Source organism: Sphingomonas sp. GW821-FHT10F09 (assembly GCF_058809195.1).
On record NZ_JBXASI010000003.1, the window covers coordinates 390,219 to 447,601 of the forward strand.

At 68.0% G+C, this 57,383-nt stretch carries 48 protein-coding genes and 1 tRNA gene (2 of these 49 cut by a window edge); 23 read left to right on the forward strand and 26 right to left on the reverse strand.

Annotated features, from left to right (window positions below; all coding sequences use genetic code 11):
* From AC1RTO_RS12495 to AC1RTO_RS12515, 5 genes are all read right to left on the reverse strand, one after another.
* Nucleotides 1–9 carry the 5' end (the start) of an acyl-CoA dehydrogenase family protein gene (locus AC1RTO_RS12495; RefSeq protein ID WP_493161154.1) on the reverse strand. The gene continues 981 nt to the left of window position 1, outside the view, so only the first 9 of its 990 coding nucleotides appear in the window; it begins with the start codon at nt 7–9; its stop codon lies beyond the left edge, outside the window.
* Entirely contained in the window at nt 6–1,067 is a 1,062-nt protein-coding gene (locus AC1RTO_RS12500; protein ID WP_493161155.1) for a glycosyltransferase family 2 protein, read from the reverse strand. The genes AC1RTO_RS12495 and AC1RTO_RS12500 overlap by 4 nt, the downstream gene beginning before the upstream one ends.
* A gap of 46 nt (nt 1,068–1,113) precedes the next feature.
* Nucleotides 1,114–1,647 carry a hypothetical protein gene (locus AC1RTO_RS12505; protein WP_493161156.1) on the reverse strand — a complete coding sequence of 178 codons (534 nt, stop codon included), beginning with the start codon at nt 1,645–1,647 and terminating at the stop codon, nt 1,114–1,116.
* Nucleotides 1,635–1,877 carry a hypothetical protein gene (locus tag AC1RTO_RS12510; RefSeq protein ID WP_493161157.1) on the reverse strand — a complete coding sequence of 81 codons (243 nt, stop codon included), beginning with the start codon at nt 1,875–1,877 and terminating at the stop codon, nt 1,635–1,637. Before AC1RTO_RS12510 ends, AC1RTO_RS12505 begins: the two co-directional genes overlap by 13 nt.
* 172 nt (nt 1,878–2,049) lie before the next feature.
* A complete protein-coding gene (locus tag AC1RTO_RS12515; RefSeq protein ID WP_493161158.1) occupies nt 2,050–2,865 on the reverse strand; it encodes an IclR family transcriptional regulator in 816 nt (271 codons plus the stop codon).
* Nucleotides 2,866–2,976: 111 nt separating this feature from the next.
* Between AC1RTO_RS12515 and AC1RTO_RS12520 the strand changes: the two genes are divergently transcribed.
* From AC1RTO_RS12520 to AC1RTO_RS12540, 5 genes are read left to right on the forward strand one after another with little or no spacing between them, the layout of a single operon-like run.
* Nucleotides 2,977–3,720 (forward strand): SDR family oxidoreductase, encoded by a 744-nt coding sequence (locus tag AC1RTO_RS12520; RefSeq protein ID WP_493161159.1) that lies wholly within the window; start codon nt 2,977–2,979, stop codon nt 3,718–3,720.
* Nucleotides 3,705–5,009 carry an L-fuconate dehydratase gene (locus tag AC1RTO_RS12525; protein WP_493161160.1) on the forward strand — a complete coding sequence of 435 codons (1,305 nt, stop codon included), beginning with the start codon at nt 3,705–3,707 and terminating at the stop codon, nt 5,007–5,009. Before AC1RTO_RS12520 ends, AC1RTO_RS12525 begins: the two co-directional genes overlap by 16 nt.
* A complete protein-coding gene (locus AC1RTO_RS12530; protein WP_493161161.1) occupies nt 5,006–5,782 on the forward strand; it encodes an SDR family oxidoreductase in 777 nt (258 codons plus the stop codon). The genes AC1RTO_RS12525 and AC1RTO_RS12530 overlap by 4 nt, the downstream gene beginning before the upstream one ends.
* Before the next feature lie 13 nt (nt 5,783–5,795).
* Nucleotides 5,796–7,058, forward strand: coding sequence for an L-fucose:H+ symporter permease (gene fucP / locus AC1RTO_RS12535; protein ID WP_493161162.1), 1,263 nt, complete (start codon nt 5,796–5,798; stop codon nt 7,056–7,058).
* Nucleotides 7,055–10,375 carry a DUF4450 domain-containing protein gene (locus AC1RTO_RS12540; RefSeq protein WP_493161163.1) on the forward strand — a complete coding sequence of 1,107 codons (3,321 nt, stop codon included), beginning with the start codon at nt 7,055–7,057 and terminating at the stop codon, nt 10,373–10,375. Before fucP ends, AC1RTO_RS12540 begins: the two co-directional genes overlap by 4 nt.
* A gap of 157 nt (nt 10,376–10,532) precedes the next feature.
* On the opposite strand, the gene pelA is transcribed toward AC1RTO_RS12540, so the two are convergent.
* Nucleotides 10,533–11,837: a pectate lyase gene (pelA, locus tag AC1RTO_RS12545; protein WP_493161164.1), complete on the reverse strand. Its 1,305-nt coding sequence runs from the start codon at nt 11,835–11,837 to the stop codon at nt 10,533–10,535.
* Nucleotides 11,838–11,902: 65 nt separating this feature from the next.
* On the opposite strand from pelA, the gene AC1RTO_RS12550 reads away from it, so the two are divergent.
* Nucleotides 11,903–12,742, forward strand: coding sequence for an amidohydrolase family protein (locus tag AC1RTO_RS12550; protein WP_493161165.1), 840 nt, complete (start codon nt 11,903–11,905; stop codon nt 12,740–12,742).
* On the opposite strand, the gene AC1RTO_RS12555 is transcribed toward AC1RTO_RS12550, so the two are convergent.
* From AC1RTO_RS12555 to gntA, 6 genes are all read right to left on the reverse strand, one after another.
* Nucleotides 12,720–15,335, reverse strand: coding sequence for a glycosyl hydrolase (locus tag AC1RTO_RS12555; RefSeq protein ID WP_493161166.1), 2,616 nt, complete (start codon nt 15,333–15,335; stop codon nt 12,720–12,722). The genes AC1RTO_RS12550 and AC1RTO_RS12555 overlap by 23 nt on opposite strands.
* Nucleotides 15,332–16,624, reverse strand: coding sequence for a glycoside hydrolase family 28 protein (locus AC1RTO_RS12560; RefSeq protein ID WP_493161167.1), 1,293 nt, complete (start codon nt 16,622–16,624; stop codon nt 15,332–15,334). Before AC1RTO_RS12560 ends, AC1RTO_RS12555 begins: the two co-directional genes overlap by 4 nt.
* A 180-nt stretch (nt 16,625–16,804) precedes the next feature.
* Nucleotides 16,805–20,290: a TonB-dependent receptor gene (locus AC1RTO_RS12565; RefSeq protein ID WP_493161168.1), complete on the reverse strand. Its 3,486-nt coding sequence runs from the start codon at nt 20,288–20,290 to the stop codon at nt 16,805–16,807.
* 486 nt (nt 20,291–20,776) lie between these two features.
* Entirely contained in the window at nt 20,777–21,790 is a 1,014-nt protein-coding gene (locus AC1RTO_RS12570; protein WP_493161169.1) for an SDR family oxidoreductase, read from the reverse strand.
* Between the two features lie 323 nt (nt 21,791–22,113).
* A complete protein-coding gene (locus AC1RTO_RS12575) occupies nt 22,114–22,773 on the reverse strand; it encodes a DUF1989 domain-containing protein (protein ID WP_493161170.1) in 660 nt (219 codons plus the stop codon).
* Entirely contained in the window at nt 22,770–23,450 is a 681-nt protein-coding gene (gene gntA / locus AC1RTO_RS12580; protein WP_493161171.1) for a guanitoxin biosynthesis heme-dependent pre-guanitoxin N-hydroxylase GntA, read from the reverse strand. Before gntA ends, AC1RTO_RS12575 begins: the two co-directional genes overlap by 4 nt.
* A 204-nt stretch (nt 23,451–23,654) precedes the next feature.
* On the opposite strand from gntA, the gene AC1RTO_RS12585 reads away from it, so the two are divergent.
* The 3 genes from AC1RTO_RS12585 (at nt 23,655) to AC1RTO_RS12595 (ending at nt 24,919) form a co-directional block, all read left to right on the forward strand.
* Complete coding sequence (locus AC1RTO_RS12585; RefSeq protein ID WP_493161172.1) at nt 23,655–24,035, forward strand: hypothetical protein; 381 nt, start codon at nt 23,655–23,657, stop codon at nt 24,033–24,035.
* Nucleotides 24,036–24,094: 59 nt separating this feature from the next.
* Entirely contained in the window at nt 24,095–24,475 is a 381-nt protein-coding gene (locus AC1RTO_RS12590; protein WP_493161173.1) for a nuclear transport factor 2 family protein, read from the forward strand.
* Nucleotides 24,476–24,568: 93 nt separating this feature from the next.
* Nucleotides 24,569–24,919, forward strand: coding sequence for a VOC family protein (locus AC1RTO_RS12595; protein ID WP_493161174.1), 351 nt, complete (start codon nt 24,569–24,571; stop codon nt 24,917–24,919).
* Here the strand turns inward: AC1RTO_RS12595 and AC1RTO_RS12600 are convergent.
* The 5 genes from AC1RTO_RS12600 to dapB all read right to left on the reverse strand — a co-directional run bounded on the left by AC1RTO_RS12600 (nt 24,909) and on the right by dapB (nt 28,532).
* The gene (locus AC1RTO_RS12600) at nt 24,909–25,463 is read right to left on the reverse strand and encodes a type 1 glutamine amidotransferase domain-containing protein (RefSeq protein ID WP_493161175.1); all 555 of its coding nucleotides are present in this window, start codon (nt 25,461–25,463) and stop codon (nt 24,909–24,911) included. The genes AC1RTO_RS12595 and AC1RTO_RS12600 overlap by 11 nt on opposite strands.
* A 38-nt stretch (nt 25,464–25,501) precedes the next feature.
* Nucleotides 25,502–26,587 (reverse strand): catalase family protein, encoded by a 1,086-nt coding sequence (locus AC1RTO_RS12605; protein ID WP_493161176.1) that lies wholly within the window; start codon nt 26,585–26,587, stop codon nt 25,502–25,504.
* Nucleotides 26,588–27,017: 430 nt separating this feature from the next.
* Nucleotides 27,018–27,094 (reverse strand) — tRNA-Arg (locus AC1RTO_RS12610).
* Between the two features lie 45 nt (nt 27,095–27,139).
* Nucleotides 27,140–27,793, reverse strand: a complete 654-nt coding sequence (nth, locus tag AC1RTO_RS12615; RefSeq protein ID WP_493161177.1) for an endonuclease III — start codon at nt 27,791–27,793, stop codon at nt 27,140–27,142.
* 10 nt (nt 27,794–27,803) lie between these two features.
* Nucleotides 27,804–28,532: a 4-hydroxy-tetrahydrodipicolinate reductase gene (gene dapB / locus AC1RTO_RS12620; protein ID WP_493161178.1), complete on the reverse strand. Its 729-nt coding sequence runs from the start codon at nt 28,530–28,532 to the stop codon at nt 27,804–27,806.
* A 500-nt stretch (nt 28,533–29,032) separates the two neighbouring features.
* On the opposite strand from dapB, the gene AC1RTO_RS12625 reads away from it, so the two are divergent.
* The 3 genes from AC1RTO_RS12625 (at nt 29,033) to AC1RTO_RS12635 (ending at nt 31,697) form a co-directional block, all read left to right on the forward strand.
* Nucleotides 29,033–29,803 carry a MerR family transcriptional regulator gene (locus AC1RTO_RS12625; protein ID WP_493161179.1) on the forward strand — a complete coding sequence of 257 codons (771 nt, stop codon included), beginning with the start codon at nt 29,033–29,035 and terminating at the stop codon, nt 29,801–29,803.
* Nucleotides 29,800–30,810 (forward strand): alpha/beta hydrolase, encoded by a 1,011-nt coding sequence (locus AC1RTO_RS12630; RefSeq protein ID WP_493161180.1) that lies wholly within the window; start codon nt 29,800–29,802, stop codon nt 30,808–30,810. Before AC1RTO_RS12625 ends, AC1RTO_RS12630 begins: the two co-directional genes overlap by 4 nt.
* Before the next feature lie 182 nt (nt 30,811–30,992).
* A complete protein-coding gene (locus AC1RTO_RS12635; protein WP_493161181.1) occupies nt 30,993–31,697 on the forward strand; it encodes an NAD-dependent deacylase in 705 nt (234 codons plus the stop codon).
* A 21-nt stretch (nt 31,698–31,718) separates the two neighbouring features.
* Here AC1RTO_RS12635 and era read toward each other — a convergent pair whose 3' ends face one another.
* The 3 genes from era to lepB form a co-directional block, all read right to left on the reverse strand.
* Nucleotides 31,719–32,618 carry a GTPase Era gene (gene era, locus AC1RTO_RS12640; RefSeq protein ID WP_493161182.1) on the reverse strand — a complete coding sequence of 300 codons (900 nt, stop codon included), beginning with the start codon at nt 32,616–32,618 and terminating at the stop codon, nt 31,719–31,721.
* Nucleotides 32,619–32,703: 85 nt separating this feature from the next.
* Complete coding sequence (rnc, locus tag AC1RTO_RS12645) at nt 32,704–33,372, reverse strand: ribonuclease III (RefSeq protein ID WP_493161214.1); 669 nt, start codon at nt 33,370–33,372, stop codon at nt 32,704–32,706.
* Nucleotides 33,369–34,184, reverse strand: coding sequence for a signal peptidase I (gene lepB, locus AC1RTO_RS12650; RefSeq protein ID WP_493161183.1), 816 nt, complete (start codon nt 34,182–34,184; stop codon nt 33,369–33,371). The genes rnc and lepB overlap by 4 nt, the downstream gene beginning before the upstream one ends.
* 128 nt (nt 34,185–34,312) lie before the next feature.
* Between lepB and pgi the strand changes: the two genes are divergently transcribed.
* The 4 genes from pgi to gorA are packed head-to-tail and all read left to right on the forward strand — an operon-like array spanning nt 34,313 to nt 37,808.
* Nucleotides 34,313–35,803, forward strand: a complete 1,491-nt coding sequence (gene pgi / locus AC1RTO_RS12655; RefSeq protein WP_293876631.1) for a glucose-6-phosphate isomerase — start codon at nt 34,313–34,315, stop codon at nt 35,801–35,803.
* Nucleotides 35,804–35,847: 44 nt separating this feature from the next.
* Nucleotides 35,848–36,054 carry a type II toxin-antitoxin system VapB family antitoxin gene (locus AC1RTO_RS12660; RefSeq protein ID WP_493161184.1) on the forward strand — a complete coding sequence of 69 codons (207 nt, stop codon included), beginning with the start codon at nt 35,848–35,850 and terminating at the stop codon, nt 36,052–36,054.
* Nucleotides 36,051–36,455 (forward strand): type II toxin-antitoxin system VapC family toxin, encoded by a 405-nt coding sequence (gene vapC / locus AC1RTO_RS12665; protein WP_493161185.1) that lies wholly within the window; start codon nt 36,051–36,053, stop codon nt 36,453–36,455. Before AC1RTO_RS12660 ends, vapC begins: the two co-directional genes overlap by 4 nt.
* A gap of 6 nt (nt 36,456–36,461) precedes the next feature.
* Nucleotides 36,462–37,808: a glutathione-disulfide reductase gene (gene gorA / locus AC1RTO_RS12670; protein ID WP_493161186.1), complete on the forward strand. Its 1,347-nt coding sequence runs from the start codon at nt 36,462–36,464 to the stop codon at nt 37,806–37,808.
* Nucleotides 37,809–37,814: 6 nt separating this feature from the next.
* Here gorA and AC1RTO_RS12675 read toward each other — a convergent pair whose 3' ends face one another.
* Complete coding sequence (locus AC1RTO_RS12675; RefSeq protein ID WP_493161187.1) at nt 37,815–38,585, reverse strand: enoyl-CoA hydratase/isomerase family protein; 771 nt, start codon at nt 38,583–38,585, stop codon at nt 37,815–37,817.
* Between the two features lie 352 nt (nt 38,586–38,937).
* On the opposite strand from AC1RTO_RS12675, the gene AC1RTO_RS12680 reads away from it, so the two are divergent.
* From AC1RTO_RS12680 to AC1RTO_RS12695, 4 genes are all read left to right on the forward strand, one after another.
* Entirely contained in the window at nt 38,938–41,964 is a 3,027-nt protein-coding gene (locus AC1RTO_RS12680; protein WP_493161188.1) for a TonB-dependent receptor, read from the forward strand.
* Between the two features lie 120 nt (nt 41,965–42,084).
* Nucleotides 42,085–43,494: a glucoamylase family protein gene (locus AC1RTO_RS12685; RefSeq protein ID WP_493161189.1), complete on the forward strand. Its 1,410-nt coding sequence runs from the start codon at nt 42,085–42,087 to the stop codon at nt 43,492–43,494.
* A 68-nt stretch (nt 43,495–43,562) separates the two neighbouring features.
* Nucleotides 43,563–44,759 carry an acetyl-CoA C-acyltransferase gene (locus tag AC1RTO_RS12690; protein WP_493161190.1) on the forward strand — a complete coding sequence of 399 codons (1,197 nt, stop codon included), beginning with the start codon at nt 43,563–43,565 and terminating at the stop codon, nt 44,757–44,759.
* A gap of 120 nt (nt 44,760–44,879) precedes the next feature.
* Complete coding sequence (locus tag AC1RTO_RS12695; protein WP_493161191.1) at nt 44,880–45,260, forward strand: hypothetical protein; 381 nt, start codon at nt 44,880–44,882, stop codon at nt 45,258–45,260.
* On the opposite strand, the gene AC1RTO_RS12700 is transcribed toward AC1RTO_RS12695, so the two are convergent.
* The 4 genes from AC1RTO_RS12700 to AC1RTO_RS12715 form a co-directional block, all read right to left on the reverse strand.
* The gene (locus AC1RTO_RS12700) at nt 45,217–46,578 is read right to left on the reverse strand and encodes a dihydrolipoamide acetyltransferase family protein (protein WP_493161192.1); all 1,362 of its coding nucleotides are present in this window, start codon (nt 46,576–46,578) and stop codon (nt 45,217–45,219) included. The two genes, AC1RTO_RS12695 and AC1RTO_RS12700, sit on opposite strands and share 44 nt — an antisense overlap.
* Before the next feature lies 1 nt (nt 46,579).
* Entirely contained in the window at nt 46,580–47,587 is a 1,008-nt protein-coding gene (locus AC1RTO_RS12705; RefSeq protein WP_493161215.1) for an alpha-ketoacid dehydrogenase subunit beta, read from the reverse strand.
* 175 nt (nt 47,588–47,762) lie between these two features.
* Nucleotides 47,763–49,052 (reverse strand): thiamine pyrophosphate-dependent enzyme, encoded by a 1,290-nt coding sequence (locus AC1RTO_RS12710; RefSeq protein ID WP_493161193.1) that lies wholly within the window; start codon nt 49,050–49,052, stop codon nt 47,763–47,765.
* 161 nt (nt 49,053–49,213) lie between these two features.
* The gene (locus AC1RTO_RS12715; protein WP_493161194.1) at nt 49,214–50,215 is read right to left on the reverse strand and encodes a fumarylacetoacetate hydrolase family protein; all 1,002 of its coding nucleotides are present in this window, start codon (nt 50,213–50,215) and stop codon (nt 49,214–49,216) included.
* A gap of 164 nt (nt 50,216–50,379) precedes the next feature.
* Here AC1RTO_RS12715 and AC1RTO_RS12720 point away from each other — a divergent pair, with 164 nt between their 5' ends.
* Nucleotides 50,380–51,534 (forward strand): acyl-CoA dehydrogenase family protein, encoded by a 1,155-nt coding sequence (locus AC1RTO_RS12720; RefSeq protein WP_493161195.1) that lies wholly within the window; start codon nt 50,380–50,382, stop codon nt 51,532–51,534.
* A gap of 111 nt (nt 51,535–51,645) precedes the next feature.
* On the opposite strand, the gene AC1RTO_RS12725 is transcribed toward AC1RTO_RS12720, so the two are convergent.
* Complete coding sequence (locus AC1RTO_RS12725) at nt 51,646–55,248, reverse strand: autotransporter domain-containing protein (protein WP_493161196.1); 3,603 nt, start codon at nt 55,246–55,248, stop codon at nt 51,646–51,648.
* A gap of 388 nt (nt 55,249–55,636) precedes the next feature.
* Here AC1RTO_RS12725 and AC1RTO_RS12730 point away from each other — a divergent pair, with 388 nt between their 5' ends.
* Together AC1RTO_RS12730 and AC1RTO_RS12735 are read left to right on the forward strand one after the other, a co-directional pair.
* Complete coding sequence (locus AC1RTO_RS12730; RefSeq protein ID WP_294138218.1) at nt 55,637–57,022, forward strand: DEAD/DEAH box helicase; 1,386 nt, start codon at nt 55,637–55,639, stop codon at nt 57,020–57,022.
* A 116-nt stretch (nt 57,023–57,138) separates the two neighbouring features.
* Nucleotides 57,139–57,383 carry the 5' portion of a hypothetical protein gene (locus tag AC1RTO_RS12735; protein WP_293876605.1) on the forward strand. Its footprint extends 22 nt past the window's final position, so 245 of the gene's 267 nt are visible here — the first part of the coding sequence; the start codon lies at nt 57,139–57,141; the stop codon falls past the right edge of the window.

Genomic DNA, 57,383 nt, shown 5'->3' on the forward strand with positions numbered 1-57,383 from the left:
CGCAGTCATGCCGCCGCCCCGCACCATTGCGATTCCAGCAGGGTCAGCGCGTCTTCGGCCTGGGCCAATGTCATCAGGGTTTCCACGTCGGGCGGCGCGGGAACGATCCGCATCGCAAAGGCCTCGGCATTGCGGCATTCGCGCGCGACGCCGAGCAGATGGTCGGCGGACAGGCCCAGCCGCCCGGCGAGGCTTGCGCGCGCCGCGCCGTCCGCGATCGTCGCGAAGCCGAAGCGCATCGCGGCATGCTCGCGCCACTGCCACGCCATCGCGTCGGGATGCGCGACCCGCTGCGGCTCGCCGTCGTCCATCGCGCGCAACGCGCTCGCCAGCCCCAGCGGTGCGCGGCCATGCCGCCGCGACGACGTCTCGACCAGCATCGCGCCGTCGCGCCGCACGCGGAAGCCGGCACGTGCGGCATCGTCGAGCAGCGTCGCATCCTCGGCGAAGGGCAGCGGCCGGAACCCGCCGATCGCCTGATAGGCGGAGGAACGCACCGCCAGATTGGCGCCGCCGCTGAAATGATGCGTGTCCCGCGCCTCCCACGGCACCGGGTCGATCCGCCGGCGATAGGCGTGCAGGCGGTCATAATAATGTTCGATCCGCGACTGCGCCGCATCTGCCGCGCCGTTGCGGCGCGCGATCCGGCCGGCGGCGACGTCCGCCTGCGCCAGCGCCGCGCGCCCGGCCGCGATCCAGTCGCGCCGTGGCCGGCTGTCGGCATCGGTGGTGAACAACAGGCCCTCCGCCCCGGCGAGCTGGTCCAGCCCCATCGCCATCGCCGCCCGTCGCGCGACACCGGCGTTGGAGGGATGACGATCCGTCCCGATCCCGATCCGCAACGCGAACGGCATGGTCGCCGCCGCCGACCGCACCACCGCCTCGCTGCCATCGATACAGGCATCCAGATAGAGGCAGACGGTCAGGGCCGGCTGGTCCCATGTCAGCGCGGCGAGCGCGTCGAGCAGCGCCGGCAGCGCCCGCTCCTCGTTGCGCGCGGGAACGCATATCACCACGGGCAAGGGATCGATCAGCGTCATTCTCCGCCCGGCAGTTGGACGCGTCATGATCTGGGCAAATTATCGATAGCTGGCAATCCTTTACGTGGCGCCATCATGGAATTGCGATCGGGCCGTCGGCCTGCGCGGGAAAGCGCGCGAGCACCGCATCAGCCAGCGTCCCGGCGACGAGCGGCACGGCGCCTGCGCGCGTGCCCGTGACGCGCACCGTCACCGCGCTCCCCGACCAGAGCACCTTACCGTCGCTGCGCCGCGACAGCACGACGGTCAGCGTCGTCGCGACGAGGTCGCTGAGCCGGTCGCCACCGGGCGGCAACGCAAGGCTGACGCTGCCGTTGAGGCTCGCGAGCGGCGCGGAAGAGGCCGGGATGTCGGACGTGACGACCCCGCGCGACGCCCGCGTCACCTCGACCGTCGCGATATAGCGGCCATGGTCCTGCCCCGGCAGCGGCGTGAACCGGGCGCGCAGCAGCGCCCGCTGCACGGCATCGTCGAACGCCTGCCGCGTCTCCGCGGGCAGCGTCGCGGACGCGGCGGCGCGAATGGTGACCGTCCCCGGCGTCACCGCCGCGGGCGCGGGATCGGCGATGGCCCCGGTGATGGCCGCCGCGGCGATCAGGACGAACATGGCAGGCTCCCCCGGCGCAGCACCGCGCGCCCAAGTCCGCGCACCTCGATAGTCCCGCCGCCGTCGCGGAAGGCGGGCGCGCGTTCGACCACCGTCACGGCGAAGCCGGCGCGGCCGGGCCACCACGCGGCGGTGTTGCCGGCAACGCTGGCGTTGGTAGCCAGGCTGCGGCGGGACATGGAATTGATGCTCATCGCCCCCTCAACGTCCGGCGCGGCAAAAGTCGCCACGCGAGGATCCGGAATCGACCGCCATGCGCTCGGGCCGATCGACATTCAGGAGATGACGTGCCGAAAACGGTGGTTTTGCGTGACCCGGAGCGCAGCGTACTATCGGTACGTGAGCACCGGAAGCGCGCGAAACCGCCGTTTGCAGGCCGTCAGGGCTGAATGTCGATCGGTCCTAGGCCGGGTCAACCGGACCGGCCTGACGACCCTGTCCGGAAAAGGCGCCGAGCATGTCCGAGATGGATTCGCCCGCCGCCACCAGCATCGCGCGCGTCTGGTCGAGGTCGGTCCGCTGCGACCCGTCGATCATCGCCAGATAGGGGATGGTCAGCGCGGCGGTGATCGCGCCGCCGAATTCGAAGATCGGCACGCTGATATCGGTGACGCCGGCGGCCCGGGCGCTCGCGCTCATCTCATAACCGCGCGCGCGGACCACCTCCAGTTGCGGCGCCAGCCTGCGCAGCGCGGCGACCGCTTCGGGGGGTTGCGCGGCGATGATCGCGTCGCGCTGGGCGTCGTCGGCGAAGGCGAGCAGGACATGGCCCGAGCAGCTGGTGACGAGGTCGATGACCGCGCCGGCGCGCATCGCGAAGCCTGCGGGACCGAGGTTCTCCTTGCGCTGGACGACCAGTCCGCGGCCTTCGGCACGGACCACGAGGTGGCAGGACTGGTTGGTCGCGGCGGCCAGCGACTGCATCACCGGCGCGGCCACCGTCGCCAGCGACTGCGCCGGCGTCGCGCGATAGGCGACGTCGAGCATCCAGTAGGAGACGCTGTAATGGTCGGACTGCGCGCTCTTCCGCAACCAGCCGCGCCGTTCCATCACGATGGTGACGCGGAACACCTCGCTCATCGACCGGCCGAGATGCTGGGCGATCTCGCTGATGGTGAGGCCGCCGGGCATGGTTGCCAGCAATTCCAGAATGTCGAACCCCCGCTCCAGCGCCGGCGCGGCATAGGAGTTGCGCGATTTCGTGCCCTTATCGGTCATACCCGGTTTTCTCACGTCCGCTTCGGATTGAAAAGCTCGCTTGCCTAAAGCCGATGACCCGGTTAAATTCCACCTGTAAAACAAACTTTCAAAAGAAAGATCGTGGGGCGGATGGGCGGACGACTGGAGGGCAAGCGCGTTCTCGTGACGGCGGCGGGCCAGGGCATCGGGCGGGCGATCGCGGAGACTTGCGAACGCGAGGGGGCGAGCGTCTTCACGCTGGACCGCGACGCGGCGTCCCTCGCGGACAGCGCCCGTCCCATCGTCTTCGACCTGCTCGACCACGACGCGATCGACCGGCTGCCCGAGCGGACCGGTCCGGTCGACGTGCTGGTCAATGCGGCGGGGATCGTCCACGCGGGCAGCGTGCTGGATTGCACGCCGGCGGACTGGGACATGAGCTTCGCATTGAACGTCACCGCGATGTTCCGCACCATCCGCGCCTATCTGCCCGGCATGATCGCCCAACAGCGCGGTTCGATCGTCAACATCGCCTCGGTCGCCTCGTCGATCATCGGCGTGCCCGACCGGTTCGCCTATGGCACGTCCAAGGCCGCGGTGATCGGCATGACCAAGGCGGTCGCGGCGGATTTCGTCGCCGACGGCATCCGCTGCAACGCCATCTGTCCCGGCACGGTCGAGACGCCGTCGCTGCTCGCCCGGGTGCGCGACCGCGCCGGGCGCGAGGGCGTGACCGTGGAGGCCGCGCATGCCGCCTTCGCCGCGCGCCAGCCGGTCGGTCGCCTGGGTCGCGCCGGAGAAATCGCGGCGCTGGCGCTGCACCTCGCCTCCGACGAGAGCGGCTTCACCACCGGCACCACCGCGGTGATCGACGGCGGATGGAGCCTGTTGTGACGCGGATCACCGCGCTGCGCACGCATGACATCCGCTTCCCGACGAGCGACTCGCTGGCCGGATCGGATGCGATGAACCCCGATCCCGATTACTCCGCTGCCTATGTCGTGCTCGACACCGACCGGCCGGGGCTGGAGGGCCACGGGCTGACCTTCACCATCGGTCGCGGCAACGAGGTGTGCGTCGCCGCGATTGAGGCGATGCGCCATCTGGTGGTCGGGCTCGACCTCGACTGGATCGTCGCCGATCCCGGCCGCTTCTGGCGGCATATGACCGCGGACAGCCAGTTGCGCTGGATCGGTCCCGACAAGGGCGCGATGCACCTCGCCACCGGCGCGGTCGTCAATGCGGTGTGGGACCTGTGGGCGCGGCATGCGGGCAAGCCGCTCTGGCGGCTGGTCGCCGATTTCACGCCCGAGGAATTCGTCCGCGCGATCGACTTCCGCTACCTGACCGACTGCATCACCCCCGACGAGGCGCTGGAACTGCTGCGCGCCAGGGCGGACGGCAAAGCGGCGCGGATCGCGACGCTCGAGGCGCAGGGCTACCCCTGTTACACGACGTCGGCGGGCTGGCTCGGCTATGCCGACGACACGCTTCGGCGGCTGGTGCGGGAATCGGTCGACGCCGGCTTCCGGCACGTCAAGCTGAAGGTCGGGCGCGATCTCGCCGACGACATCCGCCGCCTGACGATCGCACGCGAGGTCGCGGGGCCGGACGTGCGGCTGATGATCGACGCCAACCAGAATTGGGAGGTCGCCGAGGCGATCGACTGGGTCCGCGCGCTCGCCTTCGCCGACCCGTGGTTCATCGAGGAGCCGACCAGTCCCGACGACGTGCTGGGCCATGCCGCGATCCGGCGCGGCATCGGCGCGGTCAAGGTCGCCACCGGCGAGATGTGTCAGAACCGCGTCATGTTCAAACAGTTCATGGCCGCCGGCGCGATCGACGTGGTGCAGATAGACGCCTGCCGGCTGGGCGGCGTCAACGAGGTGCTCGCCGTGCTGCTGCTCGCGGCGAAATACGATCTGCCGGTCTGCCCGCATGCCGGCGGCGTCGGATTGTGCGAATATGTCCAACATCTTTCGATGATCGACTATGTTGCGGTGTCGGGCACGATGGAGGGGCGCGTGGCGGAATATGTCGATCATCTGCACGAACATTTCGTCGATCCCTGCGTCATCCGGAACGCCGCCTACATGCCGCCGACGCGGCCCGGCTTTTCGATCGAGATGAAGCCCGAATCGCTCGATCGCTATCGGTTCGCACCGCCGGCGGCAGCGGCATGAAGCTGGGCCTCGCCAGCAAGGTCGTCGTGGTCACCGGCGGCGGCGCGGGGATCGGCGGCGCGATCTCGACCGTGCTCGCCGAGGAAGGCGCGATTCCGGCGATCCTCGGCCGCAGCCCGCTCGATCCGGCCTTCGCCGCCACGCTGACCGCGTCGCAGCCGCTCCATATGTTCGTTCGGGTCGATCTGGAGGACGATGCCGCCTGCGCGAGCGCGGTCGCACAGGTCGTTGCGCGGTTCGGCCGCCTCGACGCGCTGGTCAACAACGCCGGCGCAAACGACGGCATCGGGCTGGAGGCGGGGGTGGAGGCGTTCGTCGCCTCGCTGCGCGCCAATCTGATCCATTGCTACGGCATGGCGCATCACTGCCTGCCGCACCTGCGCGCGACGCGCGGGTCGATCGTCAACATCTCGTCGAAGGTCGCGCTGACCGGTCAGGGCGGGACCAGCGGCTATGCCGCGGCGAAGGCGGGGCAGCTCGGCCTGACCCGCGAATGGGCGGCGGCGCTGGCGGGGGATGGCATCCGCGTCAACGCGGTGCTCCCGGCCGAGGTGATGACACCGCTTTACCAGCGCTGGATCGAGACGACCGACGATCCCGCGACGCGGCTCGCCCGCATATCGGACCGCATTCCGCTCGGCCGGCGCATGACGACCGATCGCGAGATCGCCGACACGGTCGTCTTCCTGCTGTCGGACCGGGCGTCGCACACCACCGGGCAATGGATCGTACCCGACGGCGGCTACACGCACCTCGACCGCGCGCTCAGCTAGGACTCGCCACGCCATGCCGACCGCCCCCGCCCCGCACACCCGCCCCCGCTACATCGCCGCCATCCTGCTGACCGTCAGCCTGTTCTTCCTCTGGGGCATGGCGAACAACCTCAACGACATCCTGATCGCGCAGTTCAAAAAGGCCTTCACGCTCTCGGACTTCGGCACCAGCTTCGTCCAGCAGGTCTTCTATTTCGGCTATTTCCTGTTCGCGATCCCCGCAGCGATGCTGATGAGCGCGCGCGGGTACAAGGCGGCGATCGTCCTCGGCCTGATCCTCTACGGCTGCGGTGCGCTGCTCTTCTATCCGGCGGCGGAGGGCAGCCTCTACGCCCTGTTCCTGCTGGCGCTGTTCGTCATCGCCTCCGGACTGGCGTTCCTCGAAACGGCGGCGAACCCGCTGATGACGGAGCTGGGCGATGCCGCCGGCGCCGCGCGCCGTCTCAACTGGGCGCAGGCTGCCAATCCCGTCGGCGCGATCGCGGGCATCCTGATCGGTCGCAACTTCATCCTGTCGGGGATCGAGCATGACGAGGCCGCGCTGGCCGCGATGACCGCAGCCGAGCGGCTCGCCTATTACGGCGTGGAGGTGCGCGCGGTGCAGGCGCCCTACCTCGTCATCGGGTGCGTCGTGCTGGCGTTCGCGGCGATCGCGGCCTGCCTGCGCTTTCCGCCGGGCGATGCCGATGCGCCGCCGACCGCCTCATGGGCGGGGTTGCGCACCGCCGCCCGCCAGCCGCGCCTGATCTTCGCCGCCGCCGCCCAATTGCTCTACGTCGGCGCGCAGGTGGGGATGTGGAGCTTCACCATCCGCTACGCGCAGGCCAATGTCGCCGGGATGGACGAACGCGCCGCCGCCGATGCGCTGTTCGTCTCGCTGCTGCTGTTCGCGGCCGGTCGCTTCGCCGGCACCGCCATGATGGCGCGGGTGCGCCCGGCGACGATGCTGGCGTTGTTCGCGGGCGTGGCGGTGGTGCTGACCGTCGCCGCCGCGACCGTGGGCGGGCGATGGGGCCTGTATGCGCTGGTCGGCACCAGCTTCTTCATGTCGATCCAGTTCCCGACGATCTTCGCGCTGGGGGTCGAGGGGCTGGGGCCGCTGCGCCGTGCCGGTGCATCGTTGCTCATCATGGCGATCATCGGCGGCGCGCTGCTGACCGCGGCGATGGGCTGGCTGTCGGACCGTATCGGCATCACCGCGGCGATGCTCGTCCCCGCCGCGGCCTTCGCCGTCATCGTCGTCTTCGCGCGCCGGGCGGCGGAGCCGCGGTCATGAGGAAAGCACCCCTGCTGCTGCTCGCGCTGGCCTGGTCGCCGATCGTGGCCGCGCAGACGCTCGTCGCGACCGGGGGCGTGCAGCCCAACATCAAGGGCCGGCTCGACCGCCCCGTCCGCTACCGCCCCGATGGCGACGCCTTCATGATCGAGAACGGCACCGAACGGTTCAACCGGCCGCTCTATGGCGGCAACACCGCCTTCCGCGTCGACGGCGGCGACCGGCCGGAGTTCGTCCTGTATCTGCCCGGGCGCGGCGGCAATCTGCGCTTCGCGGTACGGGGACGCGATGGCCGAAGCTGGTGGCTGCACGACGCGCGATCGATCACCACGCGCTACCGTCCCGGCGAGCTCGACTATCGGATCGCCGATCCGCGGCTGGAGGGCGAGATCGCGCTGACGGTGGTGGCGCTCGCCGCGACGGAGGGCGTCGCGGTACGCGCGCGCGGGGCTGGCGTGGTGCCCGGCACGACGCTCGTCTGGGCGTTCGGCGGGGTCAACGGGCAGCGCGGCAAGCGCGACGGCGACATCGGCACCGAGAAGGTGCCGATCAGCGAATGGTTCGGCTTCCGCCCCGCGCTGGCGGAACGCAACGCCGTCAGCGTGGCGGGGCGCGACCGGTTCGCGATCGCGGGACCGCCCGGCACGATCACCGGCACGGTGCGGAACGGCACCGTCACCGGCGTCGCCGATGCCGCGGGCTGGGACGATCCCGCGTCCTTGTTCGCCCCGCCCCGCGCCGGCGCCACGCCGGACCGGCCGGTCGCGATCGGCACGCTCGGTCTCGACGGCGATGCGCATCTGCTGCTCCAGCGCACGGCCTATGCCGCCAAGGCGACCGCCGATCTCGCGACCTATGCCGCGGTCAGCGCGGACCGGCGCGCCGCACCGCCCCTGCCCCCGCTCGCCGCCCCCTATGCCGCCACGACCCTCCCCGCGACGTTCGCGGCGGCGCGGGCGCATTTCGACGCCTTGCGCGACCAGGTTCGGATCGTCACGCCCGATCCCTGGCTCAACGCCAGCGTCGGCGCGCTCAACGTCGCGGCCGACGCGGTGTGGGACGGACCGCAGGCCGCGATCATGCACGGCGCGGTGGCGTGGCGCACCAGGCTGCTCGGCTGGCGCGGCCCCTATGGTCTCGACGCGCTCGGCTGGCACGATCGCGCCCGCGCCAACTTCCTCGCGTGGCTGCCGCGCCAGAACGTCGGGCCCGTACCACCGACGCTGCCGCCGCCCGACGCCACCAGCAACCTCGCGCGCAGCGAGGCGGGGCTGCATTCGAACGGCGACCTGTCGAATTCGCATTACGACATGAACGCCGTCTTCATCGACGCGCTGTTCCGCCACCTTGCCTGGACCGGCGACATCGGTTTCGCGCGCGAAGCCTGGCCGGCGATCCGGCGGCATCTGGCCTGGCAGCAGCGGTTGTTCCGCCGGCCCTTCGGCGCGGAGCGGCTGCCGCTGTACGAAGCCTATGCGCAGATCTGGGCGAGCGACGACATCCATTATGCGGGTGGCGGCGTCGCCTATGCCTCCGCCTACAATCTCTACCACAATCGGCAGGCGGCGCGGATCGCGCGCCTGATCGGTGAAGATCCCGCACCCTATGACCGCGAAGCGGCGCTCATCGGCCGGGCGATGCGCGCCGAATTGTGGCTGCCCGACGCGGGCCGGTTCGCGGAATATCGCGACTGGCTGGGCGCCCGCGCGGTCCATCCCAGCGCCGGGCTTTGGAGCTTCTACCATGTCGTGGATTCCGGCGTGCCGACGCCGCGCGAGGCGTGGCGGATGGCGGATGCACTGGCACGCGACCTGCCGCTGATCCCGGTGAAAGGTCCGGGCGTTCCCGCCGACCGGCCCTATGGCGTCTATCCGTCGAGCGACTGGATGCCCTACAGCTGGTCGGTCAACAACGTCGTGATGGGCGAGAACCTGCATAGCGCGCTGGCACTGTGGCAGGCGGGCCGCGCCGACGAGGCCTATACGCTCGCCAAGGCGGCGCTACTCGCCAGCATGTATATGGGGATCAGCCCCGGCAACGTCGGATCGATGAACTATCTCGACGTCTATCGGCGCGAGGCACAGCGCGACTTCGCCGATGGATCGGGGGTGATGGGGCGGATGATCGTGGAGGGGCTGTTTGGGATTGCTCCTGATGCGCTGGCGCAGCGGCTGACGCTGCGGCCGGGTCTGCCGGGCGATTGGGACCATGCCGAGCTGCACCATCCCGACCTCGACATCGCGTTCCGCCGGGAGGGGAACCGTGACCGCTGGACGGTGCGGCAGACCGGCACCCGGTTCACGCAGCTGCAGCTGCGACTGGTCGCCCGGCGCGACGCCGTCACCGCGGTGAGCGTGAACGGCAAGCCGGCACGATGGGCGCCCGATCCCGACGCCGTGGGCGCGCCCGCGATCCTGGTCGATACCGCGTTCTGGCCGGGCGCGGACGTCGTCGTGCACTGGTCGGGCCGAGCGATCACACCCGTGGCCCCGGGCGGTGCGCAGCTGGTCGCCAGGCGGCAGGGGCCGATGCGCTGGTGGTCGCCGGCCGGCGCGCCGGTCGCATCGGTCGCGCCGCCGGTCGTGGTCGATCGCGCCCCGGTCGGACCGCAACGCGCCGTCGACCTGTCGGGCGCGTTCAACGACCGGATCGACGCGATCTTCCGGCCGGGCAAGTATCGCAGCCCACGGTCGCCCTTCGTCTCGCTCGCGCTACCGTCGCAGGGTCTGGGCGCATGGGCGGGCCATGTGAACGCCACCGCGACGATCGACGACGGCGGACTCCGGCGCGCTGCCAAGGCGGCGAACGGCTGGTTCCGCCTGCCCGACGGCGGCGGCTTCCGGACGCCGGCGGAGGGTCCCAATGCGCTGTTCGTGTCGCAATGGGATGCCTATCCCGACAGCCGGACGGTGCCGCTGACCGGTCGCGGCCGGTTCCTGCGCCTGCTGATGACGGGCTCGACCAACCCGATGCAGAGCCGCATCGACAATGGCGAGGTCGTCGTCACCTATGCCGACGGCGGCACCGCGCGACTGGCGTTGCGCAATCCGACGACCTGGTGGCCGATCGAGCGCGACTATCTGATCGATGATTACCAGTTCCGCGTCCCCGGCCCCCGACCGCTGCGCGTCGATCTGGCGACCGGGCGGGTCCGCACCGGCGGGGCAAGCGTCGAGCAGGTCGATGGCGGCGCGGCGACCGTGCTCGGCCTGCCGCTCGACCCGCACCGGCCGCTCCGCTCGCTCACCGTTCGCGCCCGCGCCAACGACGTCGTCATCGGCCTGCTCGCCGCGACGATCGAGGAAGAGGGGCGCTGACCGGCGAAGACGCCCAGGGCCGATCGACATTCAGACGATGAAGTGCCGAAAACGGAGGTTTTGCGTGATCCGGAGCGCAGCGTATTATCGGTACGTGAGCACCGGAAGCGCGCGAAACCGCCGTTTGCAGGCCGTCAGGGCTGAATGTCGATTGGCCCTACCGCGTTCCGGCGCGCGCATCATATGCCGCGAGCACCGCGCCCGGGCCGGTGCCGAACCACGCATAGCCGCGGCGGCGTCCCGTGCTCAGCTCCATGTAATCGTCGTGCAGCGTCTTGTCGCGATCGCCGAACAGCGGCTGGTTGCGGTCGACGGTATAGAAGCGTGCCCACAGCAGCGGTGCGGCTGGGTTCGCGATGAGGCGCCGGCCCAGTCCGTCGTTCGCATCGCGCCACGCCTGGCCATGGATGGCACTGGCCCGCAGCCAGTCCGCCGCGGCGCTGATCGCCGTCTCCACGGCGGCGTTCCGGCGCGGCAGGCCCATCAGATATCGGAGCACGGCTGCGCTTTCCGGCGCGGCGAGGGCGGCGGGTTCGTAATTGCGCGCCGAGGTGATCGCCAGCGTCAGCGCATCATGCTGCTGCCCCCAACCGGTCCGGCGCCCGTCGCGCACGACCTGCATGGCCAGGATGCACGCCACACCCCGCGCCGCCGCGGCACGGGCCTGCGACCGCATCGCGTCCGGCATGACCGCGAAATCGCCCTGCCCGCCGGCGACGTCGGTCAGCAGGTCGAGCACCTGCGCCATCGCATTGTCGTTCAGCGTGATCGCATCATGATAGCCCCCCTCGAGCGGCCAGACCTGCGGCCAGCCGCCGTTGGGATATTGCGCGTCGAGCAGATAGCGCACGCCCCGCTCCGCGCTCGTGCGATAGGGCGCCGCCGCCGCGCCCCGCCCCAACCCGGAGGCGACCTTCGCGAGGAAGCGGATTTCATGCGTGGTCGCATCGTTGTCGATCGTGCCGACATAATGCCAGCTGAGCGACGGATCGAAATCGCCGGGGCGGGCCGCCGCGTTCGAATTGTTGGAGACATAGGCCTGCCCGGGCAGGCGCACGGCCCCGCGCGGCTGATTCTTGCCCCACCCGCCCGCCGGGGTCTGGAAGCTGACGATCGTATCGGCGATGCGCCGCGCCTCGGGGCCGGCATACCAGTCGGCCGGCCGGTCGAGCGGCATGGTCAGCACGCCATTGCCCGTCCCGGGTGCCGGCGGGACGGCCATGCCCGGCCTGCGTTCGGCCGCGAGCCTTGCCTTGTCGGTGCGCATTGCCGCCTCCGATCGTGCGAGATAGGCCGTCCAGACGCCGCGCTGCGAGGACGGGAGTGCGGCGATCCGTGCCGCCGTCACGCTCTCGGCCGGCTGGTTCATGCCGACGACCTTCGCCTGTGCGGCCGCGGGCTGGAGGACGGCGAGGCAGGAGGCCGTGCCGATCAGGAAGGTTGCGGATGTCGTCAGGCTCACGGTCGCTCTCCACTATGCGCGATGTCGGATGCTATGATGCTGGAATCGTGGAAACGGAGACGCGCATGATCGACAGCCATGTCCATCTCTGGTCGCCGGCGATGGCGTTCCACCAATGGCCGGGCCCCGACCTGCCCGCGATCCATCGCGCCTTCGGCCTCGCCGACCTGTCGGACGTCGATCCGGCGATCGACGGCATGATCCTCGTCCAGGCGCAGCCCGATCCGCGCGAAACGGACTGGCTGCTCGATCTTGCCGCGCACGACGCGCGCATCGTCGGCGTCGTCGGCTGGCTGCCGCTCGACGCGGCCGATGCCGCGGCGCAGATCGCGCGCTACGCGGGCCGCCCCGGCCTCGTCGGATTGCGTCCGATGCTGCAGGCGATCGCCGATCCGCGCTGGGTGCTCGGCGATGCGGTGCAGCCCGCCCTCGCCGCGATGGCGGCGCATGGCCTCGCCTTCGACGCGCTCGTCCAGCCGCGGCATCTGGGCGTTCTGCACGAACTCGCGAAACGCCACCCGGCGTTGTACATTATCATAGACCACGGCGCCAAACCCGCAATCGGGGGCAGCGGCGATGCCGACTGGCGGGCGGGTATCGCGGTGCTCGGCCGCTTGCCCAATCTGTGGTGCAAGCTGTCCGGTTTGTGGACCGAGCAGGCGCCCGGTGCCGATCGCGACGCGGTCAGGATGTACGTCGAGCATCTGCTGCACAGCTTTCCGGGGCGCGTGATGTGGGGCGGCGACTGGCCGGTGCTGCTGCTGTCAGGCGCGCGGCATGGCGACTGGCTGGCGTTCGCCCGGACGATCGTGACCGCGGCCGTCCCGGAGCAGGCGCCGTCCGTGTTCGGGCGCGCGGCGCGGGATGCCTATCGCCTGCCATCTAGCGGGCCTGCAGCAACGTGACCCGGCCAAGCAGGCCGGAGGGTTGCGCGGCGACCTTGTCCTGATCCTGATCCTGGAAGCGGTCGCCATAGCGCGCGACCAGCAGGCGGCGATCGGGCGCGGGCCGCGCGGCGAGAGCGTTCAGCGCGGTGTTCATCACCGTCACCTCGACGCGGTTGCGCCCGCGCGTCAGCAGTGCGGTGACATCGAGCCGCCACGGCGCGGTCCAGAGCGTGCCCGCCGGCCGGCCGTTCACCCGGACAATCGCAGCGTCGCGGACCGGCGCGTCGAGCTCAGCGATCGGCCGGTCAGGCGCGCCGCCCGCGCGCGGTGTCGCTTCGCCGAAGTCGAGGAACAGCCGTACCTCGCCCGGCTGCGGAGCGGCGACGTTGAGGTCGCGCATATAGGTGATCGCGCCGGAATGATGCGCGAGCCCCGCAACCCGATCCCACGACCGGCCGGGTTGCAGTTGCGTGCCGGCGGAGGTGCGCCAGCCGGTCGACAGGTCGCGCAAGACGGTCGTCCGCGGGTCGGGCGTGGCGGTCACCGCGGTGGCACCGAAGACGAGCACGCGCGACTGATAGGGCGCAAGCCGGATCGCGATGTCGCCGGTGCCGGCCGGGCTGCGTTCGCCGGTGACCGGGTCCCACCATTGGCCGCCGCCGGTATCGCCGGCGAAACGGGCGCTGGTGTCGACTGCGGTCGCGCCGGTGTTCGCGACGAAATAGAGATCGCCTGCTGCGCGGCGCCGGCGGACGAAGCCGATCGCGGGATCGGGGCGGGACAGCGCCATCGTCGGCGTCGCGCCTTCGGCCAGGGCCACCGGCAAGCGGTCGGGCGCGACGACGCGAGCCCTACCCTGCAACGTGCGCGTCGTCGCCACGACGCTGCGGGTGCCAGCCGCCGCCTCGCGCAGCCCGACGCCGCGGCCCGGCAGCGCGCCGAGCGCGATCACGACGCCGCCGCGCGCGGCAAAGGCCGCGATCGCGCGATAGACGGCAAAATCGATCCGTTCGATCTGTGGCAGGATCAGGACCCGGTGGCGCAGCTTGCCCGCCAGCACCGCCGCACCGTCGATAAAGGCGACGCCATGGCCGGCGTCGAGCACCCGGTCGACGAGCGCAGGGTCGAGGCGGGCGCGGATCGTCTCGTTCAGCGACGCGCGTGCCGGCCGCATCGCCGCGAACGCATCCTCGGTCGGCAGATAGATCGCAACATCGGGGTCGGCGATGCCTTCGCGTAGCATCGCGCTGACCCGCGCCAGGTAGCGCGTAACCGCGGGCATCGCCGGATACCATGGGTTATGATCGCTCAGCGCCGCCGCCGCGTAGAAGGCCCAGCCGGGCTCGACGATACCGGGCGGCGAATAGGGCCAGCCATGGCCGACCAACTGATTGACGCCCTGCAGGAAATGCCGGTCCGCCTCGACCTTCATGTCGAGCGGAGTCGCGGCCCAGGTCGGCGAATGCAGCCAGGTCCAGGTTTCCGACGACACCACCGGCCGGTCGTACAGATGCGCCGCCGACGTCGCCCAGCGCGTCGAGGTGAACCGCCGCCAATCGGCCCCCTCCCCCTCGGGCAGATCGACCAGAGCGTTGCTCGACAGCGTCGGCGGCGGGAAGCCATAGACCTGCGCGCGGAAGCGCGTGCCATGCGCATGCGCCCAGTCGGTGATCGGGCGCAGATAGCGTTCGTCGACCAGTTCCGACAGCGTCCGCGCCCAGTCGTAGCGGACGTCCGCGCTCTCGGGACGGTCGTCGAACAGCGCCGGCAGATGATCGAGCAGGTCATACCCCCGCCGGCGGCGGAATTCGGCGGGCAGGTCGTCGGTCCAACCCGCGCCATAGGCCTCCAGACTGTCCGAGAACATCGCGGTCGGCGGCGGCGCACCGGCGAAGGCGGTGAGCAACCGGTCACCGCCTTCGGTCAGGTGACGGCGGACCGCGGTTGCGCTGGCATGGTCGAGGACGAAGCCCTCCGCCCCGATGGCGGGACGTTTGACCTGCTGCCCGGTACGTCCGGCGATGAAGAGCGAAGCCTCGCGCACGGTGGCCGCCGGCGCGATGGTCGGGGCGGTGAGCGAGAGGCGACGGCCGTCCAGAACGAGGCCGACCGGCGTCTCGCCCGGCCCCCATGCCGGCAGGGCGATCCGGTCGGCGCCCGCCGGCACCACCACGACGACGCGACGCAGCGCGGACGACGCCTCGCTGACCTGGACGTGCGGCCCGCCGAACGGCCAGCCGCTGCCGATCGTCACGTCGATGCGCATCCCCTCCGCCCGCGCCCGCTCACCGGCGTGGCGCAGCGACGCAATGATCGGATCGGACAAGTAAGGAGTATTGCGCACCCCGCCCTGCTGGCCGTCGAGTGCCAGGGGATAGGTCGGTTGTACCTCGAACCCGCCGAAGCCGCCCACTTTCATCGCCGCGATCTCGCGCGTCAGTTCGGCGGGGTCGACGGACGGACCGAACCACCACCACCGGACCATCGGCCGCGCATTGGCAGGCGGAGTCTCGAACCGCTGCCACAACGCCGCAGCGCCGTCCGGGCGCGTCTGGCCGACGCTCGGTGTCGCGAGCGACGCGGCGGCGAGGGCCAGCGCGATCCGCTTCACGCGGTGGGGCTCCGCTGCGCCTGCCCGTTGACGGTCACCCGGTCGAACCGCAGGTCGCGCACGCCGGTCGCAGTCAGCCGGTCGCGCACCAGCCGGACGTCCATGTCGCGGAACAGGATGGCGCCGATGCTGGTCTGGCCCGAATTGGGGCGGATGGTGCCGAACGCGCCGAACCGGCCGCGAATGCCTACGAACGAGACGTCGTCGACCTGCGACAGCGGCGGCGCGCCCGTCCGGTCGCGATATTGCGTCCATGGTTCGATCGCGACGATCGATCCGCCGTCGCTGTCGAGCGTGATGTTACGGAAACGGATACGCTCGTAGCGCTGCGGCGTGTCCGGGCGGAGCTTCAGCCGGGCGAGCACCATCGCACCGGTCACCCGGCAATCCTCGACCAGCACGTCGCGCACGATCGTTGCCTCGCTGCCACAGGATAAGACCTGATGCCCGCGGCGGAACAGGCAGTTGCGGACGCGGATACGTTCGACCGGGGGGCTGCTGGTGTCGTCGAGCGCACGCGGTCCCTTCGATCCCTTGGCCGCGATGCAATCGTCGGTCACCGAGAAATCGCAACCGTCGATCAATACGTCCTGACAGCTGTCGAGGTCGATACCGTCGCTGCTCGGCGCCTGCTTGTAATCGTCCGGTACCTCGAACCGCGCACGGCGGACGGTGACGTCGCGGCAGCGGTAGAGATGCAGGTTCCAGAATTGCGAGTCCTTGAAGGTGACGCCCTCGATCATCACGCCGCGCGACCGTTCGATCAGCGCGAGGCGCGCGCGCGGTACGCCGAGGTTGGGGAAGTTGCCCGGGTCCCGCGCGGCGTTGCGCAGCCGCCAGAACAGGTCCCAGATCGGCCGCCCGGCGCCGTCCAGCGTACCCGCACCAGTGATGCGCAGCCCGTCGCAGGCGGCCGCATTGATGAGCGCGGGGGTGAAGCGTTCCTCGAAATGCCCCTCGATCCGGGTCCGCTGCGGCGGGAAATGCGTCATGTCGGTCGTGCAGCGCAGCACCGCGCCCGCCTCCAGATGCAGGTGGACGCCGGACTTGAGGAACAGCGCGCCGCTGACGAACACGCCGCGCGGCACGACCATGGTGCCGCCGCCGGCGCGGGCCAGCGCATCGATCACCGACTGGATCGCGCGGGTGTTGATCGTTGTGCCGTCGGCGATGGCGCCGCCTTCGCGGATCGATCGGGTCCGCGGCGCAGCCCGGCCGATGGCGGCGCAGACAGGGGTGGCGAGGATCGCGGCGGTCGCCGACCGGCGACAAAAGGTGCCCTGGGTCATGATGTCCTGTGGTGCGATCGAGTGATCCGATACGGCGTGGCAGGCTCCTGCGGGTGGGGTTTTGTTGCGGGGATGGGAATGTAAAATGGGCTGTCGGGATCGTCAAAATCCCGACAGCCAGGACTTCCAGGGTAGGAAGGTCGTGGCGCGCCGACCGCCGGGCCGGCGCGCGAAAGGGGGTCAGAAGGTGATGATGGCGCCGGCATAGAAGGTTTTACCCGCGTAGAGAGAATCGTACATGTACGGGATGCCGCCGCCGATCTCGCGATATTTGTCGGGGGCGAACTTCTCGATCGGCGTGCCGAGCAGGTTCTTGCCCTCGGCGAACAGCTGGAAGCGCTTGCTGATCGCATAGGCGGCGCGCGCGTCGAGCGTTTCGGTGCCGTTCTTGAACACCGGTGTCACCAGCTTGTAATAGGATGTCGCGACGCTGCCGGTGATGCCCGGCGTGCTCGGGATGCGGTTGACGGCGTTGGCTTCGGTCAGCGCGTAGAAGATGTCGCGCTTCTGATAGGCGATGCGGGCGTTCAGCTTGCCGTCGTCGTACCACAGGTTGAGGTTGTAGTAATATTTGGACTCCGACCGCGGCGGCAGCGCGGTGCCGGTGAACAGGTCGACGAAGGTGTTCTTCTCGTTCGACTTGGTGAACGAGTAATTGAAGCCGCCGCCGGTGTGGCGCAGGAAGCTGGGCAGGAAGGTGAAGGCGGTACGGCCCGCGACCTCGAACCCGCGCTGGCGCAGGCCGCTCGGCCCGTCCTGATAGGTCGCGACCTCATAGGTGTCGCCGCCGAGCTGATAGGCGCCGATGTTGACGTCCTCCGGACGCCCCGAGCGGACGCTGATCTGGTAGACCGCGGCGCTCAGCTGCGTATCCTTGTTGGGATACCATTCCAGCGACAGGTTCTGCGTCGTCGCGCCATAGCCCTTCAGTTCGGGGTTGCCGATCCGGCCGGTGCAGCGGTTGACGAAATTGGCGAGCACGGCGCTGCCCTCCGCGGTGTCGTCGGTCGAGGGGTCGTCGTCCTGGATCGCGCCGGGATTGGCGGCGATGAACGCCTCGAGCGCGGCGCGCTGCGCCGGATCGACCAGGCCGCAGGACACGGTGCCGTTGCCGGTGAGCTGGAGGATGCTCGGCCGGGCGCGCTGCAGCGCCGCCGAATAGCGCAGGCCGAGCCGTTCGTCGATCGGCCACACCGCGAGGTTGAAGCTCGGCAACCAGTCCTCGCTGGTCCGCTGCACGTCGCCGATCTCACGCCGGATCAGCTGGTTCTCGATCGAATAGCCGGGGAACGGCGTGGTGATCGGCGTCGCGACGCGGCGGCTGAAGTCGATCACCGGCTGCGCATCGACCTTTATCCGCTGATAGCGGACGCCGACGTTGCCGTTGACGAGGATGCCGAGCGGCCGCGTCTCGAAATCGACCATCGCATACGCCGACGACGTCACTTCCGAGGTCAGATAGGTCGGACGTTTGTACGTCTTGCCGTCGGACGCGGTGCATTCGTACAGGCAGCCGAGATTGCGATAGCCGAGGTCGATCGTCTCGCCGAGGATCTTCTGGAACGTGCCGACGTCATAGGTGCCCCATGACGAGATCAGGTCGCCGCGCTTGGGCGCGCCGCCGAAGAATTGCGCACCCGGCAGGCCGACGAGGCTGGCGTTGATGAGGTTCTGATACTGGTCGCGGGTCAGCGTGTAGATGCGCGACAGCTGGTCGGTGGTGCCGGCGGTGGTGACGCGCGGCGTCGAACCGAACTGGCAGGGCGTCGCCGCCGGCGCCAGCGCGGGATCGCAGAACTGGATGAGGTCCAGCGACTGCGCACGCGTCAGCACCACGCCCGGCGACAGCTGCGACCCGTTGTTGCGATAGCTTTCGTTGTCGCGGGTGCGATGCTGGATACCGGCCTTGATCCGGACGATCGGCCCGAAGCTTTCGAACACGCGATCGACGTCAAGCTGGTAGTTCCACTCGCTGTTCTTGTCGTCATAGGGCGTGTATTCATATTGCGAGCCGGCGCTGACGCCGTTCGTGCCCACCGTCGGATAATAGGATGCGGGGTTGAACAGGTCGACGTTCGGCACCGTGATGTTCCACAGGCCGGTTTCCGGCAGGACCCGGTAATTGGCGACGTCCACCGGCGCGAGGAACGAGAAGGCATTGTCTTCGCGACTGGACGACGCGCGGCTGTACTGGATGCGCGCCTTGGCGGTCCACGGCCCGGAGATGAAGTCCGCCCCCGTCTGCGCATAATGCTGTTCGATGCGGCGCTGGATGTCGCGGATCTGGCTGGTCACGCTCAGCGTGTTGCTGAACTGGTTGCCGGTGCCGCGGGCGATGTCGAACGCGGTGACATAATGGTTTTCGTTGACGACGACGTTGCGGATGTTGCTGCCGGTCAAGGCGCCGGCGGTGTTGGTGGTGCCGACCGGGGTCGCGACGCTCCAGTTGTAATCCTGCGACGACACGCTGCGAAAGTTCGGGTTGTACGAGGCGAACAGGGTCAGATCGCGGTTCACCCGCCAGTCCGCGCGCGCCTGGAACGAGATGCGCCGGTCGGATTTGAGCTGACGCCCCGGCCGCGGGAAGGAGGGGACGAAATCCTCCCATTGCGCATAGCAGTTGAGGCGGCTGTTGATCCCCGTCGTCGACAGCGCCGCGCAGCCCGCCTTGCTCGTCACCGCGGCGGCGACGGGATCGAACGGCGTCGTGAAGCTCTTGTTGGGCGAATTGTCATAGTCGCCGAGCGGGATGTAGCCGGCGTTCGCGACGGTGACGCGCGCATAGTCGGTGCCGACCTTCTGATCCTCGTAGGTGCCGTTGAGGATCAAGCCGACGTCGCCGTCGAAGAACTTGCGCGTGGCGATGGCGTTGATGCGCGGCGAGAAGCGCTGGCTCAACGTCTGGTACATGCTCTGCAGGTTCAGACGGTATAGCGGCTCCTTGAAATCGAGGCCGCTGCGCTGCTCGATCCGCACAGTGCCGCCGACGCCGCCCGGGGTCATGTCCGCGGTCTGGCCCTTGATGACGTCGACGCTCTTGATGAGGTCGGACGACAATTCGCCGACCGACGAGGCACGGCCGCCCTGATCGTTGGTCGACAGCGTCGTCATCCCGTCGACCTCGACGCGGATCAGGTCGGCCGACTGGCCGCGGATGGTGAAGCCGCCCTGCTCGCCCGAATCCGACACGTCGAGCGCGACGCCGGCGATGCGCGCGATCGCTTCCGCGGCATTCTTGTCGGGGAACTGGCCGACGTCGTCCGCGACGATCGAATCCTGTGCGGTGCGCGCGGTCCGCTTGCGCGAGATCGCCGAGGCTTCGGCGGCGCGGACGCCGGTGACGACGATCTCCGCGTCCCCCGGTTCACCGCCCGCATCGGGCGCGGCCCGGGTCGGACGGTCGAGATCCTGGTTGAGCGCATCGGGATCGCGGGTCGAGGACGCGGTCTGCGCGGGGGCGGTGGCGCTGGTCTGGGGCGACGGGGCGACGCTGTCGGTCGTGCCGGAGGTGGTCTGCGCGGTCCTGGCCTGCGGCGACGCGGTCGTGATCGCATTCGTCGTCCCCGCGGGCGGCACGACGGCCTGCTGCGCCGATGCCGTCGCCGGGCGGAACCCGCCCGACACGATCGACAGTGCCGACACGCCCAGCAGCGCGACGGCCTTCACCCCTTGCTTTCCCAACTTCCCTCTCCCGGATAGCTCTTTTTTTCGTTCGTCGCATCGCGCATCGGCCGGTCGCGTGCATCGCGGCGCTGGCATGTCGCCACCGCCAGGTGCCCTGTGCCATGGCCCCCGATGCCCCCGTCACGACCATTCCGATGCCCGGTCGGCGCCTGTGGACGTCCAACCCTGTTTTGTCTGTCTTATGGCCTACCCGTAGATACGTCGCACCCAGCTTTCATATTTGCAAGCCGTTTTTGCAGGTGGATTTGAAATAATGCTTCATAATATGACGCCGGGAGGATGCGCAGCGGTTGGCGCACGAGGGTTAGACGGGCTTTCGGGTGCAATCAGGCCCGCGAGCGGCGTGCGGCGGGCAAGGCTCTACCGGGCCGCGTAGCGGCCCGACGCGCAATCTTCCGATCCAGAGCATGCGCCCGGACACACCACGCTCCGGTGCCGGCCGGAGGGCGTGGATGCCCGGTCGGGGCGTCAGTCGCGGGTGTTCCTCGGCCGGCCCAGCGCGACCGCGATACCGGTTCCGAGAAGGCCAAGTATCAGGACCGCCGGGTGGAGCTTCTGCGCCTGCAGCACGATGCTCGACCGGCGGGCGTGGACGTCCTGACTTCCGCGCAGCGCGTCGACCCGGGGGGCGTAGAGATTGTCGCGGCGCGCCGGGTCGCCGGGATCGTCGGGTTTCTGCTGCGCGACGGTGCCGACCAGCTCCATGATCCTGTCGCTCAGTCGTGGCGCGGCGCGTGACAGGAGCGACGACAGCAGCCCCCCGCCCCCCGCATACAGGGTCCGGCGTGGCGTCGCGCAGGCGAACAGCACCGCATCGGCGACGACCGAGGGCGCGTAAAGCGGCGGCGGCAGGCGCGGTGGCTGGTCCATGAAGTTGCGCGCATGTTCGGGGAACGGCGTGTCGATCGCACCGGGCTTGACGAGCGTGACGGAAATGCCGGCGCCCTCCTGTTCCAGCTCCATCCGCAGCGTGTCGGTCAGCGCCTGAACCGCATGTTTGGTCGCGCAATAGGGGCCCTGCTCGACGATCGCGCGGTCGCTGAGGATCGAGCCGACGTTGACGATCGCGCCGCCGCGTCCGCGCAGATGCCGCGCCGCGACGAGCGAGCCGTGCAGGACGCCGAAATAGTTGACGTCGAACACGCGGCGGTGATCGGCGACGGGCACCCGTTCGAGCGTGCCGTAGGTGCCCGTGCCGGCATTGTTGACCCAGCTGTCGAACCCGCCGAACGCTTGGATCGCGACCGCGGCGACCCGCTCGACCGCCGCCATGTCGCTGATATCGGCGGCGCAGGTCGCGATGCGTCCGCCATCGGCCGACAACCGGATGCGCAAAGCGTCGAGCGCGGCTTCGTTGCGCGCCGTCGCGACGACCGCCGCACCGCGCCGCACCGCCTCCTCGACGGTCGCGAGACCGTTGCCGCTGGTGGCGCCGGTGACGACGATGATCTGGTCGCGCAGTGGTTTCAGGGTGATGGCCATGGCGATCAGCGTCCCGGCGGTGGGGTTACGGCGAGTGGGCCGGCAACGCCGATCACCTCGGCCGGGTCGATTCCGGGGGGCGTCGCGAGTGCGGTGGTGATCTGCATAGATGTCCCGGATCCGAGGTCGTGCGGTTCGCTGGTCCGATCACCGCTCGCGCACGGGGCGGAGTGGCGATCGGGTGGCGTTGGCAGGGTGATGGTAGCCCAACGATCCGCCTTGCGAATCGGCCCCGTCTTGCGGGGATTGGCGGAGCGGTGATTCAGCCCGGCCGCCGATGGATCAGCGGTCGGGCGAACGTGGCGTGGCGCGTCTTTACCGCGTCAGATCGAGCCTGCAGCATCGATCGCGCGTTCGCGCGTTGGAGCCGCAGGCATGTCGTCGTGGACGACATAATTAATGGGCTTGAACGACCCGCCGTTCGACGCCGGCGCCGAACAGGCGGTGAGGCCGATCACCAGATCCATATGGGCGACGAAGCTGATGCTGTCGCCTGCCCGGCTGATCGGCGGCAGGACCGACAATTTGCCGGTCGCCGCATCGACGGGCACGTTCATGAAGCAGTTGAACGCGACCGGTATCCGGTCCGGCTCGACCCCGAACGGCGCGAGCGCGGCAGCGAGGTTGCCGAAGCATCCGCGGTGCCGGGGCAGTTCGGGATAGAAATGGTCGAACGTCGCATAGGCGCACGGCGTCAGCAGGAAGTCGTGCAGGCCGACCGTATCGGCGACGATGTCGAGCATCACGTTCGAGCGGTTGGAATAGAGCTTGTGGCCGGTGGTCAGGCGGATCGTCTCGGCATAATCGAGCGTCCGGCCCGAGGACAGGACTTCGTCCAGATCGTCGGCGCGGAACGCCAGCAGATCGGCGACCTGCCGCCCGCGCGGATCGATGACGGTCAGATATTGCCCTTTGGCGAGCCGGAACGCGTCCCCGCTCCGCTCCGGGATCTCGACGATCCGGTCCGCTGCGGGATCGCTCATTCGCCCGAATACCGGAACGGGCATTGCCAGCCGCTGTCGACGGCGCGGCCGCTGTACTGCCGCGCCTCGCTGAGTTCGCCATGGCGGGACAGCATCGGGTTGCGCGAGCCGGCGAGCACCTCGTCGCGCACCATGATCTTCTCGCGCATCGTCTCGTACTTGCCCTGTTCGCGCAGCGTCTCGAACTGGTCGTGCAGGTTGAAGATCATCGTCGGACGCGAAAAGCGCCGGGCCGGACGGCTGGCACGGGGATGGAGCCCGACGACGAAGAACGCCTCGCCACCGAAGGACAAGGAGAAATGCGGGTTCGACGGATCGGGGCTGACGCGCCGGTCCCATTCCTGCCCCAGCCATACGTCCTTGTCCGAGAGCGACTGGATACGCTGCCAGATCGCCCGTTCGAAGGCTTCCTCGCTCAGATGGTCGGGACCGGCGAAGACGACGGCGAAGCTGCGGAACAGCGACGGCTCCGCCCGGTATTGCGCCGCGAAGCAGCGCAGGCGGTCGTGGATACGCAGGTCGTCCCACGCGCTGGCGATGTCGCGACCGCCGAGGATGTCGAGCGTCCCCTTGGCCAGCGCCGCCTTCGCGCCGACGCAGGGGAAGGCCGGATCGGCGATATAGGCGGAGAGCAAAAGGCTCGCTTCGTCCTCGCTGGGGTCTGCCCAGCTGAACATCGGTTTTGTTGACAGCATGGCAGGAGAACGAAACGCCCCGGCTGGCGTTCCTGATTTCCCCGATCACCTTGATCCGGGTCAATCAGAAATACAGATCGGGGTGCCGGGCGCCGCTATACTGATCCAAGTCGGTACGATCGCGGGGACATTTCGGATCCGGCGTCGCGTTGATGGCGGCCACCAAGGCATGCGGAGAGAGAACACATGGCCGTCAAGTTTGCAGGCACGTTGAACGCGATCAATCGCGGGCTCGACACGACCAAGCCCACCAAGGGCGCCGACATGGTCGAGGATTGGGAAGCCGCGCTGGCCGAGATCGACACCCCCGGCGCCAAGGGCATTCTTCGCGACCTCGGCTCCCTGCGCAAGCAGCTGGAGCGGGACGAACCCGATGTCGATCGCGTCCACGCGCTGCTCCACCGACTGGGCGTCGCGACGACGAAGATCGCCGACAAGGCCGATGCGTCGCAGGAGAAGCTGAAGGCGCTCGGCGAGGCGCTGACCGAAGCCGGCGAGGATGCGCCGGACGAGGAAGAGGATGTCGCCGCCGCGGCCAGCCCGAAGCGCGCGCGCAAGAAGGGCTGAACGGAACGACGGGCCGGCGGTCGCAGGGCTGCCGGCCCGCTCTGTTGGAGGAGGCCATCATGCCGATGACGCCGATCGAGCACTATGTCGCCGGCTGGCGGGCACATGATGTCACCGCGATCCTGGCGGCGCTGACCCCCGATTGCGTCGTGATCGAAAGCTTCGGCCCGATCTACCGCGGTCACGACCGGGTCGCGCAATGGGTGTCCGCATGGCTGGCGGAGGATGGCCGCGTGATCGACTGGACGATCCGCGATCTCCATTCCCTGCCCGGGGTCGAGACCGCGGAATGGACCTTTCACTATAGGTGGCGCGGCGAGGAGAAGCGCTTCGACGGTGCCACCATCGCAACGCTGCGGGACGGGAAGCTGGCGTACCTTCGCGAATATGCCACCACCGCGCCGCTGTACGACTGGAAGGGCACGTGGAAGGCATTGTAGGCGGGGCGGACGCTACAGTGAGGGTTTGATGCTCGCCAAATCCCGTCGGCACGTCCAGTTTGCCCCCGAGGGACAGCCATGGAGTGTCGGCAGATGGATCATCGTGCGGTTGCGATCATACCCAGCAGCGATCTCGACGCGAGCGAGGCGTTCTACCGACGCCTGCTGTTCACGGTCGTCAGCGACTATGGCCATTATCGCATCCTCGAAGACGGCCGGGGCTGGCATCTGCACCTGACCCATGCGCCCGGCTGGCCGCAGCATATCGAGGACAATCCCTTCGGCCTGTACCTCTATGTCGATGATGTGGACGCGATGGCGGATGCCGTTCGCGACCTCATCATCGAAGAGGGTGCCCCCCATGCCAAGCCATGGGGGACGTACGAGTTCGCGGTCAGCGACCCCAGCGGGCTGCTCGTCCGCATCGGTCGGGTCATGCAATGATGTCGCCGCCGGCGAATTCCTCGACGAGCTTCGCGCAGAAGGCGGGCAGATCGTCGGGGTTGCGGCTGGTGACGAGGCCCTGGTCGACGACCACCTCCCGGTCGACCCAGGTGCCGCCGGCATTTTCGATGTCGGTCTGCAGCGTCGGGAACGACGTCAGCGTACGACCCCGCACCTGATCCGCTTCGATCAGCGTCCATGGCGCATGGCAGATTGCGGCAACCGGCTTCGCCGCGGCGAAGAAGTCGCGCACGAATGCGACGATCTGATCCGACCCGCGCAATTTGTCGGCACCGACGCATCCCCCGGGGATGACCAGCGCGTCGAAGTCGGCGGCCGATACGTCGGCGATCGCCTTGTCGATCGTGAAGGTCTGGCCGGGGTCGAGGTCGTTGTTGCACGTCTCCGCCTCGCCCGCCTCGAGACTGATGACGGTGACCGCGCCGCCGGCCGCCTCGACCGCCGCTTTGGGCTGCGTGAATTCCGGCTCTTCGGTGCCGCGGGGTGCGATCAGGATCGCGATCGTCTTGCCTTCGAGTGTCATGACTGTCCTTTCCGAATCCAAGAGGGTCGGGTCCGGCATCACGCCGGAATGTCGGTGACGCTGGCGGTGTTGGCCGCGCGGATGCCGTTTTCGCGATGACGGAAATCGCTGAGCGCCTGATAGACCTGCATACGGGCGCGCATCACGCCGCCGAGCGGACGATGCGCCGCAAGGCTGTGCGCCGGACGGAAGGTCATCACCTCGTCGAAATAACGGACGCGGTCCGCGCCATAGGCGGCCTGTCGCGGCAGGCGGATCGTGGCGACGGTCAGATATCGACTGTCCTGCGCCGGCCATTCGACCGACGTATCCTCGATCGGCTGGGTTTCGGCATTCGCCCATAACTGCACCCGCAGATCGAACACCGCGTCCCGGTCGGCGAAATAGTCGACCGCGGCATGGCGAAAGCCGTCCTCGTCCTGATGCGGATCGAGTTGCCAGTCATCGAGCGCGATCTGGTCGGGCGACACCGGAAAGGCGCCGAGCTTCGCGACATAGTCGCCGTAGCGGATCGGGCATTGGCTGAAATAATAATCGTCGAGCGGGTGACTGAACGGATGGCCGTAGAAATCGAGCGTCGGGCTGGGGCCGGTGCCGACCGCATTCAGCACCGCGTTGATGTTGCGCGCGATCGCCGCGGCCGCGCTCTTGACGCCTTCGGGCATGGGCACGGTCAGGCCGATCTTCTTCGCCTGACGGAGAAAGCCGGCGGCGGTGCCGGCCGGAAAGGTCGTGCCGCTCGCCAGCACGAAATCCTGCGTCGGTGCGTCATGGCCGGGCAGCTTCTCGCCCTCGACGCCGAAGACCTTGATCGCCATGCCGCGATGGGTCGAGACCCGGTCGCCGAGTTTCTCGCCCGGCCCCTGCGCGAAACGGACCGCGACGTCGAAGGTCCCCGGCCGGGCGAACAGGCCCTGCGCCAGTTCGGGCGGCAGATCGGCGGCGACGGTCAGTTCACCGACGACACAGGCCGTGCTCTTGGCATGGCTGGCGCGGACCGCATGCCCGTCCCGCTTCTCGACCGTCCGGCTTTCCTGGGTCATGCCCGCGACGATGCCGTCGATACTCTCCTGCTCGCCCGGTTCGAGCGTCTCGATATCGTCGCGATAGGGCAGATAGGCCATCCGAAACTCCCGTTGTTCGAGCAGCTAAACAACGGGACGGGGCGCAACGTTTCGGTACGGTTTCGGGCCAAGGCCCTGCCCGGGCGTTGTGGTGCCTATGCCGGCTTATGTCGGAATGCCGCGGTCATGGCCTGCGTCGCGGCATGCCCGTGAGGGTCGGGCCATACTTGGCCCGCCACGCACACAGCGTCGCGCCATGATCCCGTGCTTGCGGCATACGTCAGAGGTTTCTTGAACCCGGTCGTCTTCACGGCCGCGTCCATACGAATCGGACTCCGGTTCGAGCACGATCAGCTTCACGGGACGCACGTCATGCGGCGCGGAGCGGCTCTACCGGGATCGCGCCCGCGTTCCGGTTCCGGTTGCGCGTGTTTCTGCGCGGTTCTGCAAGCATGAGGCTGATGCAAGCCGCCAGCAACGGCGGAAAAGCTGGTGCACCCGACTGGATTCGAACCAGTGGCCTCTGCCTTCGGAGGGCAGCGCTCTATCCAGCTGAGCTACGGGTGCCTGAGCGACGCGCCTAGCAAAGCCCCGCGGGCTGCGCCAGTGGGTTTATGCGGCGACCGCTTTCGGCGGCGGGGTCTTGGGCTTGTAGGCGCACAGGTCGGCGACGATGCAGCGCCAGCATTCGGGGCGCCGGGCCTTGCAGGTGTAGCGGCCATGCAGGATCAGCCAGTGGTGCGCGTGCAGGCGGAAGGGCTGCGGGGTCGCCTTGTCGAGCTTCGATTCGACCGCGAGCGGCGTCTTGCCGCGGGCAAGGCCGGTGCGGTTGCCGACGCGGAAGATGTGCGTGTCGACCGCGAACGTCTCCGCGCCGAAGGCGACGTTGAGGACGACGTTGGCGGTCTTGCGGCCGACTCCCGGCAGGCGTTCCAGCGCCGCGCGGTCGTCGGGCACCTGACTGCCGTGCTCGGCGACCAGCGCTTCGGACAAGGCGATGACGTTCTTCGCCTTGGTGTTGAACAGCCCGATCGTGCGGATATGCCGCTTCAGCGCGTCGAGGCCGAGCGCCACCATCTGTTCGGGCGTCGTCACGATCGCGAACAAGGCGCGCGTCGCCTTGTTGACCCCGGCGTCGGTCGCCTGTGCCGACAGCACGACCGCGACGAGCAATTGATAGGCATTGCCCGATTCGAGCTCGGTTTCCGGATGCGGGTTCGCCTCCGCCAGCCGGCGGTAGAATTCGAAGACGTCCGCCTTCTTCACCGCACCGCGCTCACAGCCCGAGCACGTCGCCCATGCGGTAACGCCCCGGCGGCTGGTCCGCGATCCACAAGGCCGCGCGGACGGCGCCACGCGCGAAGATGCTGCGGTCCTGCGCCAGATGCGCCAGTTCGATCCGTTCGCCCTCGCTGGCGAAGACGACATTGTGGTCGCCGATCACCGATCCGCCGCGCAGCGACGCCATGCCGATCGTCCCTTCGGTCCGCGCGCCGGTCAGGCCCGCACGGCCGTCGACGCGCAGTTCGGAGAGTGTCGTCCCCCGCCCCGCCGCCGCCGCCTCGCCGAGCAGGATCGCGGTGCCGGAGGGCGCGTCGACCTTGTGCCGGTGGTGGCTCTCGACGATCTCGATGTCCCAGTCGGAGCCGAGCTTCGCCGCCGCCTCGCGCACCAGCTGCGCCAGCAGCGTGACGCCGAGCGAGGTGTTGCCGGTCTGCAGCACCGCGATATCCGCCGCGGCGGCATCGATCGCGGCATGCTGCGCCTGGGTGAGGCCGGTGGTGCCGATGACCAGGGGCGTGCCGGCGGCGCGGGCGATGGCGAGATGCGCCTCCAGCGCCGAGGGCGTCGAGAAATCGACCAGCACATCCGCCCGCTGCGCCAGTGCCGCGGGATCGCCGCCGGCGTCGACGCCACCGGCCAGCGTCGCGCCCTCGACCGCGATCTGTTCGGCGATCGCCCGGCCCATCCGGCCGCTGCTGCCATAGATGCCGATCGCGGTCATGCGCGATGCCCGATCGGGTGGCGGTTGGTTGAAGTCATGTCCGGCTCTTGGCACAAACCCGGTGCGCGCGACAGGCGGCGTACGCCGGTTCGGCGTTTTTCGCGTCGCGGAGGTTCGTGATGCCGCCCGGCAGCTGGCGACGACATTGGGTCGGGGAGACGGCCTGCGACTGGACCTTCGTCGGTTGGCGCCCGATAGCGGACATTCCGCACCCGCCTAAACTTGGTCCTTCAGGCGGGCAATCCTAGCTCCCGATAGCGGCCATTCGTTAAGCGCGACCTTTCCCGTTTCTCCGTCTTCGACAGTCGATTTCGGGAAAAGCAAACGGGAACGGGTTATGGGAAAGGGGATGCCCCGATCCGCTACTAGCGCAATCACCGGGGCGACTGACCCGCTATGGGTTCCCAATCGGGAAAAACGTTTCGCACTCGCCCTTGCTCTCTTGACCCTGACGCAACGTCATCCTGCACAAGAATGGCACAGTGATTCGAGGCGAGGTCATGCGGACGGTCAAACAGGTAGCGAAAGCATCGGGCGTCAGCGTCCGTGCCCTGCATCATTACGATCATATCGGACTGCTGACGCCCGACGTCGGCGAGAACGGCTATCGCTATTACGGGCAGGCGGAGATGCTGCGCCTTCAGCATATCCTGTTTTACCGCGAACTCGGCCTGCCACTCGCGGAGATCGCCCGCATCCTCGACGATCCCGGCTTCGACACGCGCGCCGCGTTGCTCGATCTGCGCCGCCGGATCGACGAAGAGATCGCCCAGCGCCGCGATCTGGCGCAGACAATCGACCGGACGCTGGCGTCGCTCGATGCCGGCACGGCGTTGGACGATCGCCGCCTCTTCTACGGTGTGTCGGCCGAGAAGCAGGCGCAATGGGAAGCGGAGATCGTGGCATGCTTCGGCGAAGCTGGCGATGTCGCGATCCGTGACGCCAAGGCGCGGATGGAGGGCCTTTCACCGGCCCAACTGCTCGACTTCAAGGCAGAGATCGATGCCATCCACGCCAATATCGTCGCTCTGATCGAGGCAGGTGGCACACCGCCTTCCAATGCGGCGCAGGACTTGATGGGCCGGCACTATAGCTGGGTGTGTCGTTCGTGGTGCCCCGACGCGGAGGCCTATACCTCGCTTGGCCGGATGTACGTCGATCATGCGGATTTTCGATCGATGTACGATGCCCTGCATCCGGGCATGGCCGTCTTCTTGGAACAGGCGATGGTCTGCCACGCCCGCACCGCCCTTCGGGAGAGCGTGCAATGAACCGCCGCGCCGTCCTCGCCGGCATCATCATCGGAGCCACCTGTATGACCTCAAGTCATGTGGAAGCCGCCGCTCCGCAGGAGCGCGATGCGACCGTCACCGTATCGGGTGTCGAGATCGCGTGCCGCTTCACGATGCCGCACGGCACGGCACGCGGCGCGGTGCTGCTCATTCCCGGATCGCTCTACAGCGACGTGGACGGCAATTATCCGTCGATGAACATGCGCCCACACGCTTATGCCGACTTGGCGCGGCAGCTCGGCGAGCGGGGCTTCGTGGTGCTTCGCATGGCTAAGATCGGCCCCGGCACCGGATCGCGGACGATCGATGCCGAAGCGGCGCAACGGCATATCGATTTCCTGACCCGGATTGACGTCGCACGGGCTGGGCTGGAACTGCTTCGCCGCACCGTCGCGACGCGGCCCGTCATCGTCGCCGGCCATAGCGAGGGTGCCGTGGTCGCGTCGTTGCTCGCCGCAGGCCCCGCCGGCTCGAAGATCGATGGTGTGGTCAGCCTGTCCGGCCCGGCGTTGCCGATCCTGTCGATCCTGCGCGCGCAGGTCGCCGCGATGGTGCCCCCCGGTGTCACGCCGGATATGAGGGTGTTCGATCGCGCGGTCGCCGCCATCCGCGCGGGTCAGGCCCTTGCGGGCGAGGCAAAATCTGATCCGCAAACCGCCATGCTCGCGTCCATGCCCGAGCCGGGACTTGCCTATCTGCGCAGCACCGATCGCGTCGATCCGGTTTCCGCTCTGGCGAAGGTACAGGCCCCGGTGTTGATCGTTCAGGGCGGCCGAGACGATTCCGTCCCATCAGCGCATGCCGATATGCTACGCGCCGGTCGTAAGACGATGCCGACAGAGGGCGCGGCATTTCCGAACCTGACCCATTTCTACAAGGATGCGCCTCCGGGGCTGCCGCCGATGCAATCAATGGGGTTGGATACGGACAGCGACCCGGCTGTCGCCGACGCGATTGCTGCGTGGGCCAAGCATCTGAGTCGGTAGAATTTCTCGATTGCTCGGTCATCGACGGGGTTTTGGGAAGGGTATTTCCCTTCCCAAAATTCGATCGTTTTTGGGAAAGCGGCAGCCCTGCGCAATATCCGCTATTGCCATCCGCCTCCCGAAAGCGGCCGGTCCGCACTTCACCACTTCCAGACATAAGTCCCGACGCGTACCGTGGGCGGATGCGCGACATCAGAAACATCGTCGTCCTGACCGGTGCGGGCATTTCCGCCGAGTCCGGTATCGCCACGTTTCGCGGGCCGGGCGGATTGTGGGAAGGGCATCGCGTCGAGGATGTGTGCACGCCCGAGGCGCTGGCCGCCGATCCCGTGCTGGTGCATCGCTTCTACGATCTGCGCCGGGCGGCGCTGGGCGGGGTCGCGCCCAATGCTGCGCATGTCGCGCTGGCACGGCTGGATCGGGAATGGGCCGGCGACCTGCTGATCGTGACGCAGAACGTCGACGACCTGCACGAGCGCGCCGGCGCGCGGCGGATGCTGCATATGCACGGCGAACTGCAATCGGCGCTGTGCGCGGCGTGCGGGACGCGCCGCCCGTGGCGCGATCCGCTGCCGGTCGGGTCCGCCTGTCCGGCGTGCGGGGCCGCGGCGTTGCGGCCGGACATCGTCTTCTTCGGCGAGATCCCCTATCGGATGGAGCGGATCGAGGCGGCGCTGGCCGGCGCCGACCTGTTCGTGTCGATCGGCACGTCCGGCGCGGTCTATCCCGCGGCCGGGTTCGTGCAGCTCGCCGACGCTTATGGCGCGGCAACGCTCGAGCTCAATCTCGAGCGGTCCGCGGGCAGCGACGCCTTCGGAGAGACGCGGCTGGGGCCGGCGGGCATGCTGGTGCCGGCATGGGTGGATGCGGTGCTGGCCGGATGGTGAGGCGCCGGCCGGCCGGCTCGCTCAGTCGACCCAGTCGAGCCCCAGGTCCTTGTAGACGTCGCGGTCCTCGTCCCAGCCGGGCTTGACCTTGACGTGCAGGTAGAGGTGGACCGGCCGGTCCATGATGCCGGCGAGTTCGGTCCGCGCCCGCGCGCCGATCTCCTTGATGCGGCTGCCGCCCTTGCCGAGCACGATCGCGCGCTGGGTCGGGCGTTCGACGAGGATCTGCTGGTGGATCTCGACCGAGCCATCCTCGCGTTCGCTGTATTTCTCGGTTTCGACGGTGCTCGCATAGGGCAGCTCGGCGTGGAGCTGGAGATAGAGCTGTTCGCGCGTCACCTCGCTGGCGAGCGCGCGCTCGGTGGCGTCCGACACCTGATCCTCGGGATAATGCCACGGACCCGCCGGCATGGCGGCGGCGAGCGCCGACTTCAGCTCGGCGAGCCCGTCGCCGGTCTGCGCGCTGACGAACCAGGTGTCGGCGAAATGCATCAGCGCGTTGAGCTTTTCGGCGTGGAGCAGCAGCTTCGGCTTGTCGGCGACATCGACCTTGTTGAGGATCAGGATCTTGGGTTCGGGGCGATCCTTGAGCGCCTCGGCGATCGCGGTGACCTTGGACCCGATCCCGCCCTTGCCGTCGACGACCAGCGCGATCATGTCCGCGCCTTCGGTACCGCTCCATGCGGCGGATACCATCGCACGGTCGAGCCGGCGCTGCGGCTCGAAGATGCCGGGGGTGTCGACCAGCAGGATCTGCGCATGGTCCTGGATCGCGACGCCGAGCAGCTTGGTCCGCGTCGTCTGCGCCTTGGGACTGACGATCGCGACCTTCTGGCCGACGAGCGCGTTGACCAGGGTGGACTTGCCGGCATTGGGCGCGCCGACGACGGCGACGAGGCCGCAATGTTGGGTTTGGGTCATAGGGGGTAATCCAGATGGGGTGACGTGGGGGGCCTGAGCGCCGACAGGCTCGGGGCGAACGGGAGTGGGCGGGCGGAGGCTTCGGTCATCCCGTCAGCTTCGCCAGCAGCGCCTTGGCGGCGGCCGTCTCCGCTTCCTGCTTGTTCGCACCGGCAGCGGTGGCATCGGCGAAGGTGCCGATCCTGACCTGTACCGTGAAGCGGGGGGCGTGGTGCGGGCCGGAACGGTCGACGACCACATATTCGGGCGTGCGCCGCCCCGCCGCGGCGGCCCATTCCTGCAACGCCGACTTGGGATGCTGCGGCGCCTTGTGGCCGCTCTGGACGCGGGCGCCCCAGGCGGTGCGGACGAAGTGACGCGCGCCGTCGAGCCCGGCCTCGCGATACCAGGCGCCGATCAGCGCCTCCATCACGTCGCCGAGGATATTGTCGCTTTCATGCGCGCCATCGTCGCGCGCCTGCTTGCCGAGCCGCAGATGGGCGCGGACGCCCAGTTCGCGCGCGACGTCGGCGCAGACCGCGCCGGTGACCAGCGCGTTGAGCCGTTTCGACAATTGCCCCTCGGGTTCGCTGGGGAACAGCTCCCACAGCCATTCCGCCATGACGAGGCCGAGCACGCGGTCGCCGAGGAATTCGAGCCGCTCGTAATTGTCGGCGGCCTGGCTGCCATGGGTCAGCGCGCGTTCGTAGGGCTTGGCATCGGCGGGCTTGCGGCCGAAGGTGGCGGCGAGCCAGCCGGGCAGGTCGGTGCTCAGAAGCCCTCTCCCACGCGGCTCCAGCGCGCGGCGGAGAACCAGCTGACCGGATTGATCCACGACGCATTGCCGTCGGTGGAGAAGAAGGTGACGACCGCCTTGCCCTCGATCCGCTCCATCGGGATATAGCCCATGCCGATCGGCGCCGGGAAGCGGCTGTCGGCGCTGTCGTCGCGATTGTCGCCCATCAGGAAGACGTTGCCCGCGGGCACGGTATAGAGGCCGGTATCGTCCGCCTGCGGGATGTCCGCCTGGTCGAGGACCATGTAGCTCTTGCCGTTCGGCAACGTCTCGCGGAAGCGCGGATAGCGGCAGACCGGCACGCCGGCGGCATCGACGTCCTGGAAGGTCGCGCCGCATTTCTGCGCGTCGAAATTGGCGGTGAGCGGCAGCACGAAATCGGCGACGCGCTGTTTCGGGACCGCTTTGCCGTTGAGGATCACCTGCCCGCGACGGACCTGGATGGTGTCGCCGGGCAGGCCGATGACGCGCTTGATGACGTCATGGTCGTCGGGCCCGGGCGAGCGGAACACGACGACGTCGCCGCGGGCGGGATCGCGACCAAGGATGCGGCCGGGGATCGGCGGCACGCCATAGGGCAGCGACCAGCGCGAATAGCCGTAATTCCACTTGGTGACGAACAGATAGTCGCCGATCAGCAGCCGCGGCAGCATCGATTCCGAGGGGATCGAGAAGGGCGCGAACAGGAAGCTGCGCAGGATCAGCACCGCGAGCGCCAGCTTCAGGAGGAAGCGGACCGTTTCGTTGAGCTCCGAACGCGGCTGTTTCGGTTTCGCAGGAGAGATTGCCATAGACGGGGAGCCTTAGCGCTCCCCGCGCGTCCTGAGTAGTCGTTCCCGTCGCCATCGTAGGGGCTTGGCCCGATGCGGATGGATCGATACGGGACTGTCACGATCAGCCTCCCCAAAGGACGGATACCATGAGCGACTGGACCGCAATCGAAGCCCTGCCCTCCCCCAGACTGGTCGACCTGTTCGACCAGGACGACAGCCGCCTGCAGCGGTTCAGCCTCGACGTGGCAGGCATCCATTTCGACTGGTCGAAGACGCATCTGACCAAGGACGCGGTCGAGGCGTTCGTCGCGCTGGCACAGGCGCAGGACCTTGCCGGCAAGCGCGACGCGATGTTCGGCGGCGAGCATGTCAACGTCACCGAGGATCGCCCGGTCGAGCACACCGCGGAACGCTACGAGGGCAATCCCGACAGCGTCGCGCGCGCGCGCAAATTCCACGAGCGGATGCGCTCGCTGATCGACGCGATCGAGGGCGGCGCGCTGGGCGACATCCGCCACGTGCTGCACATCGGCATCGGCGGGTCGGCGCTCGGGCCGCACCTGCTGGTCGATGCACTGGGCCGCGAGGATTCGCGCTACGACGTCGCGATCGTGTCGAACGTCGACGGCGTCGCGCTGGAGGATGCGATCAAGGACTTCGATCCGGCGGCGACGCTGCTGGTGCTGGCGTCCAAGACCTTCACCACCAAGGAGACGATGCTCAACGCCGAATCCGCGCTGCAGTGGATGAAGGAGCATGGCGTCGAGGACCCGTACGGCAAGGTGATCGCGCTGACCGCCGCGCCCGACAAGGCGATGGAATGGGGCGTCGACGAAACCCGCATCCTGCCGTTCAGCGAAGGGGTCGGCGGGCGCTATTCGCTCTGGTCGTCGATCGGCTTTCCGGCGGCGATCGGGCTCGGCTGGGGCGCATTCGAGGAACTGCTGGAGGGCGCGGCCGAGATGGACCGCCATTTCCGCCTGACCGCGCTGCACGAGAACGCACCCGCGCTCGCCGCCTTCGCCGACCTCTATTACACGCAGGTGCGCCATGCCGAGACGCGCGCACCCTTCGCCTATGACGAGCGGCTGCGGCTGCTGCCGAGCTACCTCCAGCAGCTGGAGATGGAGTCGAACGGCAAGGGCGTGAAGACCGACGGGTCGCCGGTCGGCCGCCCGACCGCGGCGATTACCTGGGGCGGGGTCGGCACCGATGCGCAGCATGCGGTGTTCCAGCTGCTGCATCAGGGCACGCACCTCGTGCCGGTCGAGTTCATCGCGGTGATCGAGGCGGGCGACACGCTGGCGCCAGACCATCACCGCGACCTGCTGCTCAACGCCTTCGCGCAGGGTGCGGCGCTGATGAAGGGCAAGCAGGCCGAGGACCCGGCGCGCTCGTACAGCGGCGACCGGCCGTCGTCGACGCTGCTGCTCGACGTGCTCGACGCACGGACGCTGGGGGCGCTGATCGCCTTCTACGAGCATCGCGTGTTCGTGAACGGGGTGCTGCTCGGCATCAATTCCTTCGACCAGTTCGGCGTCGAGCTGGGCAAGGAAATGGCGAAGGCGGCCGACCAGGGCGGCCAGTCGTTCGACCCCTCGACCGAAGACCTGATCCGCCGCGCCGGTCTGGATTGATCGCGGCGGGATCGCTATGTGTATGGCTCTGCGGAGCCATACACATGCGGACCAATATCGAGATCGACGCGGCGTTGATGGCCAATGCCATGCGTATCCTGAAGGTTAGCTCGGAAAGCGAAGCGGTGAGTCAGGCGTTGCGCACGGTGGTGCGCCTCAGGCAGCAGGAAGCGTTGCGGGAGTTGGAGGGTATCGGCTGGGAGGGCGATCTCGACGATATGCGGACCAGCAAATACATTCCCGCTGAATGATCGTCGTCGATTCCAGCGTCTGGATCGATTATTTCAGGGGTATCCAGACCGTTCAGACGGTGCAGCTGGATCGCACCTTCGGTCGGGAACCGGTCATCGCCGCCGATCTGGTGGTCGCCGAGGTGCTGCAGGGGTTTCCGAACGATCGCATTTTCCGCTTGGCGGAAGCCCGACTTGCCCTTGCCGATCCTCTCGTCATCTCGGACCATCGCGTCGCCGTGCAGGCCGCGCGCCATTATCGCCACCTGCGCGGGCTCGGCATCACGATCCGCAAGACGATCGACACGCTGATCGCCACGCGCTGCATCCTTGACCGCCTTCCGCTGTTATACAGCGATCGCGATTTCGACCCTTTCGTCCAGCATCTCGGCCTCCGGTCGGCGCTCGTGGACCCGGAGTAAGATACCATGGCCGATTATGACTACGACCTCTTCGTCATCGGCGCGGGGTCGGGGGGCACGCGGGCGAGCCGCGTCGCCGCCGCGCATGGTGCGAAGGTCGCCGTCGCCGAGGAATATCGCGTCGGCGGCACCTGCGTCATCCGCGGCTGCGTGCCGAAGAAGCTGCTGATCTATGGCGCGCATTTCGCCGAGGACCTGAAGGATGCCAAGCGTTTCGGCTGGCAGGTGCCCGACCGGTGCGACTTCGACTGGAAGACGCTGCGCGACAATGTGATGGAAGAGGTCGACCGGATCAACGGCGCCTATACCCAGACACTGGAAAACCACGGGGTCGAGATCATCCATAGCCGCGCGGTCGTCACCGGGCCGCACAGCGTCCGCCTCGCCGACGGGACGGAAAAGACGGCGGAGCGCATCCTGATCGCGGTCGGCGCGCGGCCCGCGGTGCCGGAATGTCCGGGTGCCGAATACGGCATCACCAGCAACGAGGCGTTTCATCTGGATGCCTTACCCAAACGGGTGCTGATCGCCGGGGCCGGCTATATCGCCAACGAATTCGCCGGCATCTTCCACCAATTGGGCTCGCACGTCATCATCATGAACCGGACGCAGGACATCCTGCGCGGCTACGACCTGTCGATCCGCGACCGGCTGCTCCAGATCAGCATGATGAAGGGGCTGGAGTTCAAGTTCGACGCCAACTTCGAGGGGATCGACAAACAGGAAGACGGCTGCCTGACGGTGCGCATGTCCGGCCACGAACCGGTCACCGTCGACATGGTCATGTTCGCCACCGGCCGTGTGCCGAACACGGAAGAGCTGGGGCTGGAGGAAGCAGGCGTCGCGCTGGAGAAGGGCGCGATCGTCGTCGACGAGCACAACCAGTCGAGCGTCGAGAGCATCTTCGCGATCGGCGACGTCACCAACCGCATCCAGCTGACCCCGATCGCGATCCGCGAGGGCCAGGCGTTCGCCGACACCTATTACGGCAACAAACCGACGACGGTCGACTATACCAACATCCCGTCCGCGGTGTTCAGCCACCCGCCGCTCGCCGGCGTCGGCATGACCGAGAGCGAGGCGAAGCAGAAGCTGGGATCGGTCAGCGTCTATTCGTCCGATTTCCGCCCGATGAAGAACGTGCTGGCCGGCCGCAACGAGCGCGCGCTCTACAAGATGGTGTGCGATGGCGAGACGGGGCGGATCGTCGGGCTGCACATGATCGGGCCGGACGTGCCGGAGATCCTGCAGGCCGCGGCGATCGCGGTGAAGGCCGGGCTGACCAAGGCGCAGTTCGACGAGACGGTCGCGCTGCACCCGACGATGGCGGAAGAGCTCGTACTGATGAAGTGAAGGCGATCAGCGACCGGTAAAATTTCCCGGTCGCCGTTCGTTGACCGCGCGCACGCCCTCGGCGAAGTCGGCGGTCTTTTGCAGCCATGCCTGTTCGGCGAGTTCGTGGTCGGTCTGGCGCTGCACGAGTGCCAACAGGTCGCCGCGGATCGTCGCGCGGGTCGAGCCCACCGCGAGCGGCGCGCCGGCGGCGATCTCCTGCGCCAGCGCCAGTGCCTCGGCGCGCAGGCGGTCGGTGGGCACCAGCACGTCGACCAGCCCCCATTCGGCCGCCTGTTCGCCCTTGATGCGACGGGCGGTGAGATTCATCAGCAGCGCGCGCTGGCGGCCGATCACGCGTTCCAGCACCGCGGATATGCCGAACCCGGGGTGGAAGCCGAGCGCGACGAAATTGGCGACGAAGCGCGCCTCGGGTGAGGCGACGCGGAAGTCCGCGACCAGCGCCAGTCCCAGCCCTGCCCCCACCGCCGATCCCTGCACCGCGGCGACCACCGGCGTCCGTACCGCAAACAGCTGCGCCGCGGCGACGTAGAAGGGATTGCGCGTGCCGGCCGGCAAATCCTCCGCGACCGGATTGTCGCGGGCGAGATCGGCGCCCGCACAGAAGATCCGCCCGTCCGACTGAAGCACGATCGCGCGCACCTGCGGATCGGCGTCGCAGGCGGCGAAGGCCGCCCCGATCGCCTCGATCAGTGCCAGATCGGCGAAATTGTGCGGCGGGCGGGCGAAGGTGAGGATGGCGACATGGCCATCGTGCGCGACGGAAACGGGGCTCATGGCCACATCCTGCCCGGCGCGGACGCTCCGCGCCAGCCCCGGTGACCCGTGATAGATTTGCAACAGACACGGAGGGAAACAATCCGCTTCGGAACCGTAACGTTCTTCCACCGCTTTACAATGGAACTGCCGGTGACGCCCTCCTAAGGGAGCCAGCCCGGCAGCAGAGAGGCGGCGAACCGCCCGAGGATAGCAGGGACGGAGTCGATGACTCCACCCGGGGAGGATGCCGGAAGGACTCTGGCGAGACCATTGTCCTTCGCATGGCCGAACAGCATCGGCCGCCGCACCATCCCCGGACGCGTGAGATCAGGAAGCACGGGCCATGGCGGCGCGGCGCAGGGGAAAAGACATGAAGACCACCATGATCGTGGCGCTCCGCGCCGCGCTGGCCACCACCACCATCCTCGGCGGGGTCGCGCTGACGACGCCCGCACATGCGCAGACGACGACCGCCAGCGTGCGCGGTCAGGTTCGCGGTGCCGATGGCGCGCCGATCAGCGGCGCGAGCGTCGTCGCGGTCAGCACCGGCACCAACCAGACGTTCCGCGCGACCAGCGATGCCGGCGGCAATTACTCGCTGCGCGGCCTGCGCCCGGGCGAATATCGCGTCACGATCACCGGCGCGGAGGGCGCGACGTTCGAGCGCGTCGTCGCGATCGGCATCGGCCAGTCCGCCTCGCTGGATGCGACGCTCGGCGCGGCGGCGCCGGCCGCGGGCACGGCGGACGCGGGCACCGAGACGACGACGGTCGCCGGCTCCACGGATACCAACGAAGGCGGCGACATCGTCGTTACCGGCAGCCGGCTGGTCGAGACGCGCACCAGCGAGGTCGCGACCAACGTCAGCCAGGCGCAGATCCGCACGCTGCCGCAGACCGACCGCAACTTCCTGAGCTTCGCCGCGCTCGCGCCGGGCGTACGCTACAACGACAGCGAGACGAACAAGGGCTTCCAGGCCGGTGCGTCGACCGCCAGTCAGGTCAACGTGTTCATCGACGGCGTCAGCCTGAAGAACAAGCTGCGCGAAGGCGGGGTCGCCGGCCAGCAGAATAGCCGCGGCAATCCGTTCGGCCAGCTCGCGGTGCAGGAATTCCGCGTCCTGACCCAGAATTACAAGGCCGAGTACGAACAGGCCGGCTCCGCGATCATCACCTCGGTGACCAAATCGGGCACCAACGAATTCCACGGCGAAGTATTCGGTCAATATACCGACCGCTCGCTCAGCGAGATTGGGTATTTTGACAGGCAGGATGGGAACGGCAAACCCGCGTTCAAGCGCAAGCAATATGGCGCCGCTCTGGGTGGTCCGATCATCAAGGACAAGTTGTTCTTCTTCGCGACCTATGAAGGCAACGATCAGGATCGCGCCTTCAACGTCAACCCGAGCCGCACCGCCGATGCCACTGCGATCAGCGAGTTCGAGCGCTTGTCCGGCCGCCGCCTGAACGAGTTCGAGGGATCGTTCGTCAGCCCGTTCCGCGGCGATTTCTACTTCGGCAAGCTGACGCTGACGCCGGATTCGAACCAGGTGTTCGACCTGTCGTACAGCCGCCGTTCGGAAACCGACATCCAGAATTTCGGCGGCACCGTCAGCTACGAAAACGCCGAGAACAAGCGCAATACGGTCGACACCTATCTGTTCAAATGGACCTATACCGGCAGCAGCTTCGTCAACGAATTCAACGTCAACTATCTGAATTATGCGTTCAATCCGGTGTCGATCAACCCGGATCTGCCGACGTTCGACTATGCCGGCGTCATCATCTTCGGCGGCAAGGATTCGACCCGGCGCGAAGTGCAGCAGAGCTACACGATCCGCGACGATCTGACCTATACCGGCTTCGACGGCCATGCGTTCAAGGTCGGCGCGCGCGTCGAGATCACCGACATCGAATTCACCAACAACGCCTATCTGCAACCGCGCTACACGTTCCAGCGGGCCGACAATGCCGGGACGCCCAACGATCCCACCGACGATCTGACCTTCGCCTTCCCCGCGGAGGCGCGCCTCGGCCTCGGCAACGGCCGCATCTTCGGCGCGAACACGCAGATCGGCCTGTACGCGCAGGACGACTGGGACGTCACCGACAAGCTGCAATTGAACGTCGGCGTACGCTGGGATTACGAAACCAACGCCAAGAACAACAATTTCGTGACGCCCTCGGGCGCCGCCGCGGCCCTGCGCTCGCTGCCGACGACCAGCTATTTCAATCCCGAAAACTACATCTCGACCGGCAAGAACCGCAAGCCGTTCGCCGGGGCGATCGCGCCGCGATTCGGCTTCTCGTACGACATCAACGACGACCAGCGCACGGTGATCTTCGGCGGCGCGGGCCGCTATTACGATCGGAACAACTTCAACAACACCGTCGACGAACTCAGCCGCACGATCAACCCGGTCGGGCTGTTCCGCTTCTCGCCCAACGGCACGCTGCGCAACGGCCAGCCGACGACGGCATGGAACAACCGCTACCTGACCCGCGATGGCCTGCTGTCGCTGCTCGCGAGCAATCCGGAAACCGGCCTGCCCGAGCTGCTGGCGACGCAGAACGATACGAAGGCACCGGTCAACGACCAGTTCTCGCTCGGCGTCCGGCAGAAGATCGGGATCTTCCAGGCTTCGGTCAGCGGATCGTACCAGCGCGGGCGCAACGGCTACACCTATCTGTTCGCGACGCGGAACAATGCGGGCCTCGGCACCTGTTGCGACAATACCGCGCTCGCCCGCATCCGCGGCTTCGGTTATTCGAACGTGCTGATCGGCTATGACGGGCTCGATACCCGCTACAAGGCGCTCTACGTCACGCTCGACAAGAATTACTCGCCGGCGTCGGGCTGGGGCGTCAACATCTCCTACACGCTCGGCAAGGGCGAGAAGAACGGCGGCGACCTGTTCAGCCTCGATGAGGTGACGCCGGATGCCTATGGCTGGCGTGCGTCGGTCGGCGACGAGCGGCACCGCGTCGTCGTGTCGGGCATCGTCGACCTGCCGCTCGGCTTCCAGTTCTCCACGCTGACGACGCTGGGCAGCGGCCAGGCGTACAACATCACCGACACGACCAACGGCAGCGCGCCGGGCCAGCGCGTCTTCACGACAGGCTATCCGGAAAAGAATTGCATCAAGGGGCTGTTCGCCTTCTGCGAAGTCAACGTGACGCTGGCCAAGCGGTTCGCCGTGTTCGGCAGCGAGGATCAGCTGGAGGCGGCGGTCGACGTGCTCAACGCCTTCAACAACAAGAACTTCACCGGCTTCGACGAGGGTATCAACCTGAGCGCGACGCCGCCCGACACGCTGAAGCCGGCGGATGCGTCGGGCGCGTCGAGCCTGCTGACGCTGCCGCGGCGGATCCAGTTCCGGCTGGGCTACCGGTTCTGATCCGGCACGGGCGGCGTCCGGTGGGGGCCGCCCATGTCAGAGTGCCTATGTCAGAGGATAGCGTCGCCGTTCCCGGCACGAACGGCGGTGGTGGTTTCGCGGATCCGCAAGAGGCGTTTCATGTTCGACAGACGACAGATCCTCGGTAGCGGCGGGCTGGCGCTCGCAGGGCTGGCCGGCGGGTGCGCGACGACGCCCCGCCCCTCGCCTGCAGCGGCGCCACGCGATCTCGTCCTCGATCTGCAGGAACGCAGCTTCCGCTTCTTCTGGGATACCACCGATCCTGCGACCGGCTGGGCGCCCGACCGCTGGCCGACGCCGAGCTTCTCGTCGATCGCGGCGGTCGGCTTTGCGCTCACCGCCTATCCGGTCGGCGTGGTCAACGGCTGGATCACCCGCGAGCAGGCGCGCGCGCGGACGCTGGCGACGCTGGAATGGTTCGCCGCCGCACCACAGGGGCCGGGCAGCGACGATGCCAGCGGCCACAAGGGGTTCTTCTATCACTTCCTCGGCGTCACCAAGGGGTTGCGCTTCGCCCGGGCCGAGCTGTCGACGATCGACACCGCGCTGCTGATCGCCGGCGTGCTGTTCGCCGGCACCTGGTTCGACGGCGACGATCCGGTCGAGGCGCGGATCCGCATGCTCGCCGACCGACTGTACGCCGCGGTCGACTGGACGTGGATCGTGCCGCGGCCGCCGTTCCTGTCGATGGGCTGGCACCCGGAAAGCGGGTTCATCCCGTCGGACTGGAATATCTACAACGAGGGGATGCTGATGTATCTGCTCGCCATCGCCTCGCCGACGCATCCGCTGCCGCCCGAAACCTGGGGCGCGCTGACGCAGCGGTTCGAGACGGCGTGGACGGATCGCTGGGGTGAGCCGTACCTCCATTATCCGCCGCTGTTCGTGCATCAATACAGCCACGTCTGGGTCGATTTCCGCGGCATCCAGGACCCCTTCATCAAGGGCAAGGGCATCGATTATTTCGAGAACAGCCGGCGGGCGGTGCGCAACCAGCGAGCCTATGGCATCGCCAATCCGGGCGGCTGGGCCGGATATGACAAGGATTGCTGGGGCTGGACCGCGTGTGACGGCCCGGGGGATTTCGCGCTGACGCTACGCGGGCAGCGCCGCCAGTTCTTCAGCTATTCGGAGCGCGGCCCCGGCACCCGCGACGACGGCACGATCGCGCCGACCGCGGCGGCGGGGTCGATCGCGTTCGAACCGGAACTCGCCACGACCTGCCTCCACACCATGCACCAGCGTTATGGCGAGGGCATCTACGATCGATACGGGTTCCTCGATTCGTTCAATCCGACGCTGACCGATCAAACGGCACCGCTGAAGCACGGCCGGATCGTCCCCGGCCTCGGCTGGGTCGACAAGGATTATCTCGGGATCGATCAGGGTCCGATCGTCGCGATGATCGAGAACCAGCGCACCGGGCTGATCTGGAAGACGATGCAGAAGAATCCGCACCTGCGTCGCGGGCTGGAACGCGCCGGCTTCCGCGGCGGCTGGCTGGGATAACCCCCCTTCCAAAGGGCGCGCCACCGGATTAGAGGATAGCCATACCCGATCCTCGAAAGGTTTGCCCGATGCGTGAAGCTGCGATCGTTTCCACCGCCCGGACCGCGATCGGCAAGGCCTATCGCGGCGCGTTCAACGCGACCGAGGCGCCGGTGCTCGCCGGCCATGTGATGAACGCGGCGGTCGAGCGCGCAGGCATCGATCCCGCCCGCATCGACGACATCTTCTGGGGCGTCGGCAACCAATGGGGGACGACCGGCGGCAATGCCGGCCGCATGGCGGTGTTCGCCGCCGGCCTGCCGCAGAGCGTGCCGGCGTTCACGCTCGACCGCAAATGCGGCTCGGGCCTGACGTCGGTCGCGCTGGCGGCGCGGACGATCATGTGCGGCGAGGCCGACGTGGCGCTCGCCGGCGGGATGGAATCGATCAGCCATACCGTCACCAAGGACGCGCCGCGCTACGTCAACCGGAGCGTCGTCGATCGCGAGCCCGCGGCGTACATCCCGATGATCGAGACGGCGGAGATCGTCGCCACCCGCTACGGCATCACGCGGGCCGCGCAGGACGCCTATGCGGCGGAGAGCCAGCAGCGCGCCGCCGCCGGGCTGGCACGCGGCGCCTTTGCCGAGGAGATCGTGCCGATCACCGTCGAGCGGGCGCTGTTCGACAAGGCAGGCAACCGCACCGGCAGCGAGACGATCACCGTCTCTGCCGACGAGGGCATCCGCGCCGGTACGACGGTGGAGGCGCTCGCCGGGCTGAAGACGGTGTGGGGCGGCGGCGAGTTCACCGGGCCGGGAACGAACGTCACCGCGGGCAACGCCAGCCAGTTGTCGGACGGCGCCTCGGCACAGCTGCTGATGGATCGCGCCACCGCGGAGGCGGAGGGCAAGCCGATCCTCGGCATCTATCGCGGCTTCCAGTCCGCCGGATGCGGGCCGGAGGAGATGGGCATCGGCCCGGTCTTCGCGGTGCCCAAGCTGCTCGATCGCGCCGGCCTGTCGGTGGCGGACATCGGCCTGTGGGAGCTGAACGAGGCCTTCGCCTCGCAATGCCTCTATTGCCGCGACACGCTCGGCATCGATCCGGAGACGTATAACGTCAACGGCGGCGCGATCGCGGTCGGCCATCCGTTCGGCATGACCGGCAGCCGGTTGATCGGCCATGCGCTGATCGAGGGGCGCAAGCGCGGCGTACGCTATGTCGTGGTGACGATGTGCACCGCGGGCGGCATGGGCGCGGCAGGGCTGTTCGAGATCGTCTGACCGGGCGGGGTCGCGACGCCGGGCGCGCTGCGGCCATTTCGGACATTGTTTACTCTCGTCGTGTAAGAGCCGCTGCCTATGCGGGGCGGCTCCTCTTCTTGCGCGATCATCGCGGCGGTCTTGCTGGCCGGTTCGGCGCCTGCCGCACCGGCCAGCGAACGCGACCGGATGTATGCGGCGAAGGGTGCGGAACAGCAGGCTTATTTCACCGCGCGGCTGGCGCGGCTGGCCGAGGCGATCGACCGGCACAAGCGGACCGGCGCCCTGCCCCGCGGCCCGGCGACCTTCATGCGGCAGGACCTTGACCGGGTCTGGTCGGAGATGGACAGGATCATCGCCCAGGACGGCCGGCTGCGGCCGCAGCAGCAGGCGAGTTGCGCGGCGATGCTGTCGCGCGTCGAACGCCGCCTGCTCCAGACCGACTTGCAGCGGCGGATGGGACCGATACCGCTGCGCGTCAGTCGGCGAAGAGCAGTACCGGGGTTTCGAGCTGCTTTTTGAGCGCCTGGACGTAGCTCGCCGCATCCCAGCCGTCGACGACGCGATGGTCGCAGCTGATCGACAGGTTCATCAGTTTGGCCCGCCGGATCTCGTCGCCGCGCCCGGTGAAGACCGGGCGTTCGACGATCTTGTTCGGGCCGATAATCGCGACTTCCGGCCGGTTGATGACCGGCGTCGTCGCGATGCCGCCGAGCGGCCCGAGCGAGGTAACGGTGATCGTGCCGTTGCCGAGTTCGTCAGGCTTCAGCTTGTTGGCGCGCGCCGCTTCGGCAAGGCGGGTAATCTCCGTCGCGAGCTGCCAGACGTTGCGGTCCTGCGCGTCGCGGATCACCGGCACGGTCAGGCCGGCGTCGGTCTGCGCCGCCATGCCGAGGTGGACGCGGCCCGAGCGCGTCACCACCCCCGCCTCGTCGTCGTAGCGCGCGTTGAGCATCGGGAAATCGGGCAAGGTCCGGCAGATCGCGACGATCAGCAGCGGTAGCATCGTCAGCTTGGGACGCGCGCCGCGATGGTCGTTGAGATCGGCCCGCATCGCCTCGAGCGCCGTCACGTCGATCTCGTCGACATAGGTGAAGTGCGGGATGTTGCGCTTCGACGCCGCCATGTTCTCGGCGATGCGGCGGCGCATGCCGATGACGCGGACCTGCTCGTCGGCGCGCGCGCGCGATGCGCCCGGGCCCTGATAGCCCTGCCCGGCATTGTAGCGCAGGAACGCGTCGAGGTCGGCATGACGGACGCGATCGGCGTCGGTCCTGACCTGTGCGAGGTCGATACCGAGGTCGCGCGCGCGGGCGCGGACCGCCGGGGATGCGAGGACATGCGGCTGCGAAGGCACCCTGTCCTCCGTTCGCCCCGCGCCGGTCGCAGGGACGTCCGTCTTGGGCGCGGCGCGTGCCTCGACAGGCTCGGCACGAGCGGGGGATGGGTCGGCGCTCTCGCCCGATCGCGCCGGGGTAGTCGAACCGGCGCTGCCGGCCTCTTCGACCCCCGGATTCTCCGCCTCATATTGTTCGGCAACTTCCGCCTGTTCGGACGAGGGCGGCGCGGCGACCGCTTCGGCCTCGCCCTCGCCCGCATCCTCCGTCTCGATCACCACCAGCGCAGCGCCGATCGCGACCTGGTCGCCGACTTCGCCGGCGAGTTCGACCACCGTTCCGGCGACCGGCGATTCCATCTCGACGGTGGCCTTGTCGGTCATCATGTCGGCGATGTTCTGGTCTTCCTCGACCCGGTCGCCGACGGCGACGTGCCAGGCGACGATCTCGGCCTCGGCGATGCCTTCGCCGATGTCCGGCAGCTTGAAGGTGAAGCGGCCCATCCTATGCGTCCTTCATGATCTTCTTGAGCGCCTGTCCGATGCGGACCGGCCCCGGGAAATAGGCCCATTCCAGGCTGTGCGGGTAGGGCGTGTCATAGCCGGTGACGCGCTCGATCGGCGCCTCGAGGTGGTAGAAGCAGCGCTCCTGCACCAGTGCCGACAGCTCCGCGCCGAAGCCGGACGTGCGCGTCGCCTCATGGACGATCATGCAGCGGCCGGTCTTCTTCACCGATGCCTCGATCGTCTCGATATCGAGCGGCACCAAAGTGCGCAGGTCGACGATCTCCGCGTCGACATTGTGTTCGGCCATCACCGCGGTGCAGACGTGGACCATCGTGCCGTAGCACAGGACGGTCAGCGCCTCGCCCTCGCGGACCACCGCCGCCTTGCCGAGCGGGACCTTGTAATAGCCGGTCGGCACCGCGCCGCCGGGATGCTTCGACCAGTTTTCGGCCGGCTTGTCCCAATAGCCGTTGAACGGGCCGTTATAGATGCGCTTGGGTTCGAAGAAGAGGACGGGGTCGTTGTCTTCGATCGCCGAGATCAGCAGCCCCTTGGCGTCATAGGGCGTTGCCGGGATCACCGTCTTGATGCCGGAGACGTGGGTGAAGATCCCCTCCGGCGACTGGCTGTGCGTCTGGCCGCCGAAGATGCCGCCGCCGAACGGCGAGCGCACCGTCATCGGGCTGATGAACTCGCCCGCCGAACGATAGCGCAGCCGCGCCGCTTCGGACACGAGCTGGTCGAGCGCGGGATAGATATAGTCGGCGAACTGGATTTCCGGCACCGGGCGCAGGCCATAGGCGCCCATGCCGATCGCGACGCCGATGATGCCGGTTTCGGTGATCGGCGTGTCGAAGACGCGGGTCTTGCCGTATTTCGCCTGCAACCCCGCGGTCGCGCGAAAGACGCCGCCGAAGTAACCGACGTCCTCGCCCATCACCAGCACGTCCGGGTCGCGCCCCATGCAGATGTCGAGCGCGGAATTGATCGCCTGGATCATGTTCATGCGGGTGGTGCCGGTGTCGGCCGCCGCTTCGGGCTGAATAGCGATGTCGGTCATACAAACACCCTCGTCATCCCCGCGCGGGCGGGGATCCGGACGCGCAGGTCAGGGACGGAGCCGCCAGCGTCGCGGCTATCGATCCCCGCCTGCGCGGGGATGGCGAACGTCGGGGGGCGCATCACAATTTCCGCGCCCATGGCCGGCCGCTCGCCTCTTCTTCCGCCATCATCTGCGCCTGCTGTTCGCGCAGATGCCACGGCATCTCCTCGAACACGCCGTCGAACAGCGTATCTAGCGGCTGGTGCAGGCCGTGGCCGAGGATGCCGTTCTTCTCGGCCTCCTTCTGCTCGGCACGGACATATTCGGCGAGCTCCTTGTCCTGCGCGGCGTGGCGCGCCTCGTCCCATTCGCCGATGGTGATGAGGTGGTGCTTCAGCCGCGCGATCGGATCGCCGAGCGGCCATGCCGTCGGCTCGCCCGCGCTGCGATATTGCGAGGGATCGTCGGAGGTCGAATGCCCCTCCGCCCGATAGGTGAAATGCTCGATCAGCGTCGGCCCGGCATTGGTGCGCGCACGCTCCGCCGCCCACAGGGTCGCGGCATAGACGGCGAGCGCGTCGTTGCCGTCGACGCGCAGGCCGGCGATGCCATAGCCGATCGCGCGCGCCGCGAAGGTCGTCGCCTCCGCGCCGGCGAAGCCCGAGAAGCTGGAGATCGCCCATTGGTTGTTGACGACGTTGAAGATCACCGGCGCGCGATAGACCGCGGCGAAGGTGCAGGCGGAGTGGAAGTCGCCCTCCGCGGTCGATCCCTCGCCGCACCAGGTCGCGGCGATGCGGGTGTCGCCCTTCGCCGCCGATGCCATCGCCCAGCCGACCGCCTGCGGATATTGGGTGGTGAGATTGCCCGAAATCGAGAAGAAGCCGTGATCGCGCGCCGAATACATGATCGGCAGCTGCTTGCCCTGCAGCTTGTCGCCACGGTTCGAGTAGATCTGGTTCATCATCTCGACCAGCGGATAGCCGCGCGCGATCAGCAGGCCCTGCTGGCGATAGGAGGGGAAGCACATGTCCTCGAAATCGAGCGCCTGCGCCGCCGCGACCGCGACCGCCTCCTCGCCCGTCGCCTTCATGTAGAAGCTGGTCTTGCCCTGCCGCTGCGCGCGGAACATGCGCTCGTCGAAGGCGCGGAGCAGCGCCATGTTGCGCAGCATTTTGCGCAAGGCGTCGGGGGAGAGCTTCGGATCCCACGGGCCGACCGCCTGCCCGTCCTCGTCGAGGACGCGGACCATCGTATAGGCGAGGTCGATGAAATCATGCGCGGAGTCCGCCGTGTCCGGCCGCCGTGCCGCGCCCGCGGGGGGCACGTCGACCGCGGCGAAGTCGACGGCGTCGCCGGGCCGGAACTTGGGTTCCGGCACATGCAGCGTCAGCGGCTGCAAATTGGCGCGAGGATGCTCGCTGGCCACTCTTCTCTCCTCTGCGTCCGGCGAGAGTCGCCGGCGGTGTTGTTTGATCCTGTTGCGCCGTTGTAATTAAATTTCAAGCGTGATTTGTGCGTGCAGGGACGTACCGAGTGGAACGCAGGATGTGCAGCGATGCGCCTCCCCGATGCGGGGAGGCGTGCGCGTCACGCCACCGTCTGTTCGATCACGCCGAAGATCGGATGGTGGCGGTCGTCCTCCGCCCAGATCCGCACCGTATCGCCCTTCTTGAGGAACGGCGTCACCGGCTTGCCGCCGGCGATCGTTTCGATCGTGCGGATCTCGGCGAGGCAGGAATAGCCGACGCCGCCCTGTTCGATCGTCTTCCCCGGCCCGCCGTCCGGCCCGCGATTGGAGACTGTTCCCGACCCGACGATCGTCCCCGCCCCCAGCCGCCGCGTCTTCGCCGCATGAGCGACCAGCGTCCCGAAATCGAAGGTCATGTCCTCGCCCGCCTCGGCGCGTCCGAACGGCTTGCCGTTGAGGTCGACCATCAGCCGGCGGTGCAGCTTGCCGTCGCGCCACCAGTCGCCGAGCGCATCGGGGGTGACGAAGACCGGCGAAAAGGCGCTGGCCGGCTTCGACTGGAAGAAGCCGAAGCCCTTGGCGAGCTCGCCCGGGATGAGGTTGCGCAGGGACACGTCGTTGGTCAGGCCGACCAGCCGCACCCCTGCCAGCGCCTCGTCGCGGCTCGCGCCCATGGCGACGTCGCCGGTGACGACCACCACCTCCGCCTCGAGGTCGCAGCCCCAGGCTTCGTCGGCGAGCGGAATCGGATCGCGGGGCGCGAGAAAGCCGTCGGAGCCGCCCTGGTACATCAGCGGATCGTGCCAGAACGTTTCGGGCATCTCCGCGCTGCGTGCCTGCCGCACCAGCGCGACATGGTTCACATAGGCTGATCCGTCCGCCCATTGATAGGCGCGCGGCAAGGGCGACGCGGCGTCATGCTCGTGAAACCGTTCGCGCGGGATCACCGCATGGTCGAGGTCGGTGGCAAGGTTGCGGAGATCGGGCAGCAGCCGGTCCCAATCGTCCAGTGCCGCCTGCAACGTCGGCGCGATATGGCCCGCATCGGCATACCAGGCGAGATCGTTGGAGACGACGACGAGCTTGCCGTCGCGTCCATGCTTCAGGCTGGCGAGTTTCATGCGGGCATCCTCTTTGTCGTTGGACCGACTGTGTATCGGCTCCGTCGGGCGCGTGCACCGGAAAAAAGTTACAGCGGTTACGATCGCGTCCATAACATTTGTTATTTTGCACTTGACGGACGTCGGCGCGGATCGCAGCCTCGCCGGCAAAACGGGAGAGAGGCATGACGCTCGACGACGTCGCGGGACGCTCCGCATATCACGAGGATCACGAGGCATTCCGCCAGACGGTGCGCAGCTTCCTGCGCAAGGAGGGCGTTCCGAACGTTACCGAGTGGGAGGCGAACCGGCTGGTCCCGCCAAGCTTCTGGCGGCAGGCGGGCGAGGTCGGCATGCTCTGCCCGACCGTGCCGGAGGCCTATGGCGGCCTCGGCCTCGACTTCGGCTACAATGCGATCGTCAACGAGGAACTGACCTACAACGGCGTGCCGGCGGGGTTCACGCTGCAATCGGACATCGTCGTCGGCTATCTGGAGCATTACGGATCGGAGGAGCAGAAGCGCCACTGGCTGCCGCGGATGGTGTCCGGCGAGACGATCAGCGCGATCGCGATGACCGAGCCCGGCACCGGCAGCGACCTTCAGGCGATCCGCACCACCGCCAGGCGCGACGGCAACCATTATGTGGTCAACGGCAGCAAGACCTATATCACCAACGGCCAGAACGCCGATCTGGTGCTGGTCGTCGCCAAGACCGATCCGACGGCGCAGCCCGCCTACAAGGGCATGTCGATCATCCTGGTCGAGGCGGACCGCGAGGGGTTCCGCCGCGGACGCAAGCTCGACAAGATCGGGCAGGAGGCGGCGGACACGTCCGAACTGTTCTTCGACGACGTGCGCGTGCCGATCACCCATTGCCTCGGCGAAGAGGGCAAGGGCTTCGTCTATCTGATGAGCCAGCTGCCGCAGGAACGGCTGTCGATCGCGGTCGGCGCGCAGGCCTCGTCGCAGAAGGCGTTCGACGAGACGGTCGCCTTCACCAAGGATCGCAAGGCGTTCGCGGGCGTCGTCTTCGATTTCCAGAACACGCGTTTCGTGCTCGCCGGGCTGGCGGCGAAGCTGCAGGTCGGCTGGGCGCACCTCGACTGGGCGATCCGCCGCCATCTCGATGGCCAGCTGACCAACGAGGAGGGCGCCGCGGCGAAGCTGTGGCACACCGAGTTGCAATGGGAGGTGATGGACGCCTGCCTGCAGCTGCACGGCGGCGCGGGCTATATGAACGAATATCCGATCGCACGCGCGTGGCGGGCCGCCCGGGTGAGCCGCATCTATGGCGGGACGAACGAGATCATGAAGGAAGTGATCGGGCGCAAGCTGTAGCTTTTGCCCGCATGCCATGACCTGCGACGATCGATCGCAGGGGTTGGGAAATGACGAGGGCCGCCCCTCCCGATGGGAAGGGCGGCCCTGCCTTTTAACCGATGATGCAGATCAGAACTTGAACTTGATCGCGCCGCGATACGCCTGGTTGCGTACGTCCTTGCGCTCGACGGTCGTGTCGGCGCTGACCGACAGTTCGAGCATCCCGGTGGAATAGGACAGGCCCGCGGCGATCTCGCCCCAATTCTGGTCCTGGCTGCTCAACCGGAAGCCCGCCGGGGCCGTACCGCCGAAGAAATTGGCGGTGAAGACGCCCGGCTGATCCTTGAAGTCATGGACGAAATAGGCCGAGGCGAAGGGCTTGAGCGTCTGACCGCCGGCGATCTGCAGACCGGCACGGCCCTGAACGCTGTTGAGGTCGTACTTGCCGAAGCGCAACGCCCCGTCGCCACCCGTCTCCAGCGTCGGCGTGAAGCCGATGTGGTTGACGCGACCGGCGACGCGCGGCCCGATCTGGAAACCGCCCACGTCGAACATCTGCGCGAGGCCGACCTCCGCCGACACCGCCAGCGCATTGTCGCGGCTGCGCAACGTCGAGGTGGTGTTGGCGATCGCCACCGTCCGGCGCGTGCTCGCCTGGAACACGCCGCCGCCGATCTGCGCGTCGAGCACCTGTCCGGTCAGGCTCTGCGCCTTGGCGAACAACGTACCCTGGAACAGCTCGCCACGCGCGCTCTGCGCCACGCCGCCGGTCGTCCCGTCGAGCTTGGTATAGCCGAAGCCGAAACCGACCACGCCGCTGTCGCCGACCTTCGCTTCGATGCCGCTGACGACGTAGAAGCCGTCGAAATTGTCCCTTCCACCGAAGGGGCGGGCATCGCGAAGGCTGCGGCTGTCGCCGTCGACATAGCCGCCGGCGATGAAGACGTTGACGTTCTCCGGCAGCACGCCCTCGCGCACCGTCGTCGAGGTCGTGTCGCTCGCCGTCGCCTGGGTCGTCGGCAGGTCGCTCGCCATCAGCGAGGCGAACTGCAGCGGCTGGCCGGTCATGGTCAGCGTGCCGCCCGGCGTCTCGGCGGGGTCGATCCCGGCGAGATGCTGGCGATAGAAGCGCGACATGTTCTCGGTCGCGACCGTCCCCATGCCGTACTTGAGCGGCGTGGTCCGCGGCGCAAGCCCCTCCAGCGTCGACTGGATCGTCGCCGCATTCTGGATGTCGAGCGTGCCGTACAGTCCCGACAGCGCATTGTAGTTGCTGGCGCGGTTGCGATCGAGCAGCCCGGCGAAGGCGGTCTGGATCGGCGTGTTCGCGACGACGCTGGCATAGGTGCCGGCGACGATGCGCGCCTGTACCGCATTCGCCGAATAGACGAACTGCGGGGTCAGGATCGCCGAGAGCGGGCTCGCCGTCTGGAAGGCGCCGGTGATGCCCCCCGCCGCGGTGACGATCGTGTAGACGTCGTTGAAGCGGATCGTATGCCCCGCGACCGGCGCGAAGCCGACCCGGCCGCCGACATTGGCGATGCCGTCGGTGGTGCCGTTGCGCACCACCGCGACACGGTCCGAGGTGCCGTTCGGCCCGACATCGACCAGCAGCGTCCCCGCCGAGGCGAGGATGAGGTTGCCGCCGACGGTGAGCGTACCGATCGTTCCCGCCGTCCCCGGCGCGATCATGCCCGACACGTTGGTGAAGAACGGTGCGTTGAAGCGGCCCGAACCGGTGATCGTGCCACCGAGGTTCATGTAATCGCCGCGGCTGGTGACGATGCCGTTGTTCTCGACGACGCCGGTGACCTGCGTGATGCCCATCAGGCTGGTCAGCGAGCCGGTCGAGGTCACCGCGAGCTTCGCCGTGCTGCCTGCGACGGTGAAGCGATCGATCGTCACCGCGGTGTTGAGCGTGGTGGTGCCCGCCGCCGTCAGCGATACGTCGTAATAGCGTGCCGCCGTCCGGGTGACGCGGTTGGGATCGACGTTGTTCGGCACGAAATTCGTCGCGCCGGGCAGGCCGTTGGCCAGCGTCGGTGCCGGCGTCGCCACGACGGCGGCCGGGGTCGCTTCACCGGCCTGCGCGACATTCTCGCCACCGGTCAGCAGCTCGGTTCCGACCTTCGTCGGCTGGCTGGCGTTCACCGCGGCGGTGCCGAGCGTGGCGCCGTCGCTCGTCGGGGTCGTGCCGGTGCCGGGCACCGGCTGGCCGTTCACATATTCGATGCCGGTCCTGATATCGACGCAGTCGCTCAGCGTCGCGCTTTCGAAGCAGACCTTGCCGAACTTGTTGGCATCGCCCGCGATTCCGGCACCGGTCGTGGTCGGAACGCCATTCGCGAGCTGGCCGTTGACGACGACCTGATAATTGGGATCGAGCGCCGTGACCCAGCGCGATGCGTCGGTCCACAGGCCGTCACCCGCCTTGGTCTGCGCATAGCGATACGGGTTGTTGGCGACGACATAGTCCCAGAACAGATAGAGCGGCTGGTAGAAGCTCTCCGTCCCGTACGAACCGAACGGCTGCGCGCCGTAGAAGCGGCTGCCGCCCGAAAGCACGCCGATCACGACCTGCTTGGCGAAGGCACGATCGAGGATCAGCGGACCACCCGAATCGCCGCCCGCCGTGGTGCCTTCGTTGGGAAGCGCATTGTCCTTGAACAGGTTGAAGTCATACGGGCTCTTGGCCGTCGTGCCGCGGCGCGGATCGTCCATGTCGAGCTGGTACAGGTTCTGCGGCAGCGTGCCGTTCGTCCCGAAGATGAAGGCGTCGCGGTCGTTGAACGAGCCGAGGATGCCGATCGTGTTCTCGGCGATGCGGCGGCGGTAATCCACCGCCAGCGTGTCGCCGGTGGTCGTCGTCGCGGTGCCGCTGCGGCCATAGCCGGTGATCGTCACGTGATAGCCGGTGCCGGTCGTGTCGCTGATCGTCGCGGGCGCAGGCAGCGCCGAGAACAGCAGCGCCCAGGTCGGCACGTTGGCGGCGGGCGTGTCGAGCGTCGCGATCGCGACGTCGGCCTGCAGGAAGTTCTGCGCGAGGCCGAGCTTCAGCGAGTCGGCGTTGTAGACGACCTGGTTGACGTTGTAGAGGAAGTTGGCGGTGTTGGTTTTGAACTGATCGGGGTTGGCCGCGCCGCCGGTGACGGTCGGCAGATACCATCCGCGCACCGCGGGCAGGTTGTTCGCCTGAAAACCGAAGGCGATCGGAATGCCGCCGCCGGCCGAACCATATTGCCACGGGTCCTGCGCACCGGTGCCGGCACTGTTCTCGTTCACGCAATGCGCCGCGAAGATCACGGTGCGGGGGTTGATGAGCGTGCCGGTGCAGATGCCGATGCCGTCGGCATAGGCGATCGTCATGTTGCCGACGCCGTTGACGCTGGTGCCGAGGTCGAGCGAGGTCGTCGAGGTGCCGGGCTGGCGGATGACGATGTTCGGCTCGTTCTCGAGCGACGACAGCGGCAGCGCGCGATTCTGCTCGACCATTGCGTCGAGCTTGGCGAGCGGGGTCAGCGTCGCGCCGTGCGCGATGTCCTCGGCGAAGGTCGGCCGCTCGGAGAGAGCGATCGTGTCCAGACCGGAAAGCGGCAGACGCGCGCCCGACTGCGCGATGTTTTCGACACCGGTCGGCGCGCTCTGCGCCTGTGCGGCGGTCGGCAGCGCGATGAGCGCGGTCGATGCAAGAAGCGCGCGACGCGCGACGCCACGGAATACGTTCCCAGACATGATGATTTCAGACCCCTGTACTTCCGGCCGCTCTCCCGCGCGGCCTGGATATTCGGGAGCGTATCGGCGGGACTATCCAAGTCAAGACGGGATCATCCCGATCGGACGATGCGACCATTTTGGGTGAGACTGTAGACTGGAGGCCACACATCCGCCGCCGGACGTGCCGCCTTGACTTTTGCCGCAGCGCAGCGCACATGGCGCTGCATCGAGGCGTCATGCAGCGTGAACGGGTCGGCTTCGTGCCAACCCCGGCTCCGCCTCGGTCGATATGCTCAGGGCTTCCCTATTCACGCGGGGTGTCATTTTCCCCGCCCCCTGCGAGCCGTTTCCTTGTCACCAGGGATTCCGGCGCGCGGGTCAGGCCCGTTTTGAAGGTTATCATTCCATGTCATTCGCAAACCTCGGCCTTGCCGATCCCCTGGTCCGTGCGCTCGAAGCCAAGGGCTATACCACCCCCACCCCGATCCAGGCGCAGTCGATCCCGATCCTGCTCGAAGGCGGCGACCTGCTCGGCATCGCGCAGACCGGCACCGGCAAGACCGCGGCGTTCGTGCTGCCGTCGATCCAGCGCCTGACCGAGGCGAGCAAGCGTGTGCTGCCGACGCATTGCCGCATGCTGGTGCTCGCGCCGACGCGCGAGCTTGCCAGCCAGATCGCCGACAATGCGCGCGGCTACGGCCAGTTCAGCAAGCTGTCGGTCGCGACCGTGTTCGGCGGCACCAGCATCAACAAGAACCGGCAGGACCTGAGCCGCGGCGTCGACATCCTCGTCGCCACGCCGGGCCGCCTGATCGACCTGGTCGAGCAGGGCATGTGCAACCTGTCGATGATCGAGATCCTCGTGCTCGACGAAGCCGACCAGATGATGGACCTGGGCTTCATCCATGCGCTCAAGAAGATCGTCCGCATGATCCCGCGCAAGCGCCAGACGCTGTTCTTCTCGGCGACGATGCCGGTCGCGATCCGCGAGCTGGCCAACCAGTTCCTGCACGAGCCGAAGACGGTGTCGGTCGTCCCCGCATCGACCACCGCCGAGCGCGTCGACCAGTATGTCACCTTCGTCAACCAGTCGGAAAAGCAGGCGCTGCTGACGATCGTGTTGCAGGACCCGTCGATCAACCGCGCGCTGGTGTTCACCCGCACTAAGCATGGCGCCGACCGCGTCGTGAAGCTGCTCGCCGGCAACGGCATTCCGGCGAACGCGATCCATGGCAACAAGAGCCAGGGCCAGCGCGAGCGGGCGCTGGGCGAATTCAAGGACGGCAAGACCAAGGTGCTGGTCGCGACCGATATCGCGGCGCGCGGTATCGACGTGTCGGGCGTCAGCCACGTCATCAATTTCGAACTGCCCAACGTGGCGGAGCAATACGTCCACCGCATCGGCCGTACCGCGCGTGCGGGGGCGAGCGGCATCGCCGTCGCCTTCTGCGCGGATGACGAGCGTCCGTACCTGAAGGACATCGAGAAGCTGACCCGCCAGAAGGTCGCGGTGCGGCCGCTGCCCGACAATTTCCAGGGCCTGTCGAACGAGATCAAGGCGACCCGCGTCAAGGCGATCGGTGCCGACCCCGCGCCGCGTGCCGACCTGCCGCGCGGCCAGCGCCAGCCGGCGCGCCCGCGCGCCACGCATGCGCCGACCGCGACCCGCAACTATGCCAACGCCAGCCGTGGCGGTGCGCGCGGCGGCAGCGGCGGCGGTTCGGGTGGCGGCCGTGGCGGTCGCTCGGGCGGCGGCGGCGGTCGCGGCCAGGGTGCCGGCGCGACGCGCTGACCCTTTCCGTTTCGCGGTGACGAACGGCCCGGTGAGCGATGCTCGCCGGGCCGTTTGCCGTTGGGGATGGCACCGGACGCGGCGTTCAGGCATTCTTCCATGAAAGGAGAGCCTTCATGGACGTATCCACCACCCCGCTTCCCGAACGCATCGCCCGCGTGCTCGCCGGGCAACGGATCAGCGCCAATGCCGGCGGCGATTGCGAGAGCGCCGGCGAGCAGGTGGACAGCGCCTGGCGCGACTATCTCGCCGATGCGCGCGCGGTGCTGCGGACGCTGCGCGAACCCGACCAGAAGATGGCGGCGGCGGGCGATCCGGCGATCTGGGAACGGATGGTGCTGGCGGCGATCGAGGAATCGAA

Excerpts from the sequence above, each read along its gene's own strand:
- AC1RTO_RS12715 (WP_493161194.1), bottom strand. The coding sequence starts at position 50,215 with ATGAAACTCGCCAGCCTGAAGCATGGACGCGACGGCAAGCTCGTCGTC.
- AC1RTO_RS12730 (WP_294138218.1), top strand. The coding sequence starts at position 55,637 with ATGTCATTCGCAAACCTCGGCCTTGCCGATCCCCTGGTCCGTGCGCTC.
- AC1RTO_RS12600 (WP_493161175.1), bottom strand. The coding sequence starts at position 25,463 with ATGACACTCGAAGGCAAGACGATCGCGATCCTGATCGCACCCCGCGGC.
- AC1RTO_RS12570 (WP_493161169.1), bottom strand. The coding sequence starts at position 21,790 with ATGGCCATCACCCTGAAACCACTGCGCGACCAGATCATCGTCGTCACC.
- pgi (WP_293876631.1), top strand. The coding sequence starts at position 34,313 with ATGAGCGACTGGACCGCAATCGAAGCCCTGCCCTCCCCCAGACTGGTC.
- lepB (WP_493161183.1), bottom strand. The coding sequence starts at position 34,184 with ATGGCAATCTCTCCTGCGAAACCGAAACAGCCGCGTTCGGAGCTCAAC.
- era (WP_493161182.1), bottom strand. The coding sequence starts at position 32,618 with ATGACCCAAACCCAACATTGCGGCCTCGTCGCCGTCGTCGGCGCGCCC.
- vapC (WP_493161185.1), top strand. The coding sequence starts at position 36,051 with ATGATCGTCGTCGATTCCAGCGTCTGGATCGATTATTTCAGGGGTATC.
- AC1RTO_RS12590 (WP_493161173.1), top strand. The coding sequence starts at position 24,095 with ATGCCGATGACGCCGATCGAGCACTATGTCGCCGGCTGGCGGGCACAT.
- AC1RTO_RS12595 (WP_493161174.1), top strand. The coding sequence starts at position 24,569 with ATGGATCATCGTGCGGTTGCGATCATACCCAGCAGCGATCTCGACGCG.
- dapB (WP_493161178.1), bottom strand. The coding sequence starts at position 28,532 with ATGACCGCGATCGGCATCTATGGCAGCAGCGGCCGGATGGGCCGGGCG.
- AC1RTO_RS12700 (WP_493161192.1), bottom strand. The coding sequence starts at position 46,578 with ATGGGCCGCTTCACCTTCAAGCTGCCGGACATCGGCGAAGGCATCGCC.
- AC1RTO_RS12725 (WP_493161196.1), bottom strand. The coding sequence starts at position 55,248 with ATGTCTGGGAACGTATTCCGTGGCGTCGCGCGTCGCGCGCTTCTTGCA.
- AC1RTO_RS12520 (WP_493161159.1), top strand. The coding sequence starts at position 2,977 with ATGGGCGGACGACTGGAGGGCAAGCGCGTTCTCGTGACGGCGGCGGGC.
- AC1RTO_RS12515 (WP_493161158.1), bottom strand. The coding sequence starts at position 2,865 with ATGACCGATAAGGGCACGAAATCGCGCAACTCCTATGCCGCGCCGGCG.
- AC1RTO_RS12685 (WP_493161189.1), top strand. The coding sequence starts at position 42,085 with ATGTTCGACAGACGACAGATCCTCGGTAGCGGCGGGCTGGCGCTCGCA.
- AC1RTO_RS12705 (WP_493161215.1), bottom strand. The coding sequence starts at position 47,587 with ATGAACATGATCCAGGCGATCAATTCCGCGCTCGACATCTGCATGGGG.
- AC1RTO_RS12505 (WP_493161156.1), bottom strand. The coding sequence starts at position 1,647 with ATGTTCGTCCTGATCGCCGCGGCGGCCATCACCGGGGCCATCGCCGAT.
- AC1RTO_RS12675 (WP_493161187.1), bottom strand. The coding sequence starts at position 38,585 with ATGAGCCCCGTTTCCGTCGCGCACGATGGCCATGTCGCCATCCTCACC.
- AC1RTO_RS12530 (WP_493161161.1), top strand. The coding sequence starts at position 5,006 with ATGAAGCTGGGCCTCGCCAGCAAGGTCGTCGTGGTCACCGGCGGCGGC.
- AC1RTO_RS12550 (WP_493161165.1), top strand. The coding sequence starts at position 11,903 with ATGATCGACAGCCATGTCCATCTCTGGTCGCCGGCGATGGCGTTCCAC.
- AC1RTO_RS12720 (WP_493161195.1), top strand. The coding sequence starts at position 50,380 with ATGACGCTCGACGACGTCGCGGGACGCTCCGCATATCACGAGGATCAC.
- AC1RTO_RS12575 (WP_493161170.1), bottom strand. The coding sequence starts at position 22,773 with ATGAGCGATCCCGCAGCGGACCGGATCGTCGAGATCCCGGAGCGGAGC.
- AC1RTO_RS12525 (WP_493161160.1), top strand. The coding sequence starts at position 3,705 with ATGGAGCCTGTTGTGACGCGGATCACCGCGCTGCGCACGCATGACATC.
- gorA (WP_493161186.1), top strand. The coding sequence starts at position 36,462 with ATGGCCGATTATGACTACGACCTCTTCGTCATCGGCGCGGGGTCGGGG.
- AC1RTO_RS12605 (WP_493161176.1), bottom strand. The coding sequence starts at position 26,587 with ATGGCCTATCTGCCCTATCGCGACGATATCGAGACGCTCGAACCGGGC.
- gntA (WP_493161171.1), bottom strand. The coding sequence starts at position 23,450 with ATGTTCAGCTGGGCAGACCCCAGCGAGGACGAAGCGAGCCTTTTGCTC.
- AC1RTO_RS12585 (WP_493161172.1), top strand. The coding sequence starts at position 23,655 with ATGGCCGTCAAGTTTGCAGGCACGTTGAACGCGATCAATCGCGGGCTC.
- fucP (WP_493161162.1), top strand. The coding sequence starts at position 5,796 with ATGCCGACCGCCCCCGCCCCGCACACCCGCCCCCGCTACATCGCCGCC.
- AC1RTO_RS12500 (WP_493161155.1), bottom strand. The coding sequence starts at position 1,067 with ATGACGCGTCCAACTGCCGGGCGGAGAATGACGCTGATCGATCCCTTG.
- AC1RTO_RS12630 (WP_493161180.1), top strand. The coding sequence starts at position 29,800 with ATGAACCGCCGCGCCGTCCTCGCCGGCATCATCATCGGAGCCACCTGT.
- AC1RTO_RS12625 (WP_493161179.1), top strand. The coding sequence starts at position 29,033 with ATGCGGACGGTCAAACAGGTAGCGAAAGCATCGGGCGTCAGCGTCCGT.
- AC1RTO_RS12635 (WP_493161181.1), top strand. The coding sequence starts at position 30,993 with ATGCGCGACATCAGAAACATCGTCGTCCTGACCGGTGCGGGCATTTCC.
- AC1RTO_RS12560 (WP_493161167.1), bottom strand. The coding sequence starts at position 16,624 with ATGACCCAGGGCACCTTTTGTCGCCGGTCGGCGACCGCCGCGATCCTC.
- AC1RTO_RS12540 (WP_493161163.1), top strand. The coding sequence starts at position 7,055 with ATGAGGAAAGCACCCCTGCTGCTGCTCGCGCTGGCCTGGTCGCCGATC.
- AC1RTO_RS12680 (WP_493161188.1), top strand. The coding sequence starts at position 38,938 with ATGAAGACCACCATGATCGTGGCGCTCCGCGCCGCGCTGGCCACCACC.
- AC1RTO_RS12690 (WP_493161190.1), top strand. The coding sequence starts at position 43,563 with ATGCGTGAAGCTGCGATCGTTTCCACCGCCCGGACCGCGATCGGCAAG.
- AC1RTO_RS12660 (WP_493161184.1), top strand. The coding sequence starts at position 35,848 with ATGCGGACCAATATCGAGATCGACGCGGCGTTGATGGCCAATGCCATG.